Raw genomic sequence first — 57,671 nt, 5'->3', positions numbered from 1 at the left:
GAAACCCCGGCTGCGCCAACAGCCGGGGTTTCGTTTTTTTAGGGACGATGCCGGCTGGGCGGCGACCTACCGTGTAACGGGCTCAAAGTACGGGCACCATCGTCGGCGCGCTACGCCTTCTTCGTTTAACATCAGCCCCACGAAAAAGCCCCCACCCAAAAATTTGGCTAGGGGCCTTGCTACCTACTGTTGACATTCAGCCAGACCGGCCGGGGCCTCGCCCATTACGGTTGCGACGGCATTAGGAAGCCGGCCAGCACCTCGCGCATCGTTTGCGGGGCACGGCCCAGCAGGATTTGCAGTGCGGGGTTGGTGGCCGCGAAGTCGCCGCGGCGGGCGGCCCGGAAAGTGCCTAGCAGCAGCTCGGCCACCGGCGCGGGTACGCCCCGCGCCATGGTGGCCCGCTTCCACTCCTCATCGGTTACCGTTACGTGCCGGATTTCGCGGCCCGACACCTCCGAGGCCAGCGCGGCCACCTCGGCCATCGTGACGGCATGGCCAGCCGTAAGCGGCGGGGTGATACCCTCGAAACGGCCGGGCTGGGTTAGTAGCAGCGCGTCGGCTTCGGCCAGATCGGCGCGGGTGGTCCAGCTGACGGGGCCATCTTCGGGCACCCGCAGCTCCCCCTCGCGCAGGCTCTGGCCCACCATGTGGAGGGCGCTTTCGGCGTAGAAACCTTGCCGCAACGAGGTGTAGGCACCCGCCCGTTCGGCGAGCATGGCCTCGCTGGCGGCGTGGTTGCTGGCCGGCTCAAACGGCGAATCGGCCCGGGCGCCCATGTGGCTGGTGTACAGAATGCGGCCGGCCCCAGCGGCGCGGGCGGCCCCAATGGCAGTGCGGTGCAGCTGCCGGGCCTCCTCGCCGAGCTTATTGGCCGATATCAGCAGCACCTGGTCGGCCCCCGCGAAGGCGGCCGCCAACTGCTCGGGGTGGGCAAAGTCGCCGGCCCGCACCTGCACGCCCCGCCCGGCCAGGGCCGCGGCTTTGGCGGGTTTGCGCACGCTGGCCACCAGCTGGCTGGCCGGCAGGGTGCGCAACAGGTTTTCGATGATGGCGGCCCCGAGCTGGCCGTTGGCGCCGGTAATGACGAGCATAGCAGGTGGTAAAGGTGATTAAAGATACTTAGCAGTTCGCGCTGAACTCCAGCACATTTCCGTTCAAATCTGCCACAAACCCGCACCGCTTGCCGATTGCCGGCACGTCGAAGGGCTCCCGGATCGTTGCCACCCCTCGCTCGCGCAGGTCGGCCAGCGTCTGATCTACGTTTTCCACCTCCAGACATATATGGTGGTAGCCCAAAACCAGCGGGGGTGCTGTGGGAGCCCCCGATAAGGTGCCGTCGCTCAGCACTTCCAGCCAGACCGTATCGTCGTTGGCCGGGGCCAGAAAAGCCAACTGCAGCTCGCCCACGGTCCACTCCTTCAGCACCCGAAAACCAAGCTTCTGGGTGTACCAGCCAATAGCGGCCGCGTAGTCGGGCACCCGCAGTCCTACGTGCCCAATATTCATTTTTCCGTTGATGCCTCCCGGATTTTTGGGAGGCAGGTTGCGGGGTGTTTGCATGGGTTGCGTGGGTTGAAGTGGTACTAATTGAAGGAGTTGCGGAAGGCCAGCGGCGAGAGGGTCGTTCTGGTCTTGAATAGCTTGCTAAACGACTGCGAGTGCTCGAACCCCAGGGCGTAGGCAATTTCGCTCACGGACAAATCAGCGGTCGACAATTTTTCCTTGGCCTTTTCGATGAGCTTGCCCTGGATGTGCTGCTGGGTGCTCTGCCCGGTCAGACTCTTGAGCAGCCCGCTCAGATAATTGGGCGCCACGTGCAACTGGTCGGCAATGGCCTGCACGGTGGGCGGGCGTCCGTGGACCAGGGCCTCCCCATCGAAATGCGCCGTCAGCAGGTCCTCCAAGCGTTCGAGCAGCTGGTGGTTGGCCATTTTTCGGGTGATGAACTGGCGCTGATAGAACCGCTCGGAGTACGTGAGCAGCAATTCCAGCTGGGCCACGATAACGCGCTGGCTGAACGAGTCGAGGGCGGCGTGGTACTCTTGCCCAATGTGCTGGATGAGGTCGGTTATCAGGTCCTCCTCTCTAGCCGACAGGTGCAGCGCCTCGTGCACGGCGTAGCTGAAAAAGGGGTACTGCCGGATGGTTTTGGCCAGCGGCGTGTTCCACAAAAAATCGGGGTGCAGCAGTAACAGCCAGCCCGTGTGGCGCAGCGTTTCGTCGGCGGCAATACTCAGGAGCTGGCCAGGAGCCAAAAACACCATCATGCCCTCATCGAAATCATACACCTGCTGCCCGTATTTGAGCTTGCCGTTGAAGTTTTTTTTCAGCGCGATGGAATAGAAGCTGTTGAGCAGCGGCGCGCTGGTCATGGCCGCCGAGTGGGTGATGGACTCAAACCGCACCACGCTGATAAGCGGATGCTCCGGCCGGGGCAGCCCCATCAGCTGATGATACGCCGAAATGCTGTTCACCTTACGCGGCAGCTTGTTTTTCATGATGTGGCAAAAACAGTGAACTATACGAGTCCGGTGGAAAAATGCTGTTTCGTTCATCGGTTACGTTTTCTCCTTCCGATCACTAGGCAAAGCTCGGGTGGTGTATGCTTGGTTTCGTAGCCAAATCTCTGCTTTTCGTATTCGTTTCGGGGCGCCCGTTTCTCCGTCGAGTTAAGCCCGCCGATTTTCGCGCCTAGCCTTACCTGTTGCCAAGCCCTCCTGCCTCGGCTGACAACGTTAGCGTCCGATTAAAACTCCCAACTCTAGTTTACCACCTGTTTCCACTACTACTGCCGCTGTTCATGCGCCTCTGGTTTCCCTTATTTCTGCTGTTACTGAGCAGCCCGCCTGCTTTTGCTCAAACCACCCGCCTGCACGGCCGGGTGCTCGATGCCGCCACGGACCAACCGGTGCCGTTTGCCTCGGTGGGCGTGGCCGGGCAGCCCTTCGGCACGGTGGCCGATTCGGCAGGGCGGTTTGCCTTTCTGCTGCCCGATTCGGTGGCAGCCGGAGCGCGGGTGCTGGCCTCGGGCGTGGGCTACGCTACCGCCGCCGTACCCGCCACCGCGCCGCCTGCTGCCGGGGCCACAGTGCGGCTGCAGCCCGTTGCGGTGGCCCTGGCGGCCGTAACGGTGCGGCCGGGCAAGGTGCGCACCCGCACCACGGGCCGCACCGGCAGCTCTAGCTTCATGACGGCCCGCCTCTACACCGAGCCCGGCGCGGGCCAGGATGAGCGGGCCAAGGAACAGGGCACCGTGCTGGCCCTGCCGCCCGACTGCCACCTGCGCACCCTGCGCCTGCACGTCGCCTTCAACCGCTTCCGATCCGTGACGTTCCGCCTGAATCTGTATGGCGTGCAGCAGGGGCTCCCCGACCAGCCGCTGCTAAGCCAGGATATTCGCTTCACCGTAACCCAGCCCCGGGGTTGGGTGGAAGTCGACCTGGAACCCTACCGCCTGTATTTCCAGAACCGGCGCGAGGTGGCGGCCACTATCCAGTGGCTGCACAGTGAGGCCCGCCCCGACAGCGCCACGGGCTTTGCGCTGTCGGCCGTGCCGGGGCCGGGCCACACGGTGCTCACCCGCGACAAAAGCCAGGCCCGCTGGCAGTCTTCGCCCGGCTACCTCAGCCTGCAGCTAGTGCTCGATGAGTATCCGCAGAAGGGCCGCCCGATGGTTCCGGCCGCTACTCCCGAACCGGCCGTATCGCTGCCCGACAGCCTGCGCTACCTGCAACGCATTATGGCCCTGGAAGAGCGGCAGGCCGCCGCGGTCAGGCCGGCCGCATCCGATTCGGTGCCTTACGGCCGCAACCCAGCGGCCGGCCACTACCTGCCGGTGCGCGGGGGCCGGCTCTACTACGAGCGTTACGGCCACGGCACCCCGCTGCTGCTGCTGCACGGCAACGGCCAGTCAATAGCCGCGTTCCGGCTCCAGCTAACCGAGCTGGCCCGGCACTACGACGTGCTGGCCCTCGACACCCGCGCCCAGGGCCGCAGCCCGGACGCCACTACCGCCGACTTCACCTACGAGCTGTTCGCCCAGGACGTGGCCCAGCTGCTCGATAGTCTGCACCTGGGCCCGGTGGATGTGCTAGGCTGGAGCGATGGCGGCAACACGGCCCTGGCGTTGGCCCTGGCCCGCCCCGCCGCCGTGCGCCGCCTCGTGCTCATGGGGGCCAACCTGTTCCCCGCCGCCATAGCGCCCGACTACCTGGCCCTGTTCCGCGAGCAGCTCCGCCAGGCCCAGCTCCACCCCGATCCGCAGGCGCCTAATGCCACCCGGCTGCTCCGGCTGCTCCTGCAGGAACCGCGCATGCGCTTCGCGCAGCTGGCCGGCATCCGGGCCCCGGTACTGGTAATGGCCGGCGCGCACGATGCGGTGCTGGAAGCCCACACGCGCCAGCTGGCCCGCAGCCTGCCGCAGGGCGAAGTACTGATTCTGCCCAACGCCACGCACTACGCCCCTCAGGAGGTCCCGGCAGCATTCAACCGGGCAGTCCGGGAATTTCTGGCGCGGCCCTAAAAGAGGCCTGATAGCTACTCATCAGGACCCGCCACAAAATCCGACTACGGCTAAGGCCACGACCAGCGGCTCCCCGGTAGATGCCCTGACTGCCGATTCGCCCGTTGGGCAGCTACGGGTGGGGTTACGGCCCCGGCAGCCCGCCTTATGTTCCCGGCTGCACCAAGGTCACCTCGTCGCGGGTGAAATCGAAGCGTTTCTTATCGACCTGGCCCCGGCACATAACCACACCGGGCGGGGCCAGCTTGCCCTTCTGGTCGGGCTCGGTGGCAGCCTGGCCGGTTACTTCCACAGTAGCCACCAGCTCACCATTACGCCGCAGCTCCCAGGGCCCGGGCAGCAGGGTTCCCGTCGGGTAGCCCACCAGAAAGGTTTCCTTGGGCGAGTTGGGGATAATATCGAGAACCTGCATGAGTGGAAGAATAAAGAGCTAATGGAGTACCTAAAGGTAGCTAGGCCCGGGCCTTTAAGCTGCGTATTCGGTTTTGATGCGCGTATCAAAACCGAATACGCAGTCCACGCACCATCCGGGTGCGATTGAAATCGGGGTGGTGGCGGTGCAGAAGGTAGTTAAACTCATCGGACACAGGCAAAACTGCCTCTGGTTCTGAACCAGCATGGCGATAAAAGACCCCGCACCCCGCAGACAGCCCGGCGCCTACAAAAAAGCGGCGGCCCGTTGCCGGACCGCCGCTTTCCAGGGAACAACTACCACTACACGGCGATGCTGTCGAGGCCTTTCTGCAGGGCAATTTCCTGCTGGCCGGACATGGCCGTACCTTCCACCCGGTATACCGTCACATCGGTCATGCCCAAGAAACCGAGGACGGCTTTCAGGTAGGGGGCTACAAAGTCGTAACCGGCGGCGGGGCCTTCGGAATAAACGCCGCCGCTGGCCATGGCTCTGTACACCTTTTTGCCCGTTACCAGGCCTACGGGAGCATTGTCCACGTATTTGAACGTGACACCAGCCCGCGCGATATGGTCGACCTAGGCTTTAAGCGTGGAGGAAATGTCGAAGTTGTAGAGCGGGGCCCCCGATAACGATAACGTCGGCGGCCTGAATCTCAGCAATGGCATCGTCGGAATGCTTGGCGGCGGCCTGTTGCTCGGGCGTGCGGTCGGGAGCCGGCGTGAACAACGACTTCAGTTTGGCCTCTTCCAAGTGCGGAAAAGGGCTGGTAGCCAGGTCGCGGACTGTTACGGTGCTACCCGAATTGGCAGCCTGCAGTTTTTCCACGATGGCATCACCGAGCTTGATGCTGTACGAATCGGTGCCACGGGGACTGGAGATGACGTTGAGAACATTCATGCTTGAAAAGAGAACTTTGATCGGTCTCGCTTGACCCGGCAGCTCCCGGAGCAGGCGGCCATCCATGAATCAATCCCCTTTCTTTTTTATTTTTCTGCTCACTATGCTTTCGATAGCTGCAATTCGCTTGAAAGTTGCTGGGCGGGACCGGTAGCGCATATATGGCGCAATCGACCCCGCCCAGCGGCGGGCACTTAATTTTTGGCGGGCAGCCTGGGTCCGGTTCGCCAACGGTTGCCGGAGCGGGCGCGGCCCCGGAGCGGCCCTACCCCTCCACAGCGCGCAGCGGCACGGGATGCAGCACCAGCCAGATCAGCTCGCGCAGGATTTCGCCGTCGCTCATCGAGCCCGAGTCGATGCCCTTGCTCTGGGCGTCGGCGCGGCGGATGAGGTGCACCAGGTCGCGACAGCGGCCGAAGTCGAACACCTTGAGGCCGGTCTGGTAATCGCGGCGCTGAATGGGAAAGCGCAGGCCCATTTTCAGCCAGTCGGCCTCGCTGGGGTTGCCGATTTGGTGCAGGGCCAGCAGGCGCGAGAAGAAGTTGAACAGCAGCGTGAGGTTGGGGATGATGGGGTTGTTTTTGGGGTTGGCCTCGAAGTAGAGCAGGATGCGGTTGGCCTTGAGCACGTCACGGCGCACTAGGGCGCTCTGCAGCTCAAAAATGTTGTAGTCCTTGCTGATGCCCACCATGCGCTGCACTAGGTCCTCGTCGATGCTATGGCCGGGCAGCAGGTTAAGCAGCATCTTATCCACCTCGTTGGTGAGCCGGCTCAGCTCGCTGCCGATGTATTCGGCCAGCATGTTGGTGGCCTGGGGCGTAATCTGCTGGCCCTTGCTGCGCACGTAGGCCGTGAGCCAGGGCGCTACCTGGTTGTCGTAGAGCTTCTTGCTGGTGAGCAGCACGGTGCCGGCGGGGGCGGGCGTTTTCTTGTCGCCAGCTAGCAGCTTGCCCAGCTTCTTGCGGGCGTCGAGGGTTTTGTGCTTGTAGCAGAACACCAGCACGGTGCTCTGCAACGGTTTTTTGAGGTAGGCTTCCAGAAACGCCCAGGCCTTGTCGCTCTCGAGGTCGGCCACCGCCTGCGCTTCCTTCACAATCACTACCGAGTGTTCGGCCATCATCGGGTAGCGCTTGGCCTGGCCCAGAATGCCGGCCACGTCGGTGTCTTTACCATAGAGCACTACCTGATTGAAGCCCTTGTCGGCCTCAGGCAGCACGTGCTTTTCCAGCAAATCGGCCAGCAAATCGATGTAGTACGGCTCCTCCCCTTGCAGAAAGTACACGGGCGCGAACTGCCGCTGCTTAAGCTGAGCCAGGATTTCGTCGGGCGTGGCGGTCAATGAGTGAATGAGTGAATGGGTGAATGAGTGCGTTGGTCTGTCAGACCTTTTCAACTCGGATAGACAAAGGTACCATCGGGGCTTTTACCTTTGTTGCTAAGTTACGCGCAACTGGCTAGCGGCTTTGCGTTCGTTCATCTTCACGCCGAGCGGCTCATTCACCGAGTCACTCATTCACTCATTCACCCATTGGATTTAATAGACGAACTGCGCTGGCGCGGCATGTTTCACGACATGATGCCCGGCACCGAAGAGCATCTACGCCAGAATGCGCCCATCAGCGGCTACATCGGCTTCGACCCCACTGCGCCCTCGCTGCACATCGGCAACCTGGCCACCATTATGCTGCTGGTGCATTTGCAGCGCGCCGGCCACCGCCCGCTGGCCCTGGTAGGCGGCGCCACCGGCATGATTGGCGACCCCTCAGGCAAATCGGCCGAGCGCAACCTGCTCGATGAAACGGCCCTGCGCCGCAACCAGGCCGGCATTCAGGCCCAGCTGGAGAAGTTCCTGGTCTTCGACGACTCGCCTACCGGCGCGCTGGTAGTCAACAACTACGACTGGTTCAAGGACTTTGGCTTCCTGGGCTTCCTGCGGGAAGTGGGCAAGCACCTGACGGTGAACTATATGATGGCTAAGGATTCGGTGAAGCGCCGCATCAGCGGCGACGAAAACTCGGGCGCCGAGGGCCTGAGCTATACCGAATTCAGCTACCAGCTGCTGCAGGGCTACGATTTCGTGCACCTGTTCCGCACCTACGGCTGCACCCTGCAAATGGGCGCTTCCGACCAGTGGGGCAACATCACGACCGGTACCGAGCTCATCCGCCGCATGGGCGGCGGCGACCAACACAACGATTCACCGAGTAACTCAGCCACTCAGTCGCCAAAGGCCTACGCCCTCACCGGCCAGCTTATCACCAAGGCCGACGGCACCAAATACGGCAAGAGCGAAACCGGCACCGTCTGGCTCGACGCCTCGCTGACCAGCCCCTACCAGTTCTACCAGTTCTTCCTCAACGCCGCCGACGCCGACGTGCCCCGCCTCATCCGCGTGTTCACGCTGCTGACCAAGGAGGAAATTGAGGCCCTGGAAGCCGAGCACGCCGAAGCGCCCCACAAGCGTACCCTGCAGAAGGCCCTGGCCGAGCAGGTAACCACCCGCGTGCACGGCGCCCCGGCCTACGAGGCTGCCCTGGCCGCCTCGCAGGTGCTGTTTGGCGGCGGCGAGCTGGCTTCGCTCGACGAAGCCACCCTGCTCGACGTGTTTGCCGGCGTACCCCGGGTAGAAGTGCCCCGCGCCGAGCTGGCCGAAATGAACGTCGTCAGCCTGCTGAGCGAGGCCACCGGCGGCGTTATCTTCCCCTCCAAAGGCGAGGCCCGCAAAATGATGCAGGCCGGCGGCGTAAGCCTGAACCGCGAAAAAGCCACCCCCGAACAACTGGCCACCGACGTAACGCCCCTGCTGGGCCAGTACATCGTGGCCCAAAAAGGCAAGAAGAACTACTTCCTGCTGAAGCTGGTGTAAAATTTAGAGGTAAGAGGTGAGAACTTAGAGAGGCAGACCTTTTCACCTGTGTCCTACTTCTAAGCACTTACTTCTAAGCTCAAAATTCTAAGTTCTCACCTCTAAGTTCTCACCTCTAACCTCTAAGTTCTAAGCTCTAAAAAAAGAGGCCCCGCCGAATATCGGCGGGGCCTCTTTCTGCATAGCAACGGCCGCAAAAGCGGCCGGGCTACTTACTTCTTCTTGGCGGGGGCAGCCTTCTTGGCGGCACCAGCGGCCGGAGCAGCCTTCTTAGCGGCACCAGCAGCAGCACCGGCAGCCGGTGCTTCGTTCTTCTGGTTCTGCACCTCGGTGCGGATTTCCTGGGCCATGTTCTTCAGCTCCTGCATGCCTTTGCGCACGCGGGTACCGGCGGCCGAGTTCTGCTTGTCGTAGAACTTCTCGAAGTCACCTTCGAGCGACATTACGAGGTCCTTCAGTTTGCTAAAATTGCTCATCTGGGAGGGGGGTATGTGGTGTGGAAGAGAAAAGATTCGGCCCCAATATACAGGGATTTCAAATACAAGCAAGTTGTAAAGTTTTTTTCTCAAACCCCCACTACGGCCCCATGAAGGCCTTTTTAGTCGTTCAATCGGTCCCGACACCCTCGGCGAGCCGTAACCTGTTCTCAAAAAAGTACTAAATGCAAAAGCCAGCTTCCGGGGCGGAAGCTGGCTTTTGCATTTAGGCGGGGCGAAGCTACTCTGCCAGCCAGACAGGCGCTTCGGTTTTGGAATAAAGTCCTTTTGCGAGCTTTTCCTGCACTATCTCGAAGGCCTTAATGGTCTGCTCCACGTCGTCGAGCGTGTGCACGGCCGTCGGAATAAGACGGAGCATGATGACATCTTTCGGCACTACCGGATACACCACAATAGAGCAGAAAATGCCGTAATTTTCACGCAAATCGAAGGTTATCTGCACTGCGTCGCCAATCTGGCCAGCCAGCATCACGGGGGTTACGGGCGAAGAGGTAGTACCGAGGTTGAAGCCTTTCTCGCGCAAACCGCTCTGCAGGGCCCGCACGATGGTCCAGAGGTTCTCCTTCAACTCGGGCTTGGTGCGCAGCAGCTCCAAGCGCTTGAGCGCCCCCACTACCAGCGGCATGGGCAGGCTTTTGGCGAAAATCTGGCTGCGCATGTTGTAGCGCAAATATTCAATTACGTTCTCGGGGCCGGCCACGAACGCGCCAATGCTGGCCATGCTCTTGGCAAAGGTCGAAAAATAAAGGTCGATGCCGTCCTGCACACCCTGTTCTTCGCCCGTTCCGGCGCCCGTAGCGCCCATTGTGCCGAAGCCGTGGGCGTCATCCACGAACAGGCGGAACTGGAACTTCTCCTTCAGCTTGAGCACGCCGCGCAGGTCGCCCTGGTTTCCCGACATGCCGAATACGCCCTCGGTAATAACCAGAATGCCGCCGCCGGTTTGGTCGATGATGCGCTGAGCGCGCTCGAGCTGCTTTTCGAGGCTGGCCATGTCGTTATGCACGTACACGAAGCGCTTGCCCGCATGCAGACGCACCCCGTCGATGATGCATGCGTGCGACTCGGCGTCGTACACGATTACGTCGTGGCGGCCCACCATGGCGTCGATAATCGACACGACGCCCTGGTAACCGAAGTTGAGCAGCATGCAGTCGGGCTTGTTGATGAACTCGGCCAGCTCATTCTCCAGCTGCTCGTGCAGGTTGGAGTTGCCCGACATCATGCGGGCGCCCATGGGCAGGGCCATGCCGAAATCGGCGGCCGCCTCGGCATCGGCGCGGCGTACTTCGGGATGGTTGGCCAGGCCCAGGTAGTTGTTCAGGCTCCAGGTGAGCACCTCTTTGCCGCGGAAAATCATGCGGGGCTTGATTTCGCCCTCCAGTTTAGGGAAAGCGAAATAGCCGTGTGCGTAGCTCGAGTGGGTGCCCAGCGGGCCGCGATTGGCGGCAATCTTTTCAAATAGATCCACGAGGGAACGGGTTGAATGTGAAACGGAATCGACGGGGTTGATTGCGACCTTAACCGCCGGAAGTTGTACAAAGTTATGGCAATCCGCAAAGGTAATCCTTCGCCGCACGGTATCCAACGCCCGCCGAATTCGTGCCGCCCGTTTTTTGGTGCGCCCGGAAGGTCGTTTCTTTGGGTGTCAGAACGCTAATCATCACCCATGGAAACGTCATGCTGAGCCAAAGTGCAAGCCATCGTCGAAGCATCTCTACCGCTTCGCTGCACCACCCTTGTCTGGCATTTCAGCGAGGCGGTAGAGATGCTGCGGCTTCGCTCAGCCTGACGCTCAGTTTCTGGTCTGTTTCACTCGCTACCCGCCCCTTCGCTCCCACCTCATGACAAAAATCAAGAAGCTCCTCGTTGCCAACCGCGGCGAAATTGCCCTACGCATCCTCCGCTCGGCCAAGGAAATGGGCATTGCCACCGTGGCTATCTTCTCCGAGGCCGACCGCAACGCTTTGCACGTGCGCTACGCCGACGAGGCCGTGTGCGTGGGCCCGCCCGCCAGCAAAGACAGCTACCTGCGGGGCGACAAAATCCTGGAAATCTGCCGCCAGCTCGGCGTTGATGCCATCCATCCGGGCTACGGCTTCCTGAGTGAAAACGCCGAATTCGCCCGCCAGGTCACGGAGGCCGGACTAATTTTCGTGGGTCCCTCGCCCGAGGCCATGAACATCATGGGCGACAAGCTCTCGGCTAAGCAGGCGGTGAAAGCCTACGACATCCCCCTGGTACCCGGCACCGATGAGGCCATTTCCGACGTGCAGGAGGCCCGGCGCATTGCCGCCGAGGTTGGTTTTCCCATCCTGATCAAGGCTTCGGCCGGCGGCGGCGGCAAAGGCATGCGCATCGTGAACTCCGACACCGAGTTTGAGGAGCAGATGCAGCTGGCCATCAACGAGGCCGTATCGGCTTTCGGCAACGGGGCCGTGTTCATCGAGAAGTTCGTAACCGGCCCGCGCCACATCGAAATTCAGGTATTGGGCGACGAGCACGGCAACATTGTGCATTTGTTTGAGCGCGAGTGCAGCATCCAGCGCCGCCACCAGAAAGTAATTGAGGAGGCGCCCTCGTCGGTGCTCACGCCCGAACTGCGGGCCGAAATGGGCCGTTGCGCCGTGGCCGTGGCCCGGGCCTGCAGCTACGCCGGGGCCGGCACCGTGGAATTCCTGCTTGATGACAAGCACAACTTCTACTTCCTGGAGATGAACACTCGCCTGCAGGTGGAGCACCCGGTAACCGAGCAAATCACCGGCCTCGACCTGGTGAAGGAGCAGATTCGGGTGGCCGAGGGCCAGCCCCTGCCCTTCCAGCAGGAAGACCTGACGATAACCGGCCATTCGCTGGAGCTGCGCGTGTACGCCGAAGACCCGCAGAACAACTTCCTGCCCGACATCGGCACGCTCACCACCTACGTGCGCCCCCAGGGCCCCGGCGTACGCGTGGATGACGGCTTCGAGCAGGGCATGGAAATCCCGATTTACTACGACCCCATGATTGCCAAGCTCGTGGTACACGGCGCGACCCGCACCGAGGCCATTGCCCGCATGCTGCGCGCCATCGAGGAGTACCAGATTACCGGCATCGAAACCACGCTGGCCTTCGGAACCTACGTGCTGAACCACCCCGCCTTCGTCAGCGGAAACTTCGACACCAACTTCATCCGCGACCATTTCCCGGCCGACGCCCTGCAGCCCGGCGCCCCCGACGAAGCCACCGCCCAGGTAGCCGCCGTGCTGGCCGCCATGCTGCTCTCGGATAAGAAGCCCGGCGCTACCACCGCCGCCACGTCGGAAGCGTCGGCGGTGGTTGGTTCGGCCTGGAAGCGGAACCGGCTGGGGGTGCGGTAGTGCGGGTGCCCTGCTTAAGCCGTCATACAATTAAGGCGTCTCTATCAACTATATAGCCGTTTTGTGAACATTGCACTTGGTTGTAGAGACGCATCTTTGCGTCCCGTCGTTCGCGCCGCTGTTACGTTGTCGTTCAACGCAAAGACGCGTCTCTACAACCAAGTGCAATGTTCACAAAACGGCTATAGCACATTAGTTAAAGACTCCTATTCTAGCCCCACCACCTCTTCCGAAACAGCCGCCACTTCCAGACCTGGCCAGCGGCATTAGGCTCAGTAGGCGGGTAGGCAGAAACCACCACTATTCCACCAAGCAATAGCGCGCGACCCGATGGGTTGCGCGCTATTGCTTTTTAGGCGCAGAAAAACAACTCTGTAGCATAAGCAGTTATAGTCTCTTTCCCCCACCCGAAGGCGGCTGCACTCTTGGTCCGGCCTTGGGGGAATCCGGCGTAAAGCCCTTGTCCGCTTAGGGCGGGTGGCGCGGCGCCGGCTCACCAGTTAGCTCTTTCTTATGCAACCCTACCAGAACCTCCACCAGCAGTACATTGACGGCGAATGGCGCGACGGCCGCACCGCCGATACCATTGAAGACCTGAACCCTTTCGACGGGCAGACGCTGCTCACCTTCCAGGCCGCCGGCCTCGATGAGCTGAACGAAGCCTACGAAGCCGCCCACCGCGCCGCCCCGGCCTGGGCCGACGTGCTACCGCAGGAGCGGCGCAACATCCTGCTCAAGGCCGCCGAGCTGCTGCTGGCCCGCCAGGATGAGTTTGCCGGCTGGCTGGCCCGCGAATCGGGCAGTGCCCCGGCCAAGGCGACCATTGAGGTGATGGCAGCCCGCGAGATTATCCTGGAGGCGGCCTCCTTCCCTACCCGCCTGCACGGCCTGATTCTGCCCTCGAGCACGCCCGGCAAGGAAAGCCGCGTGTACCGCCGCCCGCTGGGCGTCATTGGCATTATCAGCCCCTGGAACTTCCCGCTGCACCTGTCCATGCGCTCCATTGCGCCGGCCCTGGCCTGCGGCAACGCCATCGTGGTGAAACCCGCCTCCCAGACGCCCGCTACGGGGGGTACGCTGGTGGCCAAGCTCTTCGAGGAAGCCGGCCTGCCCAAGGGCGTGTTCAACGTGGTAGTAGGCAAATCGTCGGTTATCGGCGACGCCTTCGTGGTGCACCCCGTGCCGAAGATGATTTCCTTCACCGGCTCCACGCCCGTGGGTAAGGGCATTGGGAAGCTGGCCGGGGAGCACCTGAAGAAAGTGGCCCTGGAGCTGGGCGGCAACAACGTGTTCATCGTGCTCGAAGACGCCGATATCGACCGCGCCGTGGATGCGGGCATGATGGGCAAGTTCATGCACCAGGGCCAGATCTGCATGTCCATCAACCGCTTCCTCATCCATGAGAAAGTGTACGACGAGTTCCGCGATAAATTCCTGGCCCGCACCAAGGCCCTGCACGCCGGCAACCCCACCGACCAGCAAACTCAGATTGGCCCGCTCATCGATGAAAAGCAGGTCAAGCGTATTCAGCAGGATATTGAGGCCAGCGTGAAGCTGGGCGCCAAGCTGGAAACCGGCGGTCAGGCTGAGGGCGCGCTGCTCCAACCCACCGTGCTATCGAACGTGCGCAACGACATGCCCATCGCCGAAAACGAAATCTTCGGCCCGGTAGCCGGCCTGATTTCGTTTAAGGACGAAGCCGAAATGCTGCAAATGGCCAACTCCGTCGACTTCGGCCTGAGCGGCGCCATCCACACCCGCGACGTGGAGCACGGCGTACTACTGGCCCGCCGGATTGAAACCGGCATGATCCACGTAAACGACCAGACGGTGAACGACCAGGCCAACGCCCCTTTCGGCGGCGAAAAAGGCTCCGGCATGGGCCGCTTCGGCGGCGAGTGGGTGATGGATGAAATGACCCGGGTGCAGTGGGTAACTGTGCAGCACGAACCCCGCCAGTACCCCATTTAACCTGTAGTTGCAATTAGCCAAAAGCCAAACGGCCTCCCCGAGTTTCGGGGAGGCCGTTTGCCGTTTATGGGCTGCCTAGTGCGCCCCGGTTAGCGGATCGGTTAAATCAGCTCCGTGATTTCGCGCACGCCAACCGGCCGCTCGCGGGTGAAGCCTTCGCCATATTGCGCCCCGATAAGGTGGCCGAACTCGCGGGCCCTCGCCTCCATAAAGTCGCTGAACGCGGGCGTAGACAGGTAAGTGGCCGGCTCCTGGCTGTTGGGGTCGTGGAACTGGGTTTTGTATGCTTGAATGGATTCCCACTTTTTGGGCCAGTGCGCCGTAATATCCACCACGAAGTCGGCAGGAATCTGGCGGTCTTGGATGTAGTGGTACACCACGCGGGGACGCCAAGGGGCCTGGGGCTGGCCATCTTCGCCCAGAGTTTCAATCATGCGCAGGCCCGAGAGGAAACAAGCCTCGGTGGCCAGCTGGGCGGCGCGGCCGTGGTCGGGGTGCCGGTCGTGGATGGCGTTGCAGAGCACCACATCGGGCTGGTAGCGACGGATGGCTGCTACCAGCAGCAACTGGTGTTCCCGGTCGTTGCGAAAAAAGCCGTCGGCCATGCCCAGGTTCTCGCGGGCATCGAGGCTCAAAATGCGGCTGGCCCGCTCCGACTCCTCGGCCCGGGTTTCAGGCGTGCCGCGGGTGCCCAGCTCGCCGCGGGTGAAATCGATAATGCCAATGGTTTTGCCCGCCGCCGCCGCCGCCAGCAGCGTGCCGGAGCAGGACATCTCCACATCATCGGGGTGGGCCCCGAGGGCTAGTACATCTAGTTTCATTCTAAAAGCTTAGGGTCTGAGTTTAACGGGCCGGGATATCAAGCGCCCCCGCCCCTACTTAATCCGCAGCATGCGGCCGATGCGCAGTGTACCAGTACCGCCGTTGAGGCGGCGAAGCTGGGCCTGCGATACGCCGTATTTCTGAGAAATCTCCGACAGCGTGTCGCCACTCCGGATTTTGTGCGTTACCACCTTGCGCGCCTGGGTGGGCCGGGCCTTGCTACTACTGCTGCCACTCCCACTACCGGCTCCTGGTACGCTGCCTCCCCGGTAGCGGAGCGACTTGCTGTAGTAATCGAATAGCGCCGACGTAATTTGGAAGTTATCTTTTATGAGCTTGTAGTCGGGGAAGTCGTAAAGCTCGATGGGGTTGATGGGGTTGCCCTCGTAGCGCACTTCAAAATGCAGATGCGAGCCGCTACTCCGGCCCGTGCTGCCGCCGTAGCCAATCAGCTCGCCTGCCTTCACGAAGGTGCCGGGCGTTACCAAGGCCTTCTGCAGGTGGCCGTAGAGCGTTTCGATGCCGTTGTAATGGCGCACGAGAATGTAGTTGCCGTAGCCGCCGCCGTCCCACTTCACCAGGCGCACTACCCCATCAAAGGCAGTTTTCACCGAGTCGCCGGTATTCAGGTCGAGGTCGGTGCCATAGTGCCAGCGGTAGCCCCGGAAGCCGAAGCCGGAGGTGACGGGCGTGCGGGTGAGCGGCATTTTGGCGTAGCGCTGCCGCTCGGGCTCGGTAAGTCGCAGGTTAAGCGTGTCTTTGATACGGCGGCCATCAACCCGGTAGGGGTTGATGTTCTGGGTATCCCAGATGGCATAGTAGCCGGCTACCTGAATCCAGCTGGAGTCAATCTGCACCTGCTCCTTTACCTCCACAATGTGCTGCTCGCCCTCGTTGAGCGTAGTGGTGTCCTCGCTTACTATCGAGAGCTTGCGGGCCGGATTGAAGAAGATGGACTTGGCCGCCTCGGAGTTGTCGTCGGGCAACTCCTCGGTCTGGATGAGCACCGTCGTATCGGGCCGCACGTAGCGGATGGTAGGCGTTTTAATGCGGAAGAAGTCCTTCCGCTTGCCGGTTTCACCGGCTTTGGGTTTGGTGGGCACCTTGCGCCGCTGGGCCAGCAGCTGGCCGGGCAAGCCTAAAAACAGCCCGATCAGTAGCAGCGGCAGCAGCCAGTGTTTAACAAAATTCAGCAAGAGCAGGAAATTAATGAGTGAATGAGTGGATAAGTGAATGAGTGAATGCAGCAGACTCAACGCTTCAGCGAACCGGTTGGTATAGCTGTTATAGCCGGCCGGTTCGCTCATTCACTCATTCACTCATCCACCGCTTAGTCGCCCAGCGCGGCCAGGTAGCGTTCGGCGTCGAGGGCGGCCATGCAGCCGGTACCGGCGGCCGTTACGGCCTGGCGGTAGGTAAAGTCCTGTACATCGCCGCAGGCAAACACGCCATCAACGTTGGTTTTGCTGGTGCCGGGCAGGGTTTTGAGGTAGCCCTGATCGTCGTGATGCAGGTAGGGCTGGAAGATTTTAGAGTTAGGATCGTGGCCGATGGCGACAAAGAAGCCTTCGATGGCCAGCTCACGAGTAGTGCCCTCCAGTACGTTTTTCACCCGCACGGCCTCTACCACATGCTCGCCCAGGATTTCGTCGGTTACCGTGTGCCAGAGCACCTCAATCTTGGGGTTGTCAAGCACCCGCTTCTGCATGATTTTCGAAGCCTTCATCTCGCCCTTGCGCACAATCATGTACACTTTCGAGCACAGGTTTGCCAGGTACGTAGCCTCTTCAGCAGCCGTGTCGCCGGCGCCCACAATGGCCACATCTTTGCCGCGATAGAAGAACCCGTCGCACACGGCGCAGGCCGACACGCCCGAGCCGTTGAGGCGCTGCTCGGAGGGAAGTCCCAGCCACCTAGCCGAAGCCCCGGTGGCAATAATTACGGTGTCAGCCGTCAGTTCCAGCTTCTCGTCGATGGTAATGCGGCGCGGATGGGCCTCAAAGTCCACGGCCGTAGCAATGCCGTAGCGGATGTCGGTGCCGAAGCGCTCGGCCTGCTTTTTCAGGTCCTCCATCATTGCGGGGCCCATTACACCATCGGGGTAGCCAGGGAAGTTCTCCACGTCGTTGGTGATGGTGAGCTGCCCGCCGGGCTGCAGGCCCTGGTACATGACGGGGTTGAGGCCGGCGCGGGCGGCGTAAATGGCGGCGGTGTAGCCGGCCGGGCCGGAGCCGACAATCAGGCAGTGAATGTGTTCTGAAGAGGTAGTAGCCATACAATGGTAACGGCGGCGGGCCGGGCCCGCGCCGGGATGAGTTAAGATTGGAATCACAAAGGTAACAAGCCCGACCGGTTGGGTTGTTTTGGACGGGCTAAGTCACCTGCTTCTACCAACAAAAAACCCCAACCAATGGGTCAGGGTTTGATGCTAGTGGAGTAGAAAAACTACCCCAGGTACGGTTTCAGCGCTTTGCTGCGCGAGGTATGGCGCAGGCGGCGAATGGCCTTTTCCTTGATCTGCCGAACCCGCTCGCGGGTCAGGTTGAACTTCTCGCCAATTTCCTCCAGTGTGAGCGAGTGTTCCCCGTTCAGGCCAAAGTAGAGGGTGATAACGTCGGCTTCGCGCTTGGTGAGCGTGCTCAGAGCGCGCTGCACTTCCTTGCGGAGCGAGTCGTTCATCAGGCCCGTGTCGGGACTCTCCTCGTCCTCGTTTTCGAGCACGTCGAGCAGGCGGTTTTCCTCACCCTGTACGAAAGGAGCGTCCACCGACACGTGGCGGCCCGAAATCTTGAGCGTGTCCACCACTTCGGAGGTGGTCAGCTCCAGTACTTCGGCAATTTCTTCGGGCGAAGGCTCGCGCTCGAATTTCTGCTCCAGCTCCGAGAACGACTTGCTGATTTTGTTCAGCGAGCCAACCCGGTTCAAAGGCAGGCGCACAATGCGCGACTGCTCGGCCAACGCCTGCAGAATCGACTGGCGAATCCACCAAACGGCGTAAGAAATGAATTTGAAGCCGCGGGTTTCGTCGAAACGCTTGGCAGCCTTGATCAGGCCGAGGTTGCCCTCGTTGATCAGGTCGCCCAAGCTCAGGCCCTGGTTCTGGTACTGCTTGGCCACCGATACTACGAAGCGAAGGTTGGCTTTAGTCAGCTTTTCCAGGGCCAGCTGGTCGCCTTCCCGGATGCGTTGCGCCAGCGTTACCTCCTCGTCGGGAGTCAGCAGGTCCACTTTGCCAATCTCCTGGAGGTATTTATCCAGCGACTGGCTTTCGCGGTTGGTAATCTGCTTGCTGATTTTTAACTGTCTCATTGCGGGCGCGAGAGAATGAAATTAGTGATGCGTGTGCTTGTTAACGTCGTTTTCGATTCGTCGGGCGAATCCCCCCGTTCAACGGGTACCGGGCTCAGTTTAATGCAACGGCCCGGTACCCGCTAAAGTTCGGTACCGGCTGTTTTAAGCAGCACCGTTGGAGTCGGCAGCCCGCTCGGGCTTCGCCATGAGCACCTTCCGCGAGAGCCGGTATTTACCGGTTTTCTTGTCGATATCAAGCAGTTTCACGTCAATCTCCTGCCCTACCTCCAGCACGCCCTCAAGCGAAGCAAGCCGCTCGTGCGATACCTCCGAAATGTGCAACAGGCCGTCTTTGCCCGGCATGATTTCCACGAAGGCACCGTAGGGCTGAATGCTGCGCACTTTGCCTTTGTATGTCTCGCCCACTTCCGGCGTAGCGGCAATGGCGTTGATGCGGTCGATGGCGGCCTGCATGTCTTCCTGGTTGGAAGCGTAGATGCTTACGTGGCCCTTCTCGTCCTTCTCCTCGATGATCACCGTAGCGTTGGTGTCCTTCTGAATCTGCTGAATGACTTTGCCGCCGGGTCCGATTACGGCGCCGATGTACTCCTTATCAATCAGCATCTTGTGCGAGCGGGGCGTATGCGGCTTCAGCTCGGCAGCGGGGGTGGCAATGGTCTTGGCCATTTCGCCCAGGATGTGCAGGCGGCCTTCGCGGGCCTGGTGCAGGGCGGCGGTCATGATTTCGGCGCTCAGACCCTGGATTTTGATGTCCATCTGGCAAGCCACGATACCTTTCTCGGTGCCGGTTACTTTGAAGTCCATGTCGCCGAGGTGGTCCTCATCACCCAGGATGTCCGAAAGCACGGCGTATTCGCCGGTTTCCTTGTCCTGCACGAGGCCCATGGCGATACCCGAAACGGCAGCGCGCACCGGAATGCCGGCGTCCATGAGCGCCATCGAGCCGGCGCACACCGTGGCCATCGACGACGAGCCGTTCGACTCCAGGATATCCGACACGATGCGGACGGTGTAGGGGTTCTCGTCGTCGGAAGGCATCACCTTCTTGAGCGAGCGTTGGGCCAGGTTGCCGTGGCCGATTTCGCGACGGCCGGGGCCGCGGTTGGGCTTCACCTCGCCGGTCGAGAAGGCCGGGAAGTTGTAGTGCAGCATGAACTTGCTGTAGCCCGACGTCATGGCCGTGTCGATGATCTGCTCATCGAGCTTGGTGCCGAGGGCCACCGTGGTCAGCGACTGGGTTTCGCCGCGGGTGAACAAGGCCGAGCCGTGGGCCCCGGGCAGGTAGTTCACCTCGCTCCAGATGGGGCGAATCTGGGTCAGGGCGCGGCCGTCGAGGCGGGTGCGCTCCTTGATCATCATGTCGCGGATGCCTTTCTTTTCGGCCGAAGCGTAGTAGCGGCTGAACATTTTCTGGTCGAGCTCGGGGTTTTCTTCGAGCAGCTTCTCCAGCAACGGCTTCTTGATAGCGCCGAAAGCCTCCTTACGGCCGGCCTTGCTGGTGTTGCCCGATTTAGCCACGTCGTAGGCGCCCTGGTAAACGGCCTCCATCACGCGCTGCTTCAGCTCCTCGTTCTCAACGTACTTAGGGTAGTCGCGCTTTACCTTCGACTTCTCCACTTCAGCAGCCAGCTCCTGCTGGGCTTTCACCTGCAGCTTGATGGCCTCGTGAGCGTAAGCAATGGCTTCCACCATTTCCTCCTCGCTCACTTCATCCATTTCGCCTTCCACCATGGCCACCGAATCAGCGGTAGCACCTACAATCAGGTCGATGTCAGCGCGGGCGATGTCGGCGGTCAGGGGGTTGATTTGCAGCTTGCCGTCGATACGGGCCACGCGAACCTCCGAAATAGGACCGGCGAACGGGATATCGGAAATCGAGAGGGCAGCCGAAGCGGCCAGGGCGGCCAGCGCATCAGGCTGGACGGTCTTATCAGCCGAAATCAGGGTAATCATCACCTGCACCTCGTAGTGATAATCCTTGGGAAACATCGGGCGCAGGATGCGGTCCACAATGCGGCACACCAGGATTTCGTGGTCCGAGAGGCGGCCTTCGCGGCGCTGGAACGAGCCGGGAATGTTGCCGGCACCGCCGAACTTCTCCTGGTAGTCAACCGAGAGGGGCAGAAAATCCACCTCGCCGCGCGAGCTGGGCTGCGATACAACCGTAGCCAGCAGCATGGCGTCGCCGAGGCGCACCACTACGGCGCCGTCGGCAAATTTGGCCAGCTTGCCGGTTTCGAGGGAAATCTGCCGACCGTCGGGCAGGGTGATGTGCTTGGTAATGGCGTGGTAGTTGGGCATCGGGGTGCTTTAAGGGAAAGCGTGCAGCGGGCGAGCAGCCAAAAAAACGAGCCTCGACGGCTCTGTTTTGCTCTAAAAGAAAAGCATATCGAAATCTAAACAACAAAACCGGCAGAATGATACGGCCGGCTTGGGGCAAAAAAAGAGCAGGGAACCTTTCGATACGAAAGGCTCCCTGCTCTGGGGCGTGGCAATTACTTACGCAAGCCCAACTCTTTGATGATGGCGCGGTAGCGATTGATGTCGCGCTGCATGAGGTAGTCCAACATGCTGCGACGCTTACCTACGAGTTTGAGCAGGCCCAAACGGGTCGAGAAATCCTTCTTGTTCACCTTCAGGTGCTCGGTCAGGTCCAGAATACGCTGGGTGAAGAGGGCAATCTGCGACTCGGCCGAACCGGTGTCTTTGGAGGTTTTCTGGAGGCTGTTTTTCTCGAAAATAGCCTGTTTTGCTTCGGTAGTCAGTTGCATCGGCAGATAGGTTTCCCCGTCTTTGATTAAAAAATGAAAAAAATCACCCCGCACTTCGGGGTGGCCGCAAAGGTAAGTATTTAATGCGGCAAGTGCGCTAATTTCTCGTAGCGGCAGCAGATAACGCAGGCCTGGGCAGTTATAGAGTCGTTTATACTGCCTTCTTATAGCCCCGCAGAGGCCAGCGTAGCCAGCGGGGCACCAAGCGGCCCCAATTCACGTCGAGCAGCCCCGAGTCGTGGCGGGCTTGGTAGAGGAAGAACAGGCCAATGGGTAGCAGAACAGCGGCCGACATCCACATGCCCACGGCTACGGGCATTACCTGCTCGCGACCGTACTTCTCGCCCATAATCGAGAATACGTAGTAGATAATGAAAAACACAATCGACACCAGAATCGGCACCCCCAGCCCGCCCTTTTTGATAATGGCTCCCAGTGGCGCCCCAATCAAAAACATGAGCAGAATGGCAGCCGACTGGGTGAACTTGCGGTAAGTTTCGATGCGGTAGTTGGCCGTTTCCTTGGTCAGGTTGATTAGGCGCTGCTCGGTGGTTGTCAGAAACGACTGCACATTGCGGGCGCGGTTGGTCGCCTGCTGGGCGGTGGCTTTGCTGGCGGGCGGCAGGCGGGTTGGGGGCACTACCCAACTCGCAATCCGCTGGTCGGCGGTCTGGCCCAGTGTATCGAGGCGCAGGTACGTGTAGTAGGGCGTCATCTGCCGTACCACCTGCCGATGCTCCTGGTTGAGACGCCCCTGGAGCGAGTCGGTAAAATGCCCGAGCTGCCCTAGGTTAAGCATCATCTTGTTGGTATTGAACAGCTCCTTCTGGGTGCGGTCGAGGCCAAAAGATTTCAGCGAGAACGTAATGAGGTTGCGGTCGAAGTTCTGGCGGATGAAACTGGCCCCGGCCGTGCTCTGCGTATTAGGCTGCTCGGTGTAGGAGCGTCCCCGGAATAGCTCCAGGCCCAGGTATTGCCCCCCAAAACGGGTGAACATACGCCCCGAGTCGGCCAGAATTACGGTGCTGCCGCCGCGCCCGCCCGTGTGGTCATAAATCATCACGCCCATCAGAATGTCGCCATTCTCGCCCTGCTTCTCATTTACTTTAATCGTGAAGCCGGGAATGCCGTTGTAGAATACGCCTTCGCGGATGTCGAGGGCCAGCTTCTGCTGGCGCACATCCCAGAGCAGGCTGAAGGCTTCAAGGTTGGCCAGCGGCACGATGGTATTATTGAACCAGAACGCGCCCCCGGCCAGCAGCACGCTCACCACCAGCACCGGCCGCAGAATGCGGGTAAGCGAAATGCCGGCCGTTTTGATGGCGGTCAGCTCGTGGTGCTCGCCCAGTGTGCCAAAGGTCATCAGCGAGGACAGCAGCACGGCCAGCGGCAGCGAAATGGGCACAATCAGCACCCCGAAATAAAACAGCAGCTGGAGAATCACGCCCAGGCCCAGGTCCTTGCCCACCAGATCGTCCATGTATTTCATCATGAACTGCATCAGGAAGATGAACTGCACCACCGCGAAGGTGAGCAGAAACGGCCCGGCAAAGGCCTGTAAAATCAGCTTATCGAGTTTTTTCATACAACAGCCGCCCGCCCCCGGTCCGGCGGACCAAAAAAACAGCGGGGAGCAAACGGGAAACGAAGATACGGCTCGTTTCGCGTCTGCTCCCCCCCTGCCGGACGATAATCCGGTCTAGCCGCCCACCTGTTCGCGCAGTTTCTGCATCAAACCGGCCCACATTTCTTCCAGTTCCTCCTCGTCCGTCTCCTCTGAGTAGTCCACCACGCGCAGGTACACTTCCTGGGTCAGCTGCGACTCCTCAATAAGGAAATCCAGGTAGTTGGCATCGGCTACCGGCTGGCGCCGCTCATCAAGGAAGCAGAAGCGCACCGAACGATTGGTGCGGTGGGAGCTCATTTCGGCATAGTGGGGCTGGTTGTCCCACACAAAATTGAAGTGCTGACCACTTTCCACTTGCACGCGTTGGCAAAACCACTGTTCGAGGCCCGAGGCCGTAGCCAAGTAGGGATACAGAATCTTGGGAGAGGCATTAATGGGGTGTTCTACCGAAAAACGGTGTTTTTGACGAGTAGCGGAAAGAGACATAAGCTGTACAGCGTAAAGAATTTAGGAACGAAGTGGCGCCTGGCGCTTTCTCCGGCAGCCAATATACGCGGGTTTTTTTCCTTCCCCTCTTGCGTAGCTTCAAATCTTGTGCCTACCTTTGCACCACCAAAACAGGGCGGGATAGCTCAGTTGGTTAGAGCACAGGATTCATAACCCTGAGGTCACGAGTTCAACTCTCGTTCCCGCTACTTGTAAAAACGGCCTCTCCATTGCGGAGAGGCCGTTTTTTTGTTCATAGCGGCTTTTTATCACAACTTTATCACAACCCCATGTACGCGCCTGAGTATGAGCCCCGGTTATTCGATGCGGATGGCGATATGTCCAAGCGCTGGTACATCGATTACCGCATCTGGAATACCGATAAGCAGGCCTTCGTTCGCAAGCAGTACACCGGCATGAACAAGTACACCACGCTGCGCGACCGGCGGCGGGTGTGCAAGGAGAAACTGGCCGAAATTCGGCTGCTGCTCGAGGAGGGCTACACGGCCGGCGAGACGCCCGCCGTTACCCTGGGCCTGGACCCCAAGAAGGTGACGGTGCTCGAGGCCATGGAGTGGGTGGCCGAGCGCAAGGCCGCGGCCGGCGTGAGCACGGAGTTCTACAACGTGGCTTTGCGCAAAGCCCGCGAGTACCCGACGTTTGGCAGCCTGCCGCTCAAGGTCCTGACCCTGGCCCACATCACCAATTTTCTGGACCAGCAGAGCAAGCGCGGCATCGAGGCCAAGACCTACAACAACTACCGCAACAGCCTGAACGCCTCGTTCAACTACCTGGTCAAACAGGAAATCCTGACCCGCAACCCCTGCAAGTCCACCGAGCTGCGCAAGGTGGAGGCCTCCCCTATCCACGTGCCCTACACGGAGGCCGAGCGGCAGGCCATTACGGCCGAAATCCTGGCCCGGGGCGATGAGCAGCTACTCTTGAAGCTGTTTAGGAAGTCGGTTTAGGGTTGATTTTTCGCAACAACAGGACGACGAACGCCAACCAATGCCACGCCAGCCAGTTGCCGATACTGGTTTCATAGCGCACGAGCAAGGTTTTGAAGCGGTCAAGCCAGGCGTTGGCGTGTTCGACCACGACGCGCCGCCGGTAGAGTTGGGGGTCAAAGAACGTGTCGTCCGCCGTTTGCCAATCGGTGGCGCGGCGGTTGCGGGCGATGTTGGCTTCGATGTCACGGGCGGCACAGGCTTGGCGCAACTCGGTGGTATCAAAGGCCCTATCGGCGTTTAAAAACAGTCCGGCTACCGCAATTTTGTGTCCTCCGCAGTCAATGGAACCGGCGGCCCAACCTGCCCGAATTATTCGAGCCCTTACGCGCCGAATGCCAGGCATCCTTTTAACTACTCTTACTCATGCAGAAAGTACTACTACTTCTGGCCGTGCTTTGCGGCCTCGGCCAAGTCCAGGCCGAAACCGGACCTGAAGCCGCTGCGCTTGGTGCCGCTACACCTCGCTTATTTGTGCCCAAAGCCAGCCTGCGGTAGCCTACTCCAACTGGTTTTTCATCCAGAGCGATAAAGCCGTGCAAATACGGTACGGGCTGGTGAAAACGGAGGGAACCACTTCGTTCTTCCAGATCCAGTTCCGGGTTAACCAAGAGGATGAAATCTTCTGCACCGACCCGGACTGCGACGGCTATGTGCTGGCCTTCAGCTACCCTAGCGCCGATGGTAATACCAGTATCTATTCGCACTACATCTTCCCTAACTCCTTCACCGGAATATATACTAAACCGGATTTGATGCCGCTGGAAATGAGCTTCTCCGATGGTTCGAAACGGTACTTCGACAAAGAGAAAGGTTTTTCTTATACTACTCCTAATAGTGATGAGCAGAGGCGTGCCGAAATAATCTACTGCTGCGTCGACAACCGCTTAAAAAGCAATCCAACGACCACCCGCTGCTCAGGGCCTAGAGCGTATCGCAACGTATTCGACCCCTCCAAGGCCATCACAGTGCAGTAGCCCATCAGCGCGCTGAGTCGAACCGCAGCTGGCCCGTTTCAGGGGCCCCGATGCTGACCTTTGTAAAGTCCACCCGTTCCCATTATCGGCCGCCGCTTCCACCGCTTCTAAACGTGCAGGAAAAACCTCAAAGCGAAGCCGCATCCCCCCGCTCTACCCGCGCATCGGCCACCGGCTCATCGGCCCCTGGCCGCAAATCTCCATCCGGGTCCACGGCCACCGACGACACCGCCGCCGCCACGCTGCCGGCCAGTACCAGGTAACCGCCCAGCGTTACCACCGCCGCCGGCAACGCCACCGGGGCCGTGGCAATAATGCCACCCACGGCCGCCAAGGCGGCCCCAATCGTGGGTACTTTCCGAAAAAACCGGGGAGTAGGCAGCGTCACCCGGTTAAGCACTGTCAGTTTCTGACTCATCGTGGTAGTTGTTAGTCGTGTGTATGAAATCCGCTGGCCAATAGGAGCGGGGCAACTCCCACCGACCCCATTACCTTCTCACCTAATTGCCCCATCACTTCCATCCAGCCGGGCCAGAATCCGGTCCGCCCACTTGTTGCGCGAATCCTGCTCCTTGCTGGCCTCGGTCAGCACCTTGGTGCGTTCTTCTACCAGGGCCATGGTCTTGTCGATGTGGGCCAGCCGCTCAGTCAGCTTGAGCACCAGGTCGGTCATTTCCCGCCGCAGCTCGGCCCGCTGCTGCAGGCCCTCGTTGCGCACCTGCTCGGCCTGCAGTTTCATTTCCTCGCGCAGCTTGCCTTCCCGCGCCACGGCCGATATATGGTAGTCGTCCACCTTCACCGCCAGCGCCGCCGCCTGCTGCTCCTGCTCCTGGCACGCCACCTTCAGCTCCTCCACACAGGCTTGGCGCAACTCGGTGGTATCAAAGGCCCTATCGGCGTTTAAAAACAGTCCGGCTACCGCAATGCCGGCCACTTCGAGCAAGACGCACAGCTCCTCGAATAAGGCCGCCAAGTGGTAGCTGTCGTGGTGGTTGCCGGCCTGCGGGGTGGCACAGGCCAGGGGCTGGCCTTGATTGTCGGCCAGGAACAGGGCGGTGGTGGTGCGGGCCTTTTGGCGGGCCTGATAGCCCACGGCAGCGCCCCCGTTTTTAGCCGGCGTATGGCTGCCATCGAGTTGCACGCTGGAACAATCAAGCAGGTGTTTGTTCGCCTTTAATACGTTCAGCCACATGGCTTTCCACGAGCCATCTTTGCGCCACGTATTAAACCGCGCATACACGCCTTGCCAGGTTAGCGTCGCGCCGGTAAAGATCTGTTTCACCGGCAAATAGCGCCACTGGCAGCCCGTTTTTAGTTTGTAGAGCAACGCTTCAAGCAACTCAACCGGGTCCACCCGACTGGGACGACCCCTAGTGGACTGGGGCATATGGGGCAGAATCCAAGTGCGGATAATATCTTTGGGCAGGACTTCCATGAAGCAGGTGAAACAAGGTGGCTCGCACCCCAAATTTCGCCCGTATTGTGGGAGTCTTTTGCGTTTCTATCGACCAGTGCCTACTTTCTAAACAGCTTCAGTGGCAGTTTCCACGCAGTGTCTGCATCTAGCCCTGTGGATGTGGCATGTGACGGTCGGTAAGTACCGACATTCGCTGACTTTTGTGTGGGCTCCGCTCGATTCAACCCGGAGCAGTGAAAATGCATCTCCACAGTAGGTTTAAAGTCAGTGCTTAAGCGGGAGGAAGGCGCCTTCAAAAACGGGTATCGAAGCAGCCAGAGTGCCGTGGGGAGCCATCATCAACCACTTGTATGATACTCGGATTCGACTCCGCATTTGTGCCCCAGATTCAGGCCGGCACCAAGATTCACACTATCCGCCGGGGCCACCGCTGGCAGGCCGGCCAGCTCATCAACTTCAGCCTCAACGAGGACCAGGCCACCGGACGAACCTTTCACCCTGACGCCGTGGTAAGCAGCACCCAGCACCTGCGCATCCACAACGGCCAGCACCTGTTCATCGACGAGCGCCCCATCCTCGGGGTCGAATTAGACCAGCTGGCCCAGCACGATGGCTTCCTAACTCAGAAATGCTGCTGAAATGGTTTCATGACCACTACGGCTCGGTCTTCGAAGGTCAGCTCATCCACTGGACGCTGGCTCGCTACTAGCGCCCCATTCCCCGGAAGTACCGCCCCAACTGACACCACTAGGCACGACACGCCCAGCATGCAAAGAGCCCGACCTTATGCAAGGCCGGGCTCTTTCTCAATTACTTCTAAGTTATGAAAACCGCTAGGTTATGAATCCACAACCGGCACCTCGTAGCTGATGATGGCGTTGTTGTCGGCCGGAAAATACCCGTACACAGTAACCCCGGAGTCATCCGAGATAAGGTAAGGCATCCCAAAAACGACGGACTGAACGCCCACCGTGGCCACCAGTATCCCGTTGCGCACCACGTGCAGCTGTAGGCCGTTACTGTCCGAATAGCCGTTCGTGGTCTGCTCTATGTTGATTCCGATGGAAAACTCGGCGTTGCCGGCCAGCGCGGGCTGCGCCATGAAGTCCACCATCCCCGCCCAACCAACGTCGGGGTTGGTAATCGTCTGACCCGCCCGGGCTGTCCCGGTTACCGCAAACCCACTGATTGGCTCCGAGGGGTCGGCAGGGGCAGACGCAACGGCCAGCGTAGCCCCCCGGCAGCTCAAAGCCCACCGCTGCGGCTGACAGAATGTAGGAGCCGTTTTGCCTCAGCGTCGAGAGCGAATTGAAATTACTGGTCGGCCGATACGACACGTAGCCATTCCCGGCATCATTGAAGCCGTACAGCGTGCCAATGTTGTTCTTGAACGAGGCCGCCGCCAGCGCCAGGTCAGGGCCATTATACAGGAAGCCCGAGAGCGACTTATCTATTTGTGACATGGGAAGAAGAATAATAAGTGAACAGAAAATGGCCGGCCCCGGCATCCACCAGCGCCGGCCAAGCAAGTGCTACGCTACCAGCTACAGACTGACGCTGCCCGAGGAAAACACCCCACTGAACGCGCCGAGCTGATTAGCGAACCGGAAAGGCTGCCCATTGTAGCGGTCGAAGTAGGTTACACTGGCCAGCTGCTGACCATTTCGGTATAGGTCCATAGTGGCCGGAGCCGAACCGCCGGTGCTCATCGGGTTGTAAGAAAAGGAGTCCCCGGCCTGAGCGGCCATCGTAACCTCATCAGTCGAGTTGTTGGGTCCAAGCAGGGTCTTGCCATACGTCGGGGTCGGCGTCGGAGTGGGCGTCGGGGTAGGGCCCGCACCCAACTCCCCGAACAGTTGCTCCAGGCCCAACACCAGGCCATCATTGGCATTCACCGTGGGGTTGAAAAGCTGCAGCTCCTCGCCCGGCTCACTCTGGCCCAGCAGCCCGCCGAGCTGGCCGCCCAGGCCCGCCGTGCGCAGGTCATGAACCAGTAGCGTTTCGGTCGAAATATCCACCCCGTAGAGTAGGTTCACCCAGTTCAGCCGGGCGCGGGCGTCGTCGGCCCCGCCCAGGGCGGCAATAAGTTGGGTAGCGGCCTTGCGGACGCGGGCATCAAAGCGGGCCCGGAGCCGCAGCGCATCCTTCGTGCGCTTGTTGGCTTGTTTCTGATAAGCGGTTTTTGCAGGCATAATAGAAGCAGAAGTTGACGTGGAAAAATGCAATAAACTGCCGGTGCCAGGCGGTTGGGGCTCCTGGTAGGTTGCTCCTAGGAAGCTCTTAGCTAGCTCCCACCGCCCCCGACTGGCCTAAATGCAAAACCACCCCGGCCAGACAGAAGCAGACCGGGGCGGCGTTGCACAAGTACCGCTAGGCGACCTGCGCCTGGCTGGTGGATGAGGCATCCGAGCCATCGGCCCGGTAGGCGAAGGCCAGCACCATCAAATCGGCGGCCGGCACGCCCAGCAGCGCGTCGTCCTCGATGTCGATGCTGCCATCGGCCCGGGTTGCGTCCTCATCGGCGGCCGACACCACCCGGCCAGTGGCCTTGTTCACCACCAGGGCCTTCACCCCGTCGGTATCTAGGGCCACGTTGCCGTTGCTGTTGTCGAAGAAGCTCACCGTGACCTTGCCGGCCACCGCGTCCAGTGCGGCCGTCACGCGGGCCAGCGGCTCCACGCTTCCGCCCGAGAGCACCAGCTTCGCGTAGTCCACCGAGGCCACGCCCAGCGCGTCGGCCTGCGTGTTGGCGAAGTTCTGCTGCACGAAGCGGTTGTAGGCCGATACCCCGCCCTGGGGCTTCAGGCCCTTGCGCACCGGAATGCTCAGCGCACGGAACAGCTCGGCTAGCCGCTTGAAGCGGCTACGCGTGTTCTGCTGGGCCGGCGTGTTGCTGCTGTTGGGCCCTACTTTCTGCCGAAGAATGTTCACCCCGTTTTGCTTGGTGAACGTGATTTGCCCTGCCGACCCTTCAATGTCGCCGAGCAGACTACGAATTCGTGCCATAAGTGAAAAGAGAAAAAGAGTGAGAGAAAAAAAACTGGCTGACTAATCGCGCTAAAACCCAGGGCAGCCAACCCAGGCCCGCGCTTTTTCTTGCTTGTTGAAGGCCCGCCACACCCCCGGCCGAACCGGGGCGGCCAGGCCGCACTTCCAGAGCCCGCGCCGCGCCGCCTGGGCCTGCTGCTGCTCGGCAGCCCGGCCGGCCACCACATGCCCGGGGTCGTAGGCCCAGGCCCAACCCCGCACTACCAGTAGGCTATCCAGCGCCACGGCCGGCCGCGTCTCGAAAGCCGCGGGCCGCAGCTTCACGGCCACCAGGTTGCGCCCGTATGCATCCCCGCCCAATAGCCGCACCCACACCAGCCGGCCCTGCACCAGGGCCGCCACCTGCTCCATCGCCTGCCGGCCGTAGGGCTGGCTGCTTTCAGGAGCATCTACCCCCAGCAGCCGCACGCGGGCCACGGCCCCCATGGGCGAATCCACCTCGTAGGTATCAGCGTCCACCACCCGCCGGACGCGCATCAGTTGCCAGAAACCGGTCGGCCCCAAAACCACTGGCGCAACCACGCTTGGTCGCAAAGCCCGCGAGGCTCGCACCGTCTGCCCCTCAACCCGGATCAGCGTTGAGCAGGATAGCATTAGGAGGAGGTAAGTGTACTTCATAGAAACAAACATAGTAAAGTTTTATATCATTTATCAATAATAGTGTAATATGTAAGGAAGTAGGCTTTTGGCGACTTGCTGTATCGTCAGGCCCTAAAAAATAACCCGCCCTACTAAGTAGAACGGGCTATTGGCATTCAATCCATCAGGTAAGAAGTGTGTCAGGCCGCCGGCTCCACCGCGCAGACACTGCCGATTATTTGCGGTCCATTATCATATTCTGCACCATCCCAGATCCGCCGCATCGTCTGGTGCTGGAAGTCCTCCACCACCTTCGCGTAAACCAGCGTCGTCTTGATGTTGGCGTGGCCCATCACTTTCTGCACCTCCACCGGCATGCCCCGCAGCAGGCTCTGGGTAGCGAAGGTGTGCCGGGCCGTGTGCATGGTCACCAACTCGTGCAGGCTCACCGGCCGCTTGCACACCAGCCCGCTCACCACCGCCGACTGTTCCACCTCTCGCTCCAAGCCGGCCAGCCGGCAAATCCGCTTCAAATAGCGGTTCATCACCTGGTTCTGGTACACCGGCAGCAGCCGGGCCCCCTTGCCCGAGCGCTCCGCCCCGGCATACTTGGCCAACAAGGCCCCAGCCACCCGCGTCAGGTACACGCTTACTCTGGTGCGGGTCTTGGTCTGAATCAGTCGCAGCACCTGCCCGCTGCCATCGGGCAGCGCCTCCACGTTGCCACCGTGCAGCTGCAGCACGTCGGAGTAGCGCAGACCGGTATAGCAGCAGAACAGGAACACGTCCCGCACCGGCACCAGCGTCGAGGGCAGCACGGCCACCCGCAGCTGCTCCAGCTCCCCGGCCGTCAGGTACACCTTGTCGGTTTCCTCACTCGAAATCCGCAGCTTGTGCGGCTCCACAGCCAACGTACAACCCCGCTCGTCGCGCAGGTAGCCAAACAGTCGGCGCAGGTCCTTGCCCACCGTGTAAAGTGAGTTGGGCGCCAGCCCCCGGACGGTCCGCAGGTAAGCTACCACCGAATCGTGGGTGGCTAGGTCATACGTTGCCACCGTGAGCGGCCGGCCCGCCAGGTTCTGGTAGTCGCGCAGCCAGTTGCCCACCACCAGGTAGTGGCGCAGCGTGTTCCACATCAGCCCCCGCCCGCGCATCACCTCCCGGAACTTCATCAGCTCCTCGACTACCAGCAACTCGTCGGCGGCCGGGGCCGCCTCCGCCGGGCGCAACGCGGCCTTTAGGCCCGCCACCGTGGGCGGGTCGCCCGCGGCCCGCACTGCCCGCCACCAGGTCAGCACGTCGGTGGCCATGCGCGCCAGCAGGGCGTTGGCATCCTCAGCCAGGGGGTAGGAGCGGCGGAACTGCTGGCGGTCCTCGTTCCAGTCGGCCGGCCGGCACTTCTCACCCGTCGAGCAGGCCAGCCGGGCCCCGTCGAAGTACACCATCAGGTACACGGGACATTCTCCCGCCTTGTTTTGCTTCTGCCTGCGCAGCGTGAATTGGGTAACCATAAGAGGGTAGCGTGTAGGGTAGCGTCGCTTCCGCCGTTAAGTGAAAGTTTCGCGCCCAGGAGTGCCATTTCCCCCGAACGCAAAAAACCCGGAAACGTGCCTTCGCGGTGCGAGAAGCAAGTTTCCGGGCGTTCCGGGTGTGCAAGAATGAGCCTCCTGTCGGAACTAAACCGACCACCCAAAGCACACGGTAATTATTTGTTAGTCAAAAAGTTAGTATTACATCAGGCGCCATCCCATTTTAAAGGGGGGCGTCAGAGGGGGCGTTTTCCATTAACTGCCGCCGAATGTCGGCCCGGTCAAAGCCCAGCTGCTCGATAACCTCCCACAGGCGCTCGGTCGTGATGTCGGGCGCACTGGGCATATAGCTCGACACGTAGCCGCGCACCCGCCACATTTCCATAATGTCACGGGTTTCCATGCCATAGGGCTTGCGGTGGGGATTGTCCGAGTACAGGATAATCTCCTCGTCATCGGCCCGCACCCGGTCCTTGATGCGCTTGAGCATCACCGATTCGGGCGTGACAAACACGTAGATTTCCCCCACCTCCAGCAACCGCGGCTCATCAACCCGGGAGGTCACCACGATGTCGCGGTGGTTGATGGTGGGTTCCATGCTGTCGCCGGCCACTTCAAAGGCCCGGTACTCACCCCGGTCGAAGCCCGGCACCCGGTAATTCTTCAGGTTTTTCAGGTACACTGCCTCATTGTAGGCCACGGTGTAGCCGGCCTGCGCCGGAATGGGCACCAGTACCATGTTCTGGCGGCCCTGGTCGTCCACCGTGACTAGCGTCACGTCCTTGCTGCGCACCACCTGCTCGAGCGCCAGGGGGCTGTCGGTGCCCTGACCGGCCCGCACCATAGGGCCAACTCCCAGCACCAGCCAATCCAGCGAAAGCTCCGGCCAGGCCTGGGAAAATTCCACCATAGTGTCAAAGCCGGGCGAGCCGCCCTGGAGCAGCTTGTACATTTTGCTGCTGTTAGCGTAGCCCAACTGCTGCGATGCGCTGTTGGCATTCAGTCCCTTATAGCTAAGCCAGGTGCCAATGCGTTTGCTGGCAACATTCTCCTGTTCCATGATCTTGGTAAAAAAATGGAGGTGTTACGCCTTGGTGTTGATATATTTATGCATATTAGATGCGCATTCATCCACACAAATATAACAAATTACAAACACTATGGAACAGGAAGCTAAAAAAACCGGACAACTCCGGGAAATTTATGAGCGCCTCGGCAAACGCAACCAGAGCGTCAACGACACGCTCAAGCTGCTCAAGTCCAGGGGCGTAAAGGCCAGCCGGGCCAGCATCTACCAGACCATCGACGGGCGCAGCAACCGGCGGGAGGTGGTCGAGGCCTTTATGGAAGTGGCCGAGGCCGAACTGGCCCGCCGGCGCCAGCTGGAAAAACGTGCCACCCGCATCATAGCCGACTCCTGAGTATGCAGCCCGCCGTGATTCTATCCGCCACCGAATGGCAGAGCTACCTCGAGCGGCTCGAACGCCTGGAAGCTGCCGAAACCGCCCGCCAGCCCGCTCCGGTTCCGCCCGACGAGGTGCTGCCCACTCGGCAGGCCGCCGCCTACCTGGGTCTGTGCGAAGAAGCGCTGCTCCGGGCCCGCCGGGCCGGCCGCATTGCCGGCGTGCGCCTCAACGAGAAGGATTGGGGCTTCTGGCGTTCGGCTCTTGATGCCTACCCGCGTCGCTACCACCGCCTGACGGTACCGGCTGGTCCTGCCCGCCACCCGGCCCCCGTAGCCAGCCGCGAGGCAGCCTGAGCCCATGCGCTTGACCGCCCCCTGAACGTTAGCCGGAGATGGTTTCACCTTTCATCCCCATCTCTATGCAATCGTTTCTGCTCATCCCCGAATCCGAGTGGCTGGCGCTGCGCGCCGAAGTATCGCAGCTGGCCCAACAGGTTGCCCAACTCCTGCAGCCGGCCCCGGCCGCGTCCGACCAAATCCTGCCCACTGAGCAGGCCGCCGCCTACCTCGGGTTGTGCGCCGAATCGCTCCGGCGCGCTCGGCGCGTGGGCCGCATTCAGGGCGTGCGCCTCAACGAGAAGGATTGGGGCTACCGCCGCTCCGTACTCGACGCCTACCCGCTGCGCTACCACCGTCCGTCCCCTTTCAACTATTCCATTTAGTCCACCCCGGCCCCAATTCTCTTATCCCATGCCCACTCCCCACCACGCCCTGGTCGGCCCGGCCGCCGACGAGCCCGCCCCGCGCTCCATCCTGCGCGTGCTCAAAGCCCGCATCAAACACCAGCAGCTGCAGTGCGAATTCACTGAGCAGCGCACCGACCAGGCCCCGCCCCGCACCTTCGCCCTCACGTGCCAGGAGCTCGTGCACCCCGACCTGCTCGCCCGCCTGGCCCAGCTCGTGCCCCACCTGTGCCTGCTCTGCGAGCAACTGCGCGAAACGCCCGACTTCTGGCCCGACGACGACTCCGGCCCACTACCCGACCACCTCACGCCCTTCACCGTCACCGGCCTCACCCTCGGTGGCGGTGGGAGCGGGGTTACGCTTCTCGGCCAGCGCCAGCTCGCCGCCGGCAAGCTGCTCAACCTGGCCAGCCCCTACGTGGCCTTCGACCAGGAGCTCGAGCCCTATGCCTATGCCGGCCTGCTCGAAACGGCCGTCCAGGCCGCCGTGGCCGAAGTGGAGGCGGCCCTGCGCGGCAAGTGCACTGCCGGCATCCAGCTTGACCTGTTCGAGCCTGCCGCCGGCTTCACGGCCATCGACGAGCCCTTCGTTCCCCTGATTCCTATGCCGGCGCATGCATGAACTACGTGGCCCACACCCGCGCCGCCCACGAGCACCTGAGCCGCCAGGCTCAGGCCCGGCCCCACCATGTCAGCCTGTATTGGACCCTGTTCTACCAATGGAACGCCGCCCGCTTCCCCCTCGAGCTTCCCCTAAATCGTGCCGACGTGATGCAAGCCGCCCACATCGGCAACCGTGGCACCTACCTCGACACCCTGCGCGACCTCGCCGCCTGGGGCCTGCTTACCTACCAGCCCAGCCACAACGGTGGCAGCTCGGTACGGCTGCGCACACTCGGGGAGGTTGTACCAGAAATGGGCCACCCCGCCGGCAGTTGTACCAGAAGTGGGCTAACCGAAATTCCGTCAGTTGTACCGGAGGTGGTACAACCGTTGGCCCGGAAGTGGGCCAACCAACCGGGGAGGGTTGTACCAGAAGTGGGTCAACCCTCCTTGTATGGTAAAACAGGTAGTACTACAAACGGTGTAAACAGCGCCGCCGCGCCGCACCAAAAAAAAATAGCGGTGCTCGAAGGCGAAGGGCTTTCAGGCGCGGAACTGCTGCCGGACGACACCGCCCCGGCCCAACCGATGGTCAGCGAAGCTAACGGTGCAGGCCCGGTCCCAGGCGCAGCCCCCAAAAAGAAAGTTGCGCCAAAGAAAAAGGGGGTGAAGCAGGCCAAAACCATCCGCGCAGCTGCTGCCGGTTCCGACAGCCAGACCCGGCGCGGCCGGCAGCAGCAACCCGAAGTACCCTTTGCCGAGTCTGAGCTGGCCGACGTGGAGAAGTTCATTCAGGCGTTCGACGACACCGATTACCAGTTGGCTGATTTACGATTTTACCACGCCAAGATTCAGGCCTGGCGCGACCGGAAGACCGGAGAGCCGCCCCAGCGCCGCGACTGGAAAGCCTGCGCTACGCAATTCTTCCTCAACGATGCCCATGAAAACCGCCTCAAACTCGCTCCGAACGTCCAGCGCAGGCCCGATGGCTCCCTTCACCAGCAGCCCCCGGCCGGAGACTTCTTTGCTGCAGCTGGCTTCAAGTCCAAGTACGACCGTTAGCCACCTGGCCGCCACCCCCAACCCCGCCGCTCGCCTCGTGCTGGCCGAGCTGTCGGCGGGCCTGACGGTAGCCCAGGCCGCCGCAGCCCCCAAGCTGTTCCAGCTGAAGTGGACGTTAGGGGAGGAGGTGGTAGTAAAGCTGCTGGTCATCATCCTGCGCGCTTTCGTCGACAGCGTGCGGGTGGCCGACAAGCCCGACGCGGCCGACATCCTGGAAATGGCCGATACCCTGGCCCAGATCTACACCCACGACAGCGTCAAGGACATCATTCTGGCTCTGAAAGAAGCCCGCACCATTGGTACCAAGTTCTTTAACGCCCTCGACCCGGCCACCATCTATGGGCTGCTCAACGCCTACTTCGAGAAGAAGGCCCGGCACCTGGAAAACCAGCACCTCGACCAGAAGACCCAAGCCATCAGTCAGGAGGCCGTAGCCCTGCACCAGCTCCAACAGGCCGCCCCCGCACTGGTGCAGTCTGTGGCCCTGATGATTCCCGCCAGCCACCCCAATGCCCGGCACCTGCGCGACAAGCTTACCCTCATCAAGCAGAAATACCGCCGCGGCCTGCTGAGTGTGGAACAAGCCGCCCAACAGCGCCAGGAGGTGCAGCAGGCCATTCACCGCTACCCCCGGCCCGACTGGCAGCCCTCCGAAGCCGCCCGGCAGCAGATAACCCGCCGCCACCAACAGGCCACCCGCCGCTTCGCCGAGAAGCTGGGAATCGAGAACCCGAAGCACCTCGGCGCATGAACACCATCCGCGCTATACTGTCGCGTCATCAGAAAGCCCGGTGCCCGTGTTCTACCCGCCAGTACTTTGCGCCCTACCATTTAAGCTACCACGTTCAGCCCTGAGTACCTAGTGGCCTTTAAGCAATATCTAAAGCAACAAGCTGCCCAGTAAATCCTCTCTCTACATAGAGAATGGGAACAAGGAATAGCCAATAGCCAATCCCAGCCACGGCCGATGGTTATAGTTCCACTTGGTAGCACTGGACCCAACGGCCCAGTCGAAGCCGCCAAATACGCCCGCGTTCAGTTTATTTACACTGTAGGTAAACCCTAAGCCAGTTGTCGCCAGTCCCTTGTTGAGCTTTGTGTCACCGGTGAGTGGTCTACGTGCTGCGTTAGTATTACTCTTGTCGAGCGTAACAGTGGATGCGCCCAATAACACGCCAAACATGAGTTTCTGCGTGGTAGTAATACTACCGACTTGTTCGCGGTAATGGTAGCTAGTTGAGGCGCGCAAGGTGTGCCCTACGAATAAGTTAATATTGATTGCCGTCGTAAAGTCTTGGCGGAATGACTTTGTACTATCAACATTATTTAAGCCTTGGTAGTGGTTTTTCCCACCGAATCGGTACTTCAGAGGCAGCGTCATTGCTGAAACGACCCATTCGCTAAAACGAAATGTTAATGTTTGTCGATTAGTTAACGTGTAATAGTAAACGCCCTCATCTTCATGATCTTCGCTCAATAACGGGTTTACCCACACTTTTTCATCTGTAAATTTAATGAACCCCTCTTCTGCATTGGTTTCTATAATGGCTTGAGCCGTTTTAGTTTTACCATCCGATGATAGAATTTCGCGTTGAGCGGTCAATATGTACTCGATTGCGTATTCACATTCCCCTGCTAATACAATTTTGTCATCAGTCACAGTCGCCTTATGATTTTCTTTTTCGTCTATCAAAAGCACCTGGGTAGAGGAAATATAGTACTTCTGAACCCCATCTGCTTTTTCATTCTTTGAGCGCTTGCTCTTCTCGGTCCTTGACCACTCTTTGGTCTTACCCTTGTCAACTTTACCTTTTTCATTTCCTTCCATTATAACGTGTATAGTCTTTAGCTTGAAAGACTTACGGAAGGTTAATGCTTCGTTTTGAGCGAATGCCGACAACGATAATGCGAGACAGCAAAGGATAGGTAGTAGCTTCATTGCATTAGGGTTCAGAGTTCATAAGCAAGATAATTAATATTTTATAATAAAAAAATTCAATTATACGAACTTGTGCATATCCGACCTTATGTATCCAGTTAGGCTAATACCACCGTCCCAACGAAATGATTGGTAAGCTTACTCCTGGTAGCTGTGACAATGCATATTGACCTCGTCAACTCATCCTAGGGGAGTCTGGATTCATTATCCACGCTTCCCTATGTGACGCAGAATCATTGCCATAGACATCGAGTGGAAACTGACGCGTCCGTAGTCCCCAGGCCGGGTTACTGCCTAGTTTCACCCGGCCCGGCCAGACCCACGACAACGCCCAGATCAGAGCCGGCTGAAGCACGCTTACTACTGAACTGCTGCCTCACTGAACCGCTTTTCGCCCTGAATTGCTTCTCGTCTACCTTAGCGCGTTGTCCATTCTCGCTGGATCACTCCAACTACTGCCCCCGGTGGAACCTGTCGCATAGCTCCTACACCTTCAAAAACCACTATAAATAGTAGCCCCAAGTCCCAGGCCATGTACTCCCCAAATATTTTCTCAAACGATTCCGCGTCCGGTAGATAGTAAGGCATAGTATTTTTGCTATTTAATTTAGTTGATCTTTCGCCCGGTAGGGTGGGGGAGGTTTCCTTGGTAGAATGACGTTCAGCTGCTTGAAACGCTCCTGAGTAAGCAGGCCGCCAATAGCATAAGCCAAGAAGTAATCAATTTTACTAATTTATTTAGTAGTATTGCAAAGCTGGCTCAGCCGGTTTCCTGCCATGACTACTGTTGAACTTATCGACGTGGGCACGCCCACTACCACGCTCTGGCTGCCGCTGTTCGCCAGCCTCGTGCCCTGCGGCTTTCCCTCGCCGGCCACCGACGAACTCGAAGAGCTCTTTGACCTTAACCGTCTGCTCTTCCGCCACCCCGAAGCCACCTACCTGGTGCGCGTGTCGGGTGAGAGCATGCAGGGGGCCGAAATCCATTCCGGCGACCTGCTGGCCGTCGACAAGCACCTCGAAGCCGACCACAACCACATCGTCGTGGCCGTCGTCGAGGGCGAGTGCACCGTCAAGCGCCTAGTGCGCCGCGGCACCGCCTGGTGGCTGCAGGCCGAAAACCCGGCCTATCCCGATTACCCCATCACCGAGCCTGAAAACCTGCGCATCTGGGGCGTCGTCACCCACGTAGTCCACGAACTTATCCCCGGCCGCCTCACTGCCCTCATCCGCAGCCGTGACTAGCGTTATTGAGCTGTTAGCTCACAGCTATTAGCTGATAGCTCAAGTTCAGTCAGCTACCCAGAACGAAAGCTAACAGCTAGCAGCTGTCAGCTAAAAGCCCAAAACAAAATGTACGGTCTCGTCGACGGCAATAACTTCTACGTTTCCTGCGAGCGGGTCTTCCAGCCCCGCCTCGACGGCCGGCCTGTGGTTGTGCTTAGTAACAACGACGGCAACGTGGTCAGCCGCTCGCCCGAGGCCAAGCTGCTGGGCATCCCCATGGGCGCGCCCTTCTTCCAGGTGCGCGAGCTGCTAACCCGCCACCAGGGCCAGGCCCTGAGCTCCAACTACCCACTCTACGGCGACATGTCGCGCCGCGTGATGGCCCGCCTGGCCGAGCACGCGCCCGCCGTCGAAGTCTACAGCATCGACGAAGCCTTCCTCGACCTCGACGGCCTCACCACCTGGTGCGGCCCGCTCGACGCCCGCGCCCGCGCCATCCGCCGCGACGTGCTCGACTGCACCGGCATCCCCACCTGCGTGGGGCTGGCGCCCACCAAAACGCTGGCCAAGGTCGCCAACCGCCTGGCCAAGAAATACCCCGAGCTCCAGGGCATCCTGCGCCTCGACACCGAAGCCCGCCGCGAGCGGGCCCTGCGCGCCCTTCCCGCCGCCGACGTGTGGGGCGTAGGCCGCCAGTACGCCGCCAAGCTCCAGGCCCAGGGCCTTACCACCGCCTGGCAGCTCGGCCAGGTAGGAGAGGGGTGGGCCCGCCAGCACCTCGGCGGGGTCGTCGGCTGGCGGCTTATCCAAGAGCTGCGCGGCCAGCCCTGCCAGGGCCTGCACCCGTCCGAAGACGGCACGCTGGCCCGCCAAAGCATCAGCTGCTCGCGCTCCTTCGGCCAGCGCCTGACCTGCTTCGATGACTTATGGGGCGCGGTCAGCACCTACCTGAGCCGGGCCGCCGAGAAGCTTCGCGCCCAGCACGACCAGGCCCACATCCTCACCGTCTTCCTCAGCCAGGACCGCTACGATACCCGCGTGCCGCCCCCCTACACCCGCTCGGTCACGCTCACGCTGCCCGCCGGCCCCACCGCCGACACGCTCTGCCTGCTAGCCTACGCCCGCCGCCTGCTGGAGAAGCTCTACGTGCCTGGCCGCCGCTACGTCAAAGCCGGCGTCGTACTCGACGGCCTCGAACCGCCCGGCCGCGGCCAGCAGCTCAGCCTGTTCGCCCCCGCCGCGCCGGTCACTGGCCGGCCCGCCGCCACCCCCGAATCCGACGCCCGTGCCCGGCAGCTCATGCGCAGCCTCGATGCGCTCAACCGCCAGTTCGGCCGCGGCACCGTGCGCCCCGCCGCCAGCGTGGCCTCACCGGCCCCCACCGGCCAGCCCGCCGCCCCCTGGCTCGGCCGCGCCGAGCACCGCAGCCCCGCCTACACCACTCGCCTCGAGGACCTGCTAATTGTCCAATAAATAGTCCTGGCCCGCAGCGCAAAGAAACGCCACTTATGCCGATAAGTGGCGTTTCTTTGCAGTTAATCCGCCCCATCCGGAACCCGCTTTTACCAAGCTTACCGGTCTCTTTCTTAGCAATGAATAAATCCCAACTGCCAGCTATACTTTCCCTGCTGCTGCTGACCACTGCCTGCTCCACCACCAACGACCCCGCCCCGGTTACGCCACCCACTACCCAGCCGCCTATTACGCCGCCACCAGTCGTCCAGCCGCTGACAGAGCACCTGACCCTGGGCAACCCCAGCGGCGCCACCGCCGACGTCAGCCAGCCCACCAACTACCTGCTCAGCAAGCCCCAGTACGCGCTCAGCTACCACCGCGACCGGGGCATTCCCACCTGGGTCAGCTGGCACCTCGATGCCAGCTGGCGCGGCTCCGCCGCCCGTCAGGACGACTTCCGGGCTGACAACACCCTGCCCGCCGGTTGGTACCAGGTAGGAGGAAGCAGCTACTCCGGCTCCGGTTTCGACCGCGGCCACCAGTGTCCCAGCGCCGACCGCACCAACACCGTGCCCGACAACTCGGCCACCTTCCTGATGACCAACATGGTCCCCCAGGCCCCGCGCAACAACCAGCAGACCTGGGCTAACCTCGAAAACTACACCCGCACCTTCCTCAGCACCGGCAACGAGGTCTACATCATCTGCGGCTCCTACGGCAAGGGCGGCACCGGCTCTAACAGCTTCCAGACTACGCTCGACCAAGGCCGCGTAACCGTCCCCGCCCGCCTCTGGAAAGTCGTGGTCGTGTTACCCACCGGCGACAACGACGCCACCCGCGTCAGTACCAGCACCCGCGTCATTGCCATCGACACGCCTAACGACAACTCCATCAACACCGACTGGGGCCAGTACCGCGTCAGCGTCGACGCCATTGAAGCCGCCACCGGCCTCAACCTGCTCTCAGCCATACCCGTGGCCGTGCAGCAGGTGGTGGAAGCCAGCGTGGATAAGGGGCCCACGCAATAGCGCCCCAACGTTGCCACTGCCAACCTTTCTGCTATGCTAAAAACTCTACTCGTCGCCAGTTCGCTGCTCATTGGCAGCTTCACCGCTTCCCTGTCCGCTACCGCACCGGCCACCCGCCACGCCCTAACTGCCGCAGCCGTCTATGTCTGCATCAGTAAATCCTCCGTAGCCTACCACGCTTCCAGTCGTTGCGCGGGACTTTCCCGTTGCACCCACGAGGTGCGCAGCATGTCACCCAGTGCCGCGCAGCAGCAGGGCAAGCGGGCCTGCCGGAAGTGCTACTAAGTTTGCCCATCCTAACTGCTGCTCTACATGAAAATTATTCAGTCGCACGACGTTCAAAGCAAGTTGATGAACGTCATTCTAACGGCTAATAAGGAGCTGGTTCTTGTTTCCCCCTACGTGAACCTGGCTTACACCAAGCAGGTATCCGCCGCTATTGTAGCGGCCCAGCAAAAGGGAGTTAAAATCGACTTCTACATCCGGGAGGATTCCAACACCGACAGCAGGGTCAGCAAGCAGCAAGTTCTTGATATGGGCATCACACCCCGGCTGATTCCCAACCTGCACGCCAAGTTCTACTTCAACGAGTCCACCGGCATCATTGCCTCCCTCAATCTGCTGAGCAGCTCCATTGGCAATTCCATCGAAATTGGGGGGCAGCTCGAAACGCCGGCCGAGATTGAGGAGTTACGCTTGTTCATCGAAAACTTCATCACGCCCCATGAAATCGGAAGGACTGCTGCGCCAGTCAAGCCGGCTGCTGTCGAGTCGAAGCCGATGGTGCCCGAAACAAAGGCACCGGCTAAGACCCTGTCCGACGAGGAAACCCGGTTTCAACGGCAGCCTTTCGGTCAGGTCCTGGCTGACTACTTATCAGCCCAGGTCGACCGTAGGTGCACTATCGAAGGTGACGGTGACTTCATGACCATTCGGGCGGTGGGCAACACCTTCTCGGTGCTGCTGGATAATGCCCAAGGTACCACCAGTCAGTTGGTATTGCGTGGAGTTGTATCGGTTAGCGAGGCTGACCGCTTTGCCCGGAAGTCGGCGTCTCATTACAAGATGGGCGCCTACGATTACATGATTAGGAGGGGTGCCAAAGGATACTATGACCAAGTGGAGGCTATGCGCAGGTCCAGGATGTCAGCCACCCAGTTCGATGAGCTCCCCTACATCGAGAAAGAAGTGCTGCTTTCCGAGGTGGCTTACTTCCTGCGGGCCACGCAGGCATTCAAGGCCGACTACCGCAATTAGCCAATTCCAATGTCCCCCATATCCGGCGACCAGGTCATTGCCACCATCCTCAAGCACGATAACAAAACCACCAGCTACAAAATAGCGCTGCTGCGGGCCCTCAACGACCTGGCCCTGCTCTATCCCGGGCTGGCCGAGTCCGGCCAGCCCGTCGCCGTACCGCTCACCCGCCTGGCCGAGCTTTGGACGGCCTATTACTGGCCTTTCGCCGATGAACACCAGCCTATCTACCAGGGGGCTCGCGCCCTGGTAGCCGGCCAAGTCCGCAACGACGTATCCTTCCGCCCGGACCTGACCGAGTTGCGCCGCCAGTGGCAGGCCTGCGTGCAGCTGCCCGCCCAGTCCGCCGACGGCTTCTTCCTGCTCACCGAGATGCGCACCCCGCGCCGCCGCGCCACCTACGCGCCCGAACTGCAGCGGACCTACGCCCAGGCCGTGGCCGCTGCCGCCGAGGCCCTGCGCATGCCCATCCGCTATGCCGGCCCCGGCCAGTGGTCGGTTTTCGACAAGCCCGCCCGCCTCAGCCTGCTGCCGGCCCCAGTGCAGGCCCTGCCTGGTACCAACCCGCACGATACCTGCCTGGTCGTGCCGGCCACTTTGTGGGAAGCCTTCCAGCGCCTCTCACTCTACGTCGAGGCCCTCTGCCTGCACGAGTGGAGCCTGTTCACTGAAACCGTCACCCAGCCCGCCGACCAGCTCGTTACCCGCGGCCAGGTTTACACCCTGCTCACCACCCGCCCCGACAACCGCCGTCCCCTCACCTGGGAACGCAACCAGGTCGATATCCTGCTCCACGAAAACGTGCGCTTCACCTGCCCCTGGACGCAGAAGTCGCTCACCAAGCCCGAGCACTACGACCTCGACCACCTGCTGCCCCTGTCGCTCTACCCCGTCAACGAGCTGTGGAACCTGCTGCCCGTCGACCGCCGCTACAACCAGCACACCAAGCGCGACCGGGTGCCCAACCAGCAGGGCCTGGAAGCCGCCGAACCCCTGCTGGCCCAGGCCTACGCCACCTATCAGCAGTCGGCCAGTCTGCGCAAGGTTATGTACGAAGATTCGGCCCTGCGCTTCAGCGGCCTGCAGCCCGGCCTGGCCTTTCCCACCCAGCTCGCCCACCGTGCCATCAGCTTCATTGGCGAGGTAGCGGATGCCCGCTACATCCAGCGTTACTAATCACGGCTGCAAAGTGGGCCAGGAGTGGTGGAGGCCAAGCGGTTCAGGAAGGGCCGGGCGAGTCAGGACGTTATTCCGCCGGCTCCCCTGATGCGGCAGTCGGCCAGGCAAGTACCCGCGGCTGGGCATTAGACCGGGAGCTAATCACGATAGTTACGTTATCCGCCAGCCGTCCTTTAGCCGGGTCCAGCACATAGTCTCTATTCAGGATTTGCAAGGCCTCTTGGAAGAAGACCTCCAGCGAATCCAGATTACCCTTGTAAGAAACCGGTGCTTCGGCCAGCGCATTCAGCAAGGCCAACTCAATCAACATGCTGTCAAACCAGGAAACCGGACACTTGTAGCCGACTGCCCAGCGGATGCCTGTTCCGCGCACCAGGTCCATCAGGTCTTCGCAGTTGCGGCAAATCTCACAGGAGCTGATGATGACGCCTTCCAACCGGTCAGCACGTTCCCTGACGGTTTTGCGCAGATCCGCGAACCGGATGTTTTTCAACATCCGGCCCTGGCCATGTGAGCCCACATACAGCACCTGACGAGGCTCGCGGGTTAGCCGCAAATCATAGTCCAGCGCCTCCCGAAGCCCGTCCAGACTATGAAAAGTAGAGTGGTAAACGGCCATGTTTCCATGGATGCGCTCCAGCCCCTCAAAGAAGGGGAGTACGGACAGCCGGCGGGTTCCTCGCTGGGGTGTGTCCCAGGGATTCTCCAGCACCAGCAAGGCAATGTCTGCCAGCATTATGGTTTCGGTTAAAAGCGTAATCTGTTAAAGCAGCGGCTTGCGTTCATGGCCCGCTGGATTTCTTGCCTCGGCCGTAGGCTGCAAGGTCAAGGCTGAATGCCGAAATCCTGGCTTCTGCGCCGGCGCTGGGCAATTGAAAAATGACTGCCTGTCTACCCTTTGATAAAACCCGCCGCCAGCATGGCCAGCACGCCTAGTAGCGTAAGCAGGCCAAACACCTGCTGCCGCTTTAGTAGGCGTTGCTGCGCCGCCGCTAGTTGCGTTAGCTCATTCACCTTTTTACTCAGTTCGTCTACCTTGTTGCGTACCCCGTAATCGGGCGTCGAAGGCAAAGGAGATTTGGGCTTGGTTGAAGGCTCCAGCAGTTTCAGCAGCTGGCTCTGCAACTGCTGAAACTGCTGTTTTAAGGTTTCCTGTATTCCCCCCGCTGCCATGCTTTCCGGGGGCCGGCTGCTGGCCCCACTCTTCAGGTGAGCCGTAAGGCCCTGCTGGCCTTGCTTTATTTCCTGCACTGCCTGCTGCACCTGATTCAGCAGCTTGCTCTGTTCGTTCCCCGCAGCAGCCTTCTCCTGCTGTTGCAGCAGGTTCTCACCGCTGCTAAATGCTATTTCCCCAACCGTTTTCTGCACCTGCTTCAGCAGCGCTGTCTGCTCACTTATTTTGGCAGTTTCCTGACCAACCTGCTGCACCTGCTTCATCAAGCTCGCCTGATCATCCGCCGAAGCCAGGTTCCGCACAGCCTGCTCCACCTGACTCAACACCTGGCCGTGCTCCTTCACGACGGTGGCCTCGCGGGTTACCTGCTGCAGCAGCTCGTCCAGCTCCTGGGTGAGATGGTGCGGAATTCCCTCGTTGAGTTGCGCGTCGATCCTGGCCAGCGTCAGCTCCAGCAGCCGCTGCCGCTCCTCTGTTTTTTCCGCCAGCGCCCGATACGGCTCTTCCGCTACCGGCCGGCCAGGTAAGGTGTTTCCCTGTGTAAGCTGCTGCGCCAATTGCGCCAGGGCCTGCTGCTGCTGTGCCGCGGCGGCCTGGCTTAGTTCTGCCACCAGCGCACCGGCGGCCTCCGCCTGCTGCTCCGGTAAGCGGCTCAGGTAGTCGGTTAGCTGCTGGCTCAACTGATTCTGCTGCTGCACCACCCGCTCGGCGGCTTCAATGGCCTGGGTGGCGGCTGACTCTGACAGACTCAGATGGCTCACTGCCGACTTAAGGCGCCGCAATTCCTGCTCTAATTCCTCGAACACGTTTTCAGTAGGGGAGGGCTCGGGGGCGATATACTGCTGGGACATAAAGTGCGAATGACTGCTAGGAAGAATAACCGGCAAGAAAAAGGGAATTGAAACGCTGTAACTGCTGCAATAGCTGCTGGGCTCTGAGCTGCGGCGGTGCCGGCTGCGAATCAGGCGCTTGGAGCTCTGCCAAAACGGGCTCAGTAGCTGGTAGCTCCGGTGTGGCCGTCGGGGCACCCGGAACCACTGGGTTTTCCAGCTCCCACGGAACAAATTGACTGTCCGGGTCATATGCATGCTGCTGCTCGGGCCCCGCCGCGATAATCGCATCCAACCGCTTGCGCCATCCTTCAAACGCCTGCGCCTGTCCGCGCTTTCCGCGAATGGTGCGCACGTAACCCAGATGACGGCGCAACCGGTGGGAGGTAGGCCCTGGAGCCAGCAGCGCGGAGCGAATACCGCCTACATTATGCAGCAAATATTCCAAGCGCCCCAGCGCTTGCTCATGGTGAATCAAGGGCGCCCGAAACACATAAGTGGCCCGGTTGGAATGGGGAAACTGGGGTGCCCATACGAACACTATATCCTCTTGATCCACAATGCGCAAGAGATTCATCTGCTGAGGCAGTACAACCGGGCCTAGTACCAGTTCATCGGCCTCTTCCCCGGCTGCTTCTTCATCGACTGGCTCTTCTTCCGGCTTAGGCTTGGGCCAGTCGGGTTGCAACGGCTTGGCCCGGGAAACCGGCTTTTCCGTCAAAACTATGGTTGGGAATGGGTTTCCTTCAGCTAGCTCAAGCAGGTAGCTGCTCAATTCATCATGCAGCTGTTCATCTTCCCAGTATGCCACCGGGTTGTCAGTTGTACCATGCTCTTTCCGCTCCCGCTGAAAAGAGTAGTGCGCCCTGAGCTGCTGATCGGTAGGGAACTGATGTAAAGCAGCTTCCAGGCCCTGAATCTTTACCAGTTCCCGGGTCTGTTTATCCACGTGCACGAGTACCGGGCAGGCAGCCCAGGGCATCTGCAGAAAACGGGCATTCCATTCCGGTGTCGCTTCGGGAAAGGGGCAGGGAATAGTGTGGTTTTTATCGGCCAGCTCAACCTCCAAATACCCCTCCTGCGGGCAGTAGCAATGGGCCAATGACATGCGGTAGACGGCTACTCCATCCTGCTGCCGTAGCAAGGACCGATGGCGCAGGTGCAGTGCCCCGTTGTAATCCTGTTCCGTCTTTCCAGTCTGTTCCAGATAAGGACGCCCTATGCGCAGAAAGTCCCGTTGCTCTGCCGCGCGCAGCCGACTATAGCCCCGCCGGAAGGCGTAATAATTGAACAAACGCTGCTGGCTTTGGGCTGGTAGGCTCATCCATACCCGCACTTTCACAACGCTAGCACACCGTAGCGTAAACTCCTGTTCTAGCTCCTGCCAGGTAGGCAGTTCAACTACTGCTAATGCCTCATAACCACGTAAAAGGGCATACATTTCTTTGGCTAAGACCTCGCTACCGTCTTCCCAGTATTGCGCACTAAGCCACTCTCTTATTTCCTCAGCGTTAGGTGCAAATCTAGCTGGCAGCTCCTGCTTATAGTTGCTTGTGCGGAGTAGTACTGTGCGGAGTCGGGTCGAAATCTTCCATTCGCTCCAGTTGCGAGGCTCAGGCAATGGATAGCCATATATCCAGAGTTGCTCTAATTGCCCCCCCGTCAGGTTTGCTGCCAGCCAGGGGACAATGGCGCTAAGTAAATCCAAAAAGGCTAGCGCCGGCACGTGTAGCGCCGCAACAATCTTCAATTGGGAACTCATCTGGCCGCGTAATGTGGCCAGACTCTGCCAAGCCTGCAGCACCACTACTGGTATTGATGCTTCTTTGTGCAGCTGTGGCAGATCGGCGTGGGGTTGGCTGGCAACCCAGCACGCAATTTCCTGCAGCGGTACCAAAGGGAAATAATTAATCAAATCAGCCTGCCAGTAAAGCAACAAATCCTCCGCTGATAGATTCGGGGTAATTTGTTCATCAACCAGCCAGTTGATCGGCGGGTTCGGCGCATCTTGCCCAAGCAAGCAATAGGCGTCGTAAGCTGCCCGTAGTTGCCAATGCCGGCAACGCCTTTGTAGTTCTGTTAGCCACTGGCGCAATTCAGTCGGGCTGAAATCGGCCTCTTGGCAAAGCAACTGCGCTAGGCGAACGAGAGCGGCCACTTGTACTCCTGCTGGGTGACGGCCCATAACCGAATCACTGGTCAGTGCGAGCACAAACTCTGGTAACAGCTCCGCGGTAGTTCGGGGCAAGTAAGCCAACAGTTCAGCTAGTCGTCTTTTAGCTAGTTCGGGTAGCAGTTGCAACCGTAGTGCTTCCTGCTCCAGGCCCTGCTCCAGCACCTGCCAGTCAATAGCGATGTTTAGCCCCTGCATCCACCACTGCAGTTGGGTGCTAGTAGCAACAGACTGCAGCAGCCCCGTTATCACTTCCGCATTCTTTTCCTGCACCGGGAATCGCGCAAGGAGCTGCGCGACTACATCATGGACTATTTCTTCAGAGCCTTGCTCCGGCTTAGCCACCGAGTCGACAGGCTCCGCCAGGCACTGTCCGTACTGCTGTAGCAGTTCCTGGTCGCAATACTCCAGCATTGCCGCACGGCGCAGTGGTGATGCCGTTGTAAGCCCCACCGCCAGTACGCTCACCGATGGACTAGGAAGCCAGCCAGCCAGCCACCATTGCAAGTACAGTGCTGGACTAAGGATAGGAGTGAGGCAGTTATAGACTGCTGTCTGTAGGACAGTAATTTGTGGTGGCACAACTGAAGCCTCGAAGTGCAGCCTCCGTAGCACCTGCTCCGCAAAGTCCAGCTCCGTCACCAAACGGTCGAACAGTAGTGGTATTACCCCGGGCAGGGAAGCCTGACTCAACTGCGGCAATAGTTGCGCGGTCTGTTTGGTGTCAGCCTGATTCAGTAGTTGCCCAAGCACTGCATCTTCAGGCTGATCCGTCAGTCCCTGCTGCCAGAAGGCTATCTGAAGGTCGGCGGACAGCTGCATAACTACTAGGCGCTGGAGTTGCTGCCGACTCCGCTGTATGCCTTCTGCCCGGCGCTTTTGCAGTTGCACTAGTGCCAGCTTCGTCCAGTTCACCGGTAAATCTCGTGCTAACCACCCAGCAAGACTATTCACTACCGCCTCTACAGCCGGCACTGAGAGCGAAGACCAGACCTGCTTTAGCTCCATTTCAGCGAGAAGGGGAAGCCGCTCGTTCAAAACCTTTGCTTTCGGTTGACCAACAGCTCCCTGCAGCCACCAACTCACTTGCTGCTCAGCGGGCAGAAAGTCGCTGAGCTTTCTTATTGCCCGCAGCGTAGTGTCTGCCCAGCCCTCCAAGTCCTTCGCTAAATGGCCCCAGCGATAGAAACCCTTTTTCCCACGCTGCAGTGTCTTTATTAAGCTATAGATAGAGTCAAGATGCTGGTTAGACAGCACGGTTTGTTTTGCCTGCGCAACTAGTGCCATGCTCGACCCTTCCAGTAGATGATACCGGACCAGGGTTTCAGCTTGGTAGTCCGCAGAAGCCCGGACGATTCTTTTCGCAATGCGAGCGGCTGGAGCGTGCTCAATTAGCTTCTGTTCCCACCAATCATCAACTTGTCGCTCAGATACCCGGTGTCGGATGTCTGCTAGCAGTGTCAGCTGCTGACTTTTGTCCAGCACTGAACGCAGGGTTAGAAACTCCTGTGCCAGAGCCTCATCAGGTGTCTTACTGAGCACTTGCTGGCATACCTGCAAGGCAATCCCGGCCTGCTGACAGCGCTGCAGCAGCCGCCCAACACCGATTTCCTGCTCTTTTGCCAGCTCTGGCTGAAGCAACATCTGCACGATAACGGCCAGCTGGGGGTGGGGGACTGCCAGCCCCTCCAGCCACAAATCAAACGTATAGGGCTCGGCGATGGAAATCTTTGCGAGGGCCTCCTGAGAGAAAACCGCTTGATTTCGCTGTTGGCCGAGCCTATGCAGCGCTAGCAATTCGTCCCGGGCCTCAGTCGTGATAATATTCTTCAACCGCTCCAACCTCAACAGGCTGTAGGGGGCCAGCAGATAGTCTGGCAGTTGCTGAGTAGTGAAATCTGCATCCGCCACTAATGTTATCAGCAGGGAAGACGGTGCCAGCTCCATGCCGTAGCCGAGCGCTTGTAGTTGCAGGCCCCAGTGGGGGGTTACAACGTTCAGAACGCGCCCTAACGGACGATGAGAGTACCCGTTGCGCAACTGTAGCAGATGGACAAGTGTCTGCGCTTGCTGCTCAGTACCAACAGGGCCAATAGCTGCAATTCGCTTTTCCAGTTCCACCCGTTGTAGCTGCGCCGGCCCGTCATCACTGGCAAGCGCTTGGCCAAACCTGCCAGCTTGTTCTCCGCTCACTATTTGCAGCTCCAGCACCTGTGGCACACTGGCATAGGTCTCGCTCAGACTCACCCGTACCAGTAGCATCATCCCCTCTGTCAATTGGTGGGCTTCTACCTGCGCCACGGATAGGTAAGCGCTGAAAGCAAATCGGGTGGCAACTACCCCGCGACCGGTTACCATGGCCGGAATCCACCGTTGGCTGGTCAGGCCTATGATCTTGCTGCGGGTCAGTTTGCGTACAGCCCGGGCAACCAATGCTTTGGTATTGAGCTCAAATACAACCTCCAGGCCCGCTCTTAATGCTTGGGCCTCGTTTTTCCATACGCCATTAGCATGGAAGCGGTATAGTTCACCCGAACGAATCCTTATAGAGCCACTGCCATCACCATGGATTTTGTTAATGACCCCCAGCCGTACGGGCAGCGCCTCGCTCAGAGTTATTATCGGGGTAATAGAGGGCGCTGAAGCTGCCGCCATATAGTGCTAGTAAGTCAACGCCGACTAAAAAGTCGCCATCTAGGTTGAACGTTCAATAAATAGAAGTACCCGCTGCTAAAAGATCAACCGCTATAAGTAAGTAACCACCCGCTAGCAATGCAGCAGCTAATCTACCGGTTTGTGCTATCCAGTGCAAATACTCTCTTCCGATCACCACACTACCCATTCGGCTAACCACCAGACTATAAGACAGCAAGACCTTTCCAGGTCGTATAGCCTGCTAGTTTAAGTAGCCATAGCCCTATTGCCCGGCCGCCCCCTTTCACTATATTACCAGCCCTTTTACGACCGTTGCACTATCTGATGCCCACCGAATCCTCCGTTACCCCACCCGCCGATAACCCTATCCTCAACAACCCCTACGACGAGCCCCGCAAAGCCTACCAGATGGCGCCCGACGGCAGCCTCGACTACAGCGTCATCAAAACCGGCCGCCGCCCCTACACCCCCGACGCCCAGGTGCTACCCAAAAAGGTCGGCAAGCAGAAGGAGCTCTACGACGTTTCCGACCTGCCCGCCACCGAGGACTACCTCATCAACCGCCTCCGCAAGGAGGTTGGCCAGTGGCGCCACGATGGCTACCCCAACACCACCCGCGTCACCCGCGAGCTGCTCCTGTTCTGGTTCGAGAACAAGGAGCGCCTCGTTACCCAGCGCCTGTTCTTCGCCCAGCGCGAGGCCCTCGAAACGGCCGTCTGGCTCAACGAGGTAGCTCCCGCCCGCGCCGAGAACCGTGGCACCAGCATCCTGGCCGAGCTGGCCACCGCCTGGCAGGTCAGCGACGACGCCGACTTCAACCTGCCCCGCTTGGCCTTCAAAATGGCCACCGGCACCGGCAAGACGGTCGTCATGGCCATGCTCACGCTCTACCACTACTTCAACCGCCAGGAGTACCGCCAGGACACCCGCTTCGCCGACTACTTCCTCTTCGTCACCCCCGGCGTCACCATCCGCGACCGGCTCGGGGTGCTCTACGTCGACACCCAGGCCACCACCGCCACCGACGCCAAGGACTACTACCGCCAGCGCGGCCTTGTGCCGCCCCACCTGCACCAGCGCCTGGCCGGCCTCAATGCCCGCCTCGTCCTCACCAACTACCACGCCTTCGAGCCCAGGCAGCTCCAGGGCAACAAGCGCAGCCCCTTCGACGGGAAAATCGACCCCATAACTGGCCTCAAGGTTGAGGCGAAGGAAGAATTTGGACAGGTTATCCGCCGCCTGCTCGGCAGCTTCCGTGCCGGCAGCCGCCTACTCGTGCTCAACGACGAGGCCCACCACTGCTACCTGCCCAAGTCCAAGAAGGCCGCCAAGGCCGAAGACGGCACCGACATCAAGCAGGAAAACGAGCGGGCCGCCGTCTGGTACCGGGGCCTCGTCGAAATCGGCCGCCGCTTCAAGCTTCAGCAGGTCTACGACCTGTCCGCCACGCCCTACTACCTCAGCGGCTCCGGCTATACGCCCTACAGCCTCTTCAGCTGGGTCTGCTCCGACTTCGGCCTCATCGAGGCCATCGAGAGCGGCCTCGTCAAAATCCCCTACCTGCCCGAGGGCGACGACACCCAGGACCTGCAGGAAGCCAAGCTGCGCGACATTTACGCCCACGTCAAGCACGAACTGCCCAAGCGGGGCTCCCGCACCCAGAAGCTGGAAGGCAAGCCCGAACTGCCCACCCTGGTCAAAACGGCCCTCCACCAGTTCTACGAGCACTACGAAAAGGAATTCCACCGCCTCGGTGGCCTGTTCTCCACGCCTCCGGTGCTCATCTTGGTCTGCAACAACACCAACGTCTCCTCCGAGGTGTTCAAGTACATTGCCGGCTACGAAACGGCTACGGCCGACGGTGAGCCGCTCATCATGCCGGGCCAGTTCGAGCTGCTCACCAACTTCGACCGCCACACCCGTCTGCCCCGCCAGAAGCCCCCGACGCTCATCATCGACTCCAGCGCCCTCGACAACTCCGACCAGGTCAACGACCAGTTCAAGCGCGTGTTCGGCCCCGAGATTGAGCGCTTCAAGCAGGACTACCGCATCATGCACCCTGACCGCTCCGTCGAAAACCTCACCGACGGCGACCTGCTGCGCGAGGTGGTCAACACCGTCGGCAAAACCGGCGCCCTGGGCTCCCACGTGCGCTGCGTGGTCAGCGTGAGCATGCTCACCGAGGGCTGGGACGCCAACACCGTCACCCACATCATGGGCCTGCGCGCCTTCGGCTCCCAGCTGCTCTGCGAGCAGGTGGCCGGCCGCGCCCTGCGTCGCCAGTCCTACAACCTCGTCGGCTACGACAAGGAGGGCCAGCCCACTAAAGACAAGCGCCGCATCGTCGAGTACAAGTTCCCGCCCGAGTACGCCCACATCATCGGCGTGCCGTTCAAGCTGTTCCGCAAAGGCGCCATCACGCCCCCCGAGCCACCCAAGCCGCTCACCCAGGTTCATGCCTTGCCCGAGCGCAAAGAAGAATTTGAGATTCACTTCCCCATGGTGGAGGGCTACCGCCTCGAAACTGGCGGCGACGTCCTAGAGGTGGACTTCTCCAACCTAGAACCGTTTATTATCGAGGGGCACAGATTGCCAACCCGCACCCTAATGACCTCGGCCTTCTCAGAACACGAGCAGGAACTCAATCTCGACAACGTCCGCCAGGTGCGGCGGCAGCAACTCGAGTATTACTACACCCACCTACTGCTTAGAAGTCACCTTGCCGACGCCAAAGGCCAGCCTCGCACCTATTGGTTCGGTCCCGTGCGTGAGGCTGTAGGAAAATGGCTGAGCGATTACGTATCCTGTCTTGGCGGTGCGTTTCACGCTATGCTGCTATTCTACGACGACAAGGCCGTCGTCGAGCATATCAGCCGCGCCATAAAGCCTCAACCACGGGATGGCGACCAAATTCGCCCCGTCTTCTCCCACTACAACGACAAGGTGGGCTCCACCGCCCGGGTGCGCGGTGCCACTAGCCGCGAGGTGTACCCTACTACCAAAAGCCACGTCAACTACGTAGTCATGGACAGTGAGTGGGAGGGCATTGCCGCCAAGGAGCTCGAAAACCTGGAGGAAATGACCGAGGTGGAAGCCTACGTCAAAAACGACTTCATGGGCTTCAGCATCCCATACGTCAGCCAGGCCAAGGAGCGCCGCTATTTTCCTGACTTCATTGTGCGCTGCCTCCTCTCCACCGGCCAGCGGGTCAACATAGTCCTCGAAATCAGTGGCATGGCCGAAGCCAAAGTCGACAAGCGCTGGTACGTCACTGAACGCTGGCTGCCAGCTGTCAATAACGTCGCCGCCCAACTTGGCCTCGACCCCTGGCACTTCCTCGAAGTCGCTAACGACATCCGCAACATCCGCCCCCAGCTCCAAGACTACCTTCAGCAGCTTGAGCTCCAGTACCAGGCCCAGCCTCAACCCATCAGCTAGCCTTTTCTCCCTTCATTTATCCCGCCCTCCGCACGACAACCATTCTGTCGTCCGGCATCCCCTCTCCCCGAGGCTTCGCATATCCAGCGAACCAGAGGTCGGGGGTAAGGCCCCACTACTGCCATGTCTGACAATCTATTCATTCGCTCCACCAACCACGCTGATACCCGCGCCCATATCCCCTCCAAGGAAGAAGCTGGCTATGAGCAAGGTAATGCCAAAGTCCAGCCTAACCATCAGACTGACTTACCCCTTAGCCCCGTCACTACCCGGGGCCAAGACCCCGAACTATTCTGGCTTAACAAATACGGCAAGGACGGCCGCCAGGAGCGCCTCTCCATCGATATCCGCTCCCTCTACCGCCACGAGCACATCGTACCCGAGAATCTCATCAAAGGACTCTACCGCACCGCTGCGCCTGCCTCGGGTCAGATGAGCCTTAACGACCTCTTCGGCAACGCTCTGGATCGGGAAGAACTTAACAAAACCAGTGAGTATTACCAGCACCCGCCTGATGGTTGGACCAACCGCCTCATTCAGGGCGACTCTGAGTTGGTGATGGCTTCCTTGCTAGAGCGGGAAGGCATGGCCGGTACCGTGCAGTGCGTCTACTTCGATCCGCCTTATGGCATCAAGTATGGCTCCAACTGGCAGATGCGGCTCAATAATCGCGACGTGAAGGATGGTAAGGACGAAAACCTTAGCGGGGAGCCGGAGCAGATTAAGGCATTCCGCGATACTTGGGAGCTAGGTATCCATAGTTACCTCACTTATTTACGTGAAAGGCTGCTACTAGCGAAAGAGCTGCTTAATGAAAGCGGATCATGTTTTGTGCAGATTTCGGACGAGAATATACATCTGGTGCGTAATCTGATGGATGAGGTATTTGGTAGTGAGAATTTTTGCTCGCTAATTCAATTTAAGAAAACGAGTGGAGCTAGCAGCCCTGGGGCGAAAACCAATGTTTTAGGCACTGTTGCAGATTACATTATATGGTATGCTAAGAGTTTTGAATTTGTCAAATACAGACAATTATTTAGCGCCAAGAAACTAACGGATGATCCTAACTACCGCAATATAGAAGTAGATGGTGTTAGAAGAAGGATGACACAGGATGAGGCAAGCGGACGTACTCCATTGCCACGTAATGCGAGAGTGTACAGGCTAGATCAAATAAGTAACCAAGGTATTATTCCCCCTTGCATCTATCCGTTAAGCCTTGAAGGCAGAAGTTTTTTGCCTCCGGCAGGACGCCACTGGTCTACCACACCCAAAGGAATGGCGAAGTTGATTGCTAAGGGCAGAGTTGCTTTATCAGGAAATACGCCTTCATATGTGCGATATCACGATGATTTTGGTAACGCGCCGATTAGTAATTGGTGGGATGATACATCAATGGGAGGATTCGTAGAGAAAAGGAATTATGTTGTTCAAACCAACGCAAAAGTTATTCAGCGCTGCATATTGATGACCACTGATCCAGGGGATTTAGTACTTGATCCTACATGCGGGAGTGGAACTAGCGCTTATGTCTCAGAACAGTGGGGCCGTCGTTGGATTACAATTGACACATCTCGTATCGCATTAAACATTGCAAAGGCAAGGTTAATGACTGCGGTTTTCCCATTCTACACACGCGTGTCGAGCTTAGATATAAGGCAAGGATTTATATACAAGAAGGTAAATAGGGTCACGTTAAGAAGTCTTGCAAACGATGAGCCTTCCGAAGAAGAAACTCTTTACGATCAACCTGAAGTTGACAAATCGAAAGTTCGTGTAGCTGGGCCCTTCACCGTCGAAACCCTTCAGGGGCTCGATCCAATAGCGCCAGCCGCAGCTAACACGGCCGCCGCCGCTACAGATTCAGAGGACCGATTCGAGGAGCGCATCTACGACCTCCTACGCTCCGCTGGCATCAAGAACGGCGACGCTACCGAACGCGCCGTCTTCCACCGCGTCGAGGCCATTCCCTCTGAAGGCTACCTCCACGCCGAAGGGTACTATAATGCGGAGGGCGGCGAGAAAAAAGCCTATCTGCATATCGGTGCCAAGTTCGAAGCTGTCAGTCGCCAGGCTCTCAATGGTGCCATCAAGGAGTGCCGCCAGCGCGGTGATGCCGACTGGCTCGTCGTCCTCGGATTCCAGTTCGATACCGACGTCCAGGGCAGCCAGCAGTCTACCAGCGTCGGATCCTTCCGTGTCGATAAAATTCGCATGAACGACGACCTCATGCAGGAGGGCCTCATCAAAAAAGACAAGAAGGCCGCCTCCTTCGTCACCATCGGCGAGCCTGATATCGCCCTTATCGACGCAGATGACAAAGAGATTGCTAAGCCCCAGCCCGGTCAGGAGGTCCGCGTAGAAGTCCGCGGCATGGACCTCTACGACCCCATAAACGATGAAGTAAAAGCCCGCAACGTTAAAGACATTGCCTACTGGATGGTCGATGACGACTACGACGGCTCCAATTTCGTCGTCCAGCAAGTCTTCTTCTGCGGTGGCGAACAGGACGAGTTCAGCAAGTGGAAACGCGGTATTAGTGACCTAGCCAAGCTCAGCACCAAAAAGAAAGCCGAGCACACTCTCCGCATTGAGTTGGACGAAGAAGCATTTGACGAGCTCTACGGCTTTCGGTCCCGCCCCATCAACGTCACCCGCAAAGGCCAGCAAATCGCCGTCCGAGTAATCAGCCAGTTCGGCGAAGAGTCGACGCAGGTTGTTAAGGTTTAAATTTTTTTACGGCTATGACGAAAGCATTCAGGTTAGAGTACGTTCATTTTAAAAACTCAAAAGAGTTTGAGAGACAATTCTATAATTTTTCTCTAAAAGAAAACATCCATTCTAAAGCAGCATATACAACAGTAGTGATTGGGCCTAATGGAACAGGCAAAAGCAGACTATTGAAAGCTGTCGTAGATATACTTAATGATTTGTATAATAAAAAACATGAAGATTCAAATTTTAAATACAGGCCTATTCATCAAGGTGGGTATGAAATAAGCTATTATATGGGCTTAGATAGATATAAAGTCAATTATGATACTTATGAATATGAGTTAAGCATAAATGATGATCCAATATCTATAGACAAATTAGAAATGCCAGACAGCTGCATAGCTGCCGCATACACATTGCACGAAAAATTCGTGATGAATAACGATTACCCAGGAAGAATTAATAGATATTCTGATAAATATAATTCTAACTTTTATAATTACTTGGGAATTAAATCTCAAAATAATTATGCGTTTTCATCAGCAAATATAAATAAAGCGTTGGATTTGATAACTGAGGCAATTTCAAATGAAGGATTCAATAAAGATATTCAAAAGGTATTCAAATTCTTAAATTTTAACGCTGCAATAACAATTACATACGACATAAGAAAACATCATTCA

Annotated in this window: 51 protein-coding genes, 1 tRNA gene and 1 pseudogene; 23 read left to right on the top strand and 30 right to left on the bottom strand. The window is 59.5% G+C overall.

All coding sequences use genetic code 11. The features are described from left to right. Positions 1-224 precede the first annotated feature (224 nt). The 3 genes from BLW21_RS15265 to BLW21_RS15255 are packed head-to-tail and all read right to left on the bottom strand — an operon-like array spanning position 225 to position 2,501. On the bottom strand, positions 225-1,094 hold the full coding sequence (locus tag BLW21_RS15265) for an NAD(P)H-binding protein (protein ID WP_092741586.1): 870 nt from the start codon (positions 1,092-1,094) through the stop codon (positions 225-227). A 28-nt stretch (positions 1,095-1,122) separates the two neighbouring features. Next, the gene (locus BLW21_RS15260) at positions 1,123-1,563 is read right to left on the bottom strand and encodes a VOC family protein (RefSeq protein ID WP_092741584.1); all 441 of its coding nucleotides are present in this window, start codon (positions 1,561-1,563) and stop codon (positions 1,123-1,125) included. Positions 1,564-1,586: 23 nt separating this feature from the next. Beyond that, entirely contained in the window at positions 1,587-2,501 is a 915-nt protein-coding gene (locus BLW21_RS15255; protein ID WP_092741582.1) for a helix-turn-helix domain-containing protein, read from the bottom strand. A 302-nt stretch (positions 2,502-2,803) separates the two neighbouring features. Here BLW21_RS15255 and BLW21_RS15250 point away from each other — a divergent pair, with 302 nt between their 5' ends. Next, the gene (locus BLW21_RS15250; protein WP_092741580.1) at positions 2,804-4,525 is read left to right on the top strand and encodes an alpha/beta fold hydrolase; all 1,722 of its coding nucleotides are present in this window, start codon (positions 2,804-2,806) and stop codon (positions 4,523-4,525) included. Between the two features lie 145 nt (positions 4,526-4,670). Here the strand turns inward: BLW21_RS15250 and BLW21_RS15245 are convergent, their stop codons facing one another. The 4 genes from BLW21_RS15245 to holA form a co-directional block, all read right to left on the bottom strand. Then, complete coding sequence (locus BLW21_RS15245; RefSeq protein ID WP_092741578.1) at positions 4,671-4,937, bottom strand: hypothetical protein; 267 nt, start codon at positions 4,935-4,937, stop codon at positions 4,671-4,673. A 302-nt stretch (positions 4,938-5,239) separates the two neighbouring features. Beyond that, positions 5,240-5,476 (bottom strand): NAD(P)H-dependent oxidoreductase, encoded by a 237-nt coding sequence (locus BLW21_RS21975; protein ID WP_217633877.1) that lies wholly within the window; start codon positions 5,474-5,476, stop codon positions 5,240-5,242. A 46-nt stretch (positions 5,477-5,522) separates the two neighbouring features. After that, a complete protein-coding gene (locus BLW21_RS21970) occupies positions 5,523-5,837 on the bottom strand; it encodes an NAD(P)H-dependent oxidoreductase (RefSeq protein WP_217633876.1) in 315 nt (104 codons plus the stop codon). A 265-nt stretch (positions 5,838-6,102) separates the two neighbouring features. After that, on the bottom strand, positions 6,103-7,176 hold the full coding sequence (holA, locus tag BLW21_RS15235; protein WP_092741576.1) for a DNA polymerase III subunit delta: 1,074 nt from the start codon (positions 7,174-7,176) through the stop codon (positions 6,103-6,105). 189 nt (positions 7,177-7,365) lie between these two features. On the opposite strand from holA, the gene tyrS reads away from it, so the two are divergent. Continuing rightward, positions 7,366-8,703, top strand: coding sequence for a tyrosine--tRNA ligase (gene tyrS / locus BLW21_RS15230; RefSeq protein WP_092741574.1), 1,338 nt, complete (start codon positions 7,366-7,368; stop codon positions 8,701-8,703). A gap of 305 nt (positions 8,704-9,008) precedes the next feature. Here the strand turns inward: tyrS and BLW21_RS22065 are convergent. Together BLW21_RS22065 and BLW21_RS15220 are read right to left on the bottom strand one after the other, a co-directional pair. Continuing rightward, positions 9,009-9,179, bottom strand: a pseudogene (locus BLW21_RS22065) (histone H1); the annotation flags it as partial. 241 nt (positions 9,180-9,420) lie between these two features. Further along, on the bottom strand, positions 9,421-10,671 hold the full coding sequence (locus BLW21_RS15220; RefSeq protein WP_092741570.1) for an aminotransferase class I/II-fold pyridoxal phosphate-dependent enzyme: 1,251 nt from the start codon (positions 10,669-10,671) through the stop codon (positions 9,421-9,423). A 373-nt stretch (positions 10,672-11,044) separates the two neighbouring features. Here BLW21_RS15220 and accC point away from each other — a divergent pair, with 373 nt between their 5' ends. Both accC and BLW21_RS15210 read left to right on the top strand, forming a co-directional pair. Beyond that, positions 11,045-12,559 carry an acetyl-CoA carboxylase biotin carboxylase subunit gene (gene accC / locus BLW21_RS15215; protein WP_092741568.1) on the top strand — a complete coding sequence of 505 codons (1,515 nt, stop codon included), beginning with the start codon at positions 11,045-11,047 and terminating at the stop codon, positions 12,557-12,559. A 513-nt stretch (positions 12,560-13,072) separates the two neighbouring features. Further along, positions 13,073-14,530, top strand: coding sequence for an aldehyde dehydrogenase family protein (locus BLW21_RS15210; protein WP_092741566.1), 1,458 nt, complete (start codon positions 13,073-13,075; stop codon positions 14,528-14,530). A 101-nt stretch (positions 14,531-14,631) separates the two neighbouring features. On the opposite strand, the gene bshB1 is transcribed toward BLW21_RS15210, so the two are convergent. The 8 genes from bshB1 to BLW21_RS15170 form a co-directional block, all read right to left on the bottom strand. Beyond that, the gene (gene bshB1 / locus BLW21_RS15205) at positions 14,632-15,351 is read right to left on the bottom strand and encodes a bacillithiol biosynthesis deacetylase BshB1 (RefSeq protein WP_092741564.1); all 720 of its coding nucleotides are present in this window, start codon (positions 15,349-15,351) and stop codon (positions 14,632-14,634) included. 54 nt (positions 15,352-15,405) lie between these two features. Continuing rightward, positions 15,406-16,548, bottom strand: a complete 1,143-nt coding sequence (locus BLW21_RS15200) for a M23 family metallopeptidase (RefSeq protein WP_245711918.1) — start codon at positions 16,546-16,548, stop codon at positions 15,406-15,408. Between the two features lie 134 nt (positions 16,549-16,682). Then, positions 16,683-17,627 carry a thioredoxin-disulfide reductase gene (trxB, locus tag BLW21_RS15195; RefSeq protein WP_092741560.1) on the bottom strand — a complete coding sequence of 315 codons (945 nt, stop codon included), beginning with the start codon at positions 17,625-17,627 and terminating at the stop codon, positions 16,683-16,685. A gap of 170 nt (positions 17,628-17,797) precedes the next feature. Then, a complete protein-coding gene (locus tag BLW21_RS15190) occupies positions 17,798-18,661 on the bottom strand; it encodes a sigma-70 family RNA polymerase sigma factor (RefSeq protein ID WP_092741558.1) in 864 nt (287 codons plus the stop codon). Between the two features lie 144 nt (positions 18,662-18,805). Further along, on the bottom strand, positions 18,806-20,965 hold the full coding sequence (pnp, locus tag BLW21_RS15185) for a polyribonucleotide nucleotidyltransferase (RefSeq protein ID WP_092741556.1): 2,160 nt from the start codon (positions 20,963-20,965) through the stop codon (positions 18,806-18,808). A gap of 194 nt (positions 20,966-21,159) precedes the next feature. Then, complete coding sequence (gene rpsO, locus BLW21_RS15180) at positions 21,160-21,435, bottom strand: 30S ribosomal protein S15 (RefSeq protein ID WP_088464477.1); 276 nt, start codon at positions 21,433-21,435, stop codon at positions 21,160-21,162. A 151-nt stretch (positions 21,436-21,586) separates the two neighbouring features. Beyond that, positions 21,587-23,020, bottom strand: coding sequence for an LptF/LptG family permease (locus BLW21_RS15175; protein WP_092741554.1), 1,434 nt, complete (start codon positions 23,018-23,020; stop codon positions 21,587-21,589). A gap of 114 nt (positions 23,021-23,134) precedes the next feature. Then, entirely contained in the window at positions 23,135-23,548 is a 414-nt protein-coding gene (locus tag BLW21_RS15170; RefSeq protein ID WP_092741552.1) for an START-like domain-containing protein, read from the bottom strand. A 135-nt stretch (positions 23,549-23,683) separates the two neighbouring features. Between BLW21_RS15170 and BLW21_RS15165 the strand changes: the two genes are divergently transcribed. Continuing rightward, a tRNA-Met gene (locus BLW21_RS15165) sits at positions 23,684-23,757 on the top strand. Between the two features lie 81 nt (positions 23,758-23,838). Then, on the top strand, positions 23,839-24,516 hold the full coding sequence (locus BLW21_RS15160; RefSeq protein ID WP_092741550.1) for a hypothetical protein: 678 nt from the start codon (positions 23,839-23,841) through the stop codon (positions 24,514-24,516). On the opposite strand, the gene BLW21_RS15155 is transcribed toward BLW21_RS15160, so the two are convergent. Then, on the bottom strand, positions 24,500-24,901 hold the full coding sequence (locus BLW21_RS15155) for a transposase (RefSeq protein ID WP_092741548.1): 402 nt from the start codon (positions 24,899-24,901) through the stop codon (positions 24,500-24,502). The two genes, BLW21_RS15160 and BLW21_RS15155, sit on opposite strands and share 17 nt — an antisense overlap. Before the next feature lie 190 nt (positions 24,902-25,091). Here BLW21_RS15155 and BLW21_RS15150 point away from each other — a divergent pair, with 190 nt between their 5' ends. Next, positions 25,092-25,532 carry a hypothetical protein gene (locus BLW21_RS15150; RefSeq protein ID WP_092741546.1) on the top strand — a complete coding sequence of 147 codons (441 nt, stop codon included), beginning with the start codon at positions 25,092-25,094 and terminating at the stop codon, positions 25,530-25,532. Positions 25,533-25,659: 127 nt separating this feature from the next. Here the strand turns inward: BLW21_RS15150 and BLW21_RS15145 are convergent, their stop codons facing one another. Next, the gene (locus BLW21_RS15145; protein WP_092741544.1) at positions 25,660-25,950 is read right to left on the bottom strand and encodes a hypothetical protein; all 291 of its coding nucleotides are present in this window, start codon (positions 25,948-25,950) and stop codon (positions 25,660-25,662) included. 78 nt (positions 25,951-26,028) lie between these two features. Next, positions 26,029-26,967, bottom strand: coding sequence for a transposase (locus tag BLW21_RS15140; protein WP_092741542.1), 939 nt, complete (start codon positions 26,965-26,967; stop codon positions 26,029-26,031). Positions 26,968-27,299: 332 nt separating this feature from the next. On the opposite strand from BLW21_RS15140, the gene BLW21_RS15135 reads away from it, so the two are divergent. Further along, positions 27,300-27,587 carry a hypothetical protein gene (locus BLW21_RS15135; protein WP_092741540.1) on the top strand — a complete coding sequence of 96 codons (288 nt, stop codon included), beginning with the start codon at positions 27,300-27,302 and terminating at the stop codon, positions 27,585-27,587. Positions 27,588-27,787: 200 nt separating this feature from the next. On the opposite strand, the gene BLW21_RS15130 is transcribed toward BLW21_RS15135, so the two are convergent. The 6 genes from BLW21_RS15130 to BLW21_RS15105 form a co-directional block, all read right to left on the bottom strand. Next, positions 27,788-28,198: a hypothetical protein gene (locus BLW21_RS15130; protein WP_139255237.1), complete on the bottom strand. Its 411-nt coding sequence runs from the start codon at positions 28,196-28,198 to the stop codon at positions 27,788-27,790. Positions 28,199-28,493: 295 nt separating this feature from the next. After that, positions 28,494-29,141, bottom strand: coding sequence for a hypothetical protein (locus BLW21_RS21570; protein ID WP_175470992.1), 648 nt, complete (start codon positions 29,139-29,141; stop codon positions 28,494-28,496). A 178-nt stretch (positions 29,142-29,319) separates the two neighbouring features. Beyond that, positions 29,320-29,955: a DUF6266 family protein gene (locus BLW21_RS15120; protein ID WP_245711917.1), complete on the bottom strand. Its 636-nt coding sequence runs from the start codon at positions 29,953-29,955 to the stop codon at positions 29,320-29,322. Between the two features lie 51 nt (positions 29,956-30,006). Further along, positions 30,007-30,591 carry a thermonuclease family protein gene (locus tag BLW21_RS15115; RefSeq protein ID WP_245711916.1) on the bottom strand — a complete coding sequence of 195 codons (585 nt, stop codon included), beginning with the start codon at positions 30,589-30,591 and terminating at the stop codon, positions 30,007-30,009. A 185-nt stretch (positions 30,592-30,776) separates the two neighbouring features. After that, on the bottom strand, positions 30,777-32,087 hold the full coding sequence (locus BLW21_RS15110) for a site-specific integrase (protein WP_092741534.1): 1,311 nt from the start codon (positions 32,085-32,087) through the stop codon (positions 30,777-30,779). 241 nt (positions 32,088-32,328) lie between these two features. Further along, positions 32,329-33,165, bottom strand: a complete 837-nt coding sequence (locus BLW21_RS15105) for a S24 family peptidase (protein WP_092741532.1) — start codon at positions 33,163-33,165, stop codon at positions 32,329-32,331. Positions 33,166-33,265: 100 nt separating this feature from the next. Here BLW21_RS15105 and BLW21_RS15100 point away from each other — a divergent pair, with 100 nt between their 5' ends. From BLW21_RS15100 to BLW21_RS15075, 6 genes are all read left to right on the top strand, one after another. Beyond that, complete coding sequence (locus BLW21_RS15100) at positions 33,266-33,526, top strand: hypothetical protein (RefSeq protein ID WP_019946776.1); 261 nt, start codon at positions 33,266-33,268, stop codon at positions 33,524-33,526. A gap of 2 nt (positions 33,527-33,528) precedes the next feature. Continuing rightward, positions 33,529-33,864, top strand: coding sequence for a MerR family transcriptional regulator (locus BLW21_RS15095; RefSeq protein ID WP_092741530.1), 336 nt, complete (start codon positions 33,529-33,531; stop codon positions 33,862-33,864). A 65-nt stretch (positions 33,865-33,929) separates the two neighbouring features. After that, complete coding sequence (locus BLW21_RS15090; RefSeq protein ID WP_092741528.1) at positions 33,930-34,232, top strand: MerR family transcriptional regulator; 303 nt, start codon at positions 33,930-33,932, stop codon at positions 34,230-34,232. A 28-nt stretch (positions 34,233-34,260) separates the two neighbouring features. Continuing rightward, positions 34,261-34,875, top strand: coding sequence for a hypothetical protein (locus BLW21_RS15085; protein ID WP_092741526.1), 615 nt, complete (start codon positions 34,261-34,263; stop codon positions 34,873-34,875). After that, a complete protein-coding gene (locus BLW21_RS15080) occupies positions 34,872-35,918 on the top strand; it encodes a hypothetical protein (RefSeq protein WP_092741524.1) in 1,047 nt (348 codons plus the stop codon). Before BLW21_RS15085 ends, BLW21_RS15080 begins: the two co-directional genes overlap by 4 nt. Then, the gene (locus tag BLW21_RS15075; RefSeq protein WP_245711915.1) at positions 35,881-36,669 is read left to right on the top strand and encodes a hypothetical protein; all 789 of its coding nucleotides are present in this window, start codon (positions 35,881-35,883) and stop codon (positions 36,667-36,669) included. The genes BLW21_RS15080 and BLW21_RS15075 overlap by 38 nt, the downstream gene beginning before the upstream one ends. 162 nt (positions 36,670-36,831) lie before the next feature. On the opposite strand, the gene BLW21_RS15070 is transcribed toward BLW21_RS15075, so the two are convergent. Beyond that, entirely contained in the window at positions 36,832-37,746 is a 915-nt protein-coding gene (locus BLW21_RS15070) for a hypothetical protein (protein WP_139255236.1), read from the bottom strand. A gap of 888 nt (positions 37,747-38,634) precedes the next feature. Here BLW21_RS15070 and BLW21_RS15065 point away from each other — a divergent pair. The 6 genes from BLW21_RS15065 to BLW21_RS15045 all read left to right on the top strand — a co-directional run bounded on the left by BLW21_RS15065 (position 38,635) and on the right by BLW21_RS15045 (position 44,000). Further along, positions 38,635-39,102 carry a LexA family protein gene (locus BLW21_RS15065; protein WP_092741841.1) on the top strand — a complete coding sequence of 156 codons (468 nt, stop codon included), beginning with the start codon at positions 38,635-38,637 and terminating at the stop codon, positions 39,100-39,102. Positions 39,103-39,210: 108 nt separating this feature from the next. Beyond that, positions 39,211-40,557, top strand: a complete 1,347-nt coding sequence (locus BLW21_RS15060; protein ID WP_092741520.1) for a Y-family DNA polymerase — start codon at positions 39,211-39,213, stop codon at positions 40,555-40,557. Positions 40,558-40,676: 119 nt separating this feature from the next. Continuing rightward, the gene (locus BLW21_RS15055; RefSeq protein ID WP_092741518.1) at positions 40,677-41,567 is read left to right on the top strand and encodes a DNA/RNA non-specific endonuclease; all 891 of its coding nucleotides are present in this window, start codon (positions 40,677-40,679) and stop codon (positions 41,565-41,567) included. 33 nt (positions 41,568-41,600) lie between these two features. Then, positions 41,601-41,852, top strand: a complete 252-nt coding sequence (locus BLW21_RS21230) for a hypothetical protein (protein ID WP_139255235.1) — start codon at positions 41,601-41,603, stop codon at positions 41,850-41,852. Positions 41,853-41,879: 27 nt separating this feature from the next. After that, positions 41,880-42,824, top strand: a complete 945-nt coding sequence (locus BLW21_RS15050; RefSeq protein ID WP_092741516.1) for a phospholipase D-like domain-containing protein — start codon at positions 41,880-41,882, stop codon at positions 42,822-42,824. A gap of 9 nt (positions 42,825-42,833) precedes the next feature. Beyond that, positions 42,834-44,000, top strand: coding sequence for an HNH endonuclease domain-containing protein (locus tag BLW21_RS15045; RefSeq protein ID WP_092741514.1), 1,167 nt, complete (start codon positions 42,834-42,836; stop codon positions 43,998-44,000). Between the two features lie 70 nt (positions 44,001-44,070). Here BLW21_RS15045 and BLW21_RS15040 read toward each other — a convergent pair whose 3' ends face one another. The 3 genes from BLW21_RS15040 to BLW21_RS15030 form a co-directional block, all read right to left on the bottom strand. After that, positions 44,071-44,739, bottom strand: coding sequence for a hypothetical protein (locus BLW21_RS15040; protein ID WP_092741512.1), 669 nt, complete (start codon positions 44,737-44,739; stop codon positions 44,071-44,073). Between the two features lie 155 nt (positions 44,740-44,894). Beyond that, a complete protein-coding gene (locus BLW21_RS15035) occupies positions 44,895-46,028 on the bottom strand; it encodes a methyl-accepting chemotaxis domain-containing protein (RefSeq protein WP_092741510.1) in 1,134 nt (377 codons plus the stop codon). 16 nt (positions 46,029-46,044) lie between these two features. Further along, the gene (locus tag BLW21_RS15030) at positions 46,045-50,835 is read right to left on the bottom strand and encodes a hypothetical protein (RefSeq protein ID WP_092741508.1); all 4,791 of its coding nucleotides are present in this window, start codon (positions 50,833-50,835) and stop codon (positions 46,045-46,047) included. A gap of 324 nt (positions 50,836-51,159) precedes the next feature. Here BLW21_RS15030 and BLW21_RS15025 point away from each other — a divergent pair, with 324 nt between their 5' ends. The 3 genes from BLW21_RS15025 to BLW21_RS21225 form a co-directional block, all read left to right on the top strand. After that, complete coding sequence (locus BLW21_RS15025) at positions 51,160-54,273, top strand: BPTD_3080 family restriction endonuclease (protein ID WP_092741506.1); 3,114 nt, start codon at positions 51,160-51,162, stop codon at positions 54,271-54,273. 123 nt (positions 54,274-54,396) lie between these two features. Further along, a complete protein-coding gene (locus BLW21_RS15020) occupies positions 54,397-57,003 on the top strand; it encodes a site-specific DNA-methyltransferase (RefSeq protein WP_092741504.1) in 2,607 nt (868 codons plus the stop codon). A 14-nt stretch (positions 57,004-57,017) separates the two neighbouring features. Next, positions 57,018-57,671: ATP-binding protein (locus BLW21_RS21225; RefSeq protein ID WP_175470991.1), on the top strand; the 654-nt coding region annotated here is incomplete at its 3' end.

It is taken from the genome of Hymenobacter psychrophilus (assembly GCF_900107135.1).
GTDB lineage: Bacteria > Bacteroidota > Bacteroidia > Cytophagales > Hymenobacteraceae > Hymenobacter > Hymenobacter psychrophilus.
The sequence above is the reverse complement of the archived record's forward strand: the minus strand, read 5'-3'. Positions and strand labels throughout refer to the sequence as shown.

Coding starts and splice junctions, on each gene's coding strand:
- BLW21_RS15265 (WP_092741586.1), bottom strand. CDS start 1,094: ATGCTCGTCATTACCGGCGCCAACGGCCAGCTCGGGGCCGCCATCATC.
- BLW21_RS15260 (WP_092741584.1), bottom strand. CDS start 1,563: ATGCAAACACCCCGCAACCTGCCTCCCAAAAATCCGGGAGGCATCAAC.
- BLW21_RS15255 (WP_092741582.1), bottom strand. CDS start 2,501: ATGAAAAACAAGCTGCCGCGTAAGGTGAACAGCATTTCGGCGTATCAT.
- BLW21_RS15250 (WP_092741580.1), top strand. CDS start 2,804: ATGCGCCTCTGGTTTCCCTTATTTCTGCTGTTACTGAGCAGCCCGCCT.
- BLW21_RS15245 (WP_092741578.1), bottom strand. CDS start 4,937: ATGCAGGTTCTCGATATTATCCCCAACTCGCCCAAGGAAACCTTTCTG.
- BLW21_RS21970 (WP_217633876.1), bottom strand. CDS start 5,837: ATGAATGTTCTCAACGTCATCTCCAGTCCCCGTGGCACCGATTCGTAC.
- accC (WP_092741568.1), top strand. CDS start 11,045: ATGACAAAAATCAAGAAGCTCCTCGTTGCCAACCGCGGCGAAATTGCC.
- BLW21_RS15210 (WP_092741566.1), top strand. CDS start 13,073: ATGCAACCCTACCAGAACCTCCACCAGCAGTACATTGACGGCGAATGG.
- bshB1 (WP_092741564.1), bottom strand. CDS start 15,351: ATGAAACTAGATGTACTAGCCCTCGGGGCCCACCCCGATGATGTGGAG.
- trxB (WP_092741560.1), bottom strand. CDS start 17,627: ATGGCTACTACCTCTTCAGAACACATTCACTGCCTGATTGTCGGCTCC.
- BLW21_RS15190 (WP_092741558.1), bottom strand. CDS start 18,661: ATGAGACAGTTAAAAATCAGCAAGCAGATTACCAACCGCGAAAGCCAG.
- pnp (WP_092741556.1), bottom strand. CDS start 20,965: ATGCCCAACTACCACGCCATTACCAAGCACATCACCCTGCCCGACGGT.
- rpsO (WP_088464477.1), bottom strand. CDS start 21,435: ATGCAACTGACTACCGAAGCAAAACAGGCTATTTTCGAGAAAAACAGC.
- BLW21_RS15175 (WP_092741554.1), bottom strand. CDS start 23,020: ATGAAAAAACTCGATAAGCTGATTTTACAGGCCTTTGCCGGGCCGTTT.
- BLW21_RS15170 (WP_092741552.1), bottom strand. CDS start 23,548: ATGTCTCTTTCCGCTACTCGTCAAAAACACCGTTTTTCGGTAGAACAC.
- BLW21_RS15160 (WP_092741550.1), top strand. CDS start 23,839: ATGTACGCGCCTGAGTATGAGCCCCGGTTATTCGATGCGGATGGCGAT.
- BLW21_RS15155 (WP_092741548.1), bottom strand. CDS start 24,901: ATGCCTGGCATTCGGCGCGTAAGGGCTCGAATAATTCGGGCAGGTTGG.
- BLW21_RS15145 (WP_092741544.1), bottom strand. CDS start 25,950: ATGAGTCAGAAACTGACAGTGCTTAACCGGGTGACGCTGCCTACTCCC.
- BLW21_RS15140 (WP_092741542.1), bottom strand. CDS start 26,967: ATGGAAGTCCTGCCCAAAGATATTATCCGCACTTGGATTCTGCCCCAT.
- BLW21_RS15135 (WP_092741540.1), top strand. CDS start 27,300: ATGATACTCGGATTCGACTCCGCATTTGTGCCCCAGATTCAGGCCGGC.
- BLW21_RS21570 (WP_175470992.1), bottom strand. CDS start 29,141: ATGCCTGCAAAAACCGCTTATCAGAAACAAGCCAACAAGCGCACGAAG.
- BLW21_RS15120 (WP_245711917.1), bottom strand. CDS start 29,955: ATGGCACGAATTCGTAGTCTGCTCGGCGACATTGAAGGGTCGGCAGGG.
- BLW21_RS15115 (WP_245711916.1), bottom strand. CDS start 30,591: ATGCTATCCTGCTCAACGCTGATCCGGGTTGAGGGGCAGACGGTGCGA.
- BLW21_RS15110 (WP_092741534.1), bottom strand. CDS start 32,087: ATGGTTACCCAATTCACGCTGCGCAGGCAGAAGCAAAACAAGGCGGGA.
- BLW21_RS15105 (WP_092741532.1), bottom strand. CDS start 33,165: ATGGAACAGGAGAATGTTGCCAGCAAACGCATTGGCACCTGGCTTAGC.
- BLW21_RS15100 (WP_019946776.1), top strand. CDS start 33,266: ATGGAACAGGAAGCTAAAAAAACCGGACAACTCCGGGAAATTTATGAG.
- BLW21_RS15095 (WP_092741530.1), top strand. CDS start 33,529: ATGCAGCCCGCCGTGATTCTATCCGCCACCGAATGGCAGAGCTACCTC.
- BLW21_RS15090 (WP_092741528.1), top strand. CDS start 33,930: ATGCAATCGTTTCTGCTCATCCCCGAATCCGAGTGGCTGGCGCTGCGC.
- BLW21_RS15085 (WP_092741526.1), top strand. CDS start 34,261: ATGCCCACTCCCCACCACGCCCTGGTCGGCCCGGCCGCCGACGAGCCC.
- BLW21_RS15080 (WP_092741524.1), top strand. CDS start 34,872: ATGAACTACGTGGCCCACACCCGCGCCGCCCACGAGCACCTGAGCCGC.
- BLW21_RS15070 (WP_139255236.1), bottom strand. CDS start 37,746: ATGGAAGGAAATGAAAAAGGTAAAGTTGACAAGGGTAAGACCAAAGAG.
- BLW21_RS15065 (WP_092741841.1), top strand. CDS start 38,635: ATGACTACTGTTGAACTTATCGACGTGGGCACGCCCACTACCACGCTC.
- BLW21_RS15060 (WP_092741520.1), top strand. CDS start 39,211: ATGTACGGTCTCGTCGACGGCAATAACTTCTACGTTTCCTGCGAGCGG.
- BLW21_RS15055 (WP_092741518.1), top strand. CDS start 40,677: ATGAATAAATCCCAACTGCCAGCTATACTTTCCCTGCTGCTGCTGACC.
- BLW21_RS21230 (WP_139255235.1), top strand. CDS start 41,601: ATGCTAAAAACTCTACTCGTCGCCAGTTCGCTGCTCATTGGCAGCTTC.
- BLW21_RS15050 (WP_092741516.1), top strand. CDS start 41,880: ATGAAAATTATTCAGTCGCACGACGTTCAAAGCAAGTTGATGAACGTC.
- BLW21_RS15045 (WP_092741514.1), top strand. CDS start 42,834: ATGTCCCCCATATCCGGCGACCAGGTCATTGCCACCATCCTCAAGCAC.
- BLW21_RS15040 (WP_092741512.1), bottom strand. CDS start 44,739: ATGCTGGCAGACATTGCCTTGCTGGTGCTGGAGAATCCCTGGGACACA.
- BLW21_RS15035 (WP_092741510.1), bottom strand. CDS start 46,028: ATGTCCCAGCAGTATATCGCCCCCGAGCCCTCCCCTACTGAAAACGTG.
- BLW21_RS15030 (WP_092741508.1), bottom strand. CDS start 50,835: ATGGCGGCAGCTTCAGCGCCCTCTATTACCCCGATAATAACTCTGAGC.
- BLW21_RS15025 (WP_092741506.1), top strand. CDS start 51,160: ATGCCCACCGAATCCTCCGTTACCCCACCCGCCGATAACCCTATCCTC.
- BLW21_RS15020 (WP_092741504.1), top strand. CDS start 54,397: ATGTCTGACAATCTATTCATTCGCTCCACCAACCACGCTGATACCCGC.